This is a genomic window from Streptomyces sp. NPDC021212, assembly GCF_044332925.1.
GTDB lineage: Bacteria > Actinomycetota > Actinomycetes > Streptomycetales > Streptomycetaceae > Streptomyces.
Genome location: NZ_JBIRPZ010000029.1, coordinates 1 through 56,416, shown reverse-complemented (window position 1 = coordinate 56,416; position 56,416 = coordinate 1). Strand labels below are relative to the sequence as shown.

General features: G+C 71.8%; 50 protein-coding genes and 3 pseudogenes (1 of these 53 cut by a window edge). 31 read left to right on the top strand and 22 right to left on the bottom strand.

Annotated elements, in window-relative coordinates:
* Nucleotides 1-1,023 carry the 3' portion of an amino acid transporter gene (locus ACH4SI_RS41545; protein ID WP_398306088.1) on the top strand. It extends 948 nt beyond the left edge of the window, so 1,023 of the gene's 1,971 nt are visible here — the last part of the coding sequence; its start codon lies off the left edge, out of view; it ends in the stop codon at nt 1,021-1,023.
* Between the two features lie 214 nt (nt 1,024-1,237).
* On the opposite strand, the gene ACH4SI_RS41540 is transcribed toward ACH4SI_RS41545, so the two are convergent.
* Nucleotides 1,238-1,852 (bottom strand): TetR/AcrR family transcriptional regulator, encoded by a 615-nt coding sequence (locus ACH4SI_RS41540; RefSeq protein ID WP_398306085.1) that lies wholly within the window; start codon nt 1,850-1,852, stop codon nt 1,238-1,240.
* A gap of 187 nt (nt 1,853-2,039) precedes the next feature.
* On the opposite strand from ACH4SI_RS41540, the gene ACH4SI_RS41535 reads away from it, so the two are divergent.
* The 7 genes and pseudogenes from ACH4SI_RS41535 (at nt 2,040) to ACH4SI_RS41505 (ending at nt 9,242) form a co-directional block, all read left to right on the top strand.
* Nucleotides 2,040-3,488, top strand: coding sequence for an MFS transporter (locus ACH4SI_RS41535; protein WP_398306082.1), 1,449 nt, complete (start codon nt 2,040-2,042; stop codon nt 3,486-3,488).
* Nucleotides 3,489-3,939: 451 nt separating this feature from the next.
* Entirely contained in the window at nt 3,940-6,324 is a 2,385-nt protein-coding gene (locus ACH4SI_RS41530; protein ID WP_398306080.1) for a glycosyl hydrolase family 95 catalytic domain-containing protein, read from the top strand.
* 58 nt (nt 6,325-6,382) lie between these two features.
* The gene (locus tag ACH4SI_RS41525) at nt 6,383-6,886 is read left to right on the top strand and encodes an acyl-CoA thioesterase (protein ID WP_398306078.1); all 504 of its coding nucleotides are present in this window, start codon (nt 6,383-6,385) and stop codon (nt 6,884-6,886) included.
* A gap of 54 nt (nt 6,887-6,940) precedes the next feature.
* Nucleotides 6,941-7,173: pseudogene (locus ACH4SI_RS41520) on the top strand (GNAT family N-acetyltransferase); the annotation flags it as partial.
* 47 nt (nt 7,174-7,220) lie between these two features.
* Nucleotides 7,221-7,841, top strand: coding sequence for a hypothetical protein (locus ACH4SI_RS41515; protein WP_398306076.1), 621 nt, complete (start codon nt 7,221-7,223; stop codon nt 7,839-7,841).
* Nucleotides 7,842-7,920: 79 nt separating this feature from the next.
* On the top strand, nt 7,921-8,304 hold the full coding sequence (locus ACH4SI_RS41510; protein WP_398306073.1) for a BlaI/MecI/CopY family transcriptional regulator: 384 nt from the start codon (nt 7,921-7,923) through the stop codon (nt 8,302-8,304).
* 8 nt (nt 8,305-8,312) lie between these two features.
* The gene (locus tag ACH4SI_RS41505; RefSeq protein ID WP_398306070.1) at nt 8,313-9,242 is read left to right on the top strand and encodes a M56 family metallopeptidase; all 930 of its coding nucleotides are present in this window, start codon (nt 8,313-8,315) and stop codon (nt 9,240-9,242) included.
* A 38-nt stretch (nt 9,243-9,280) separates the two neighbouring features.
* Here the strand turns inward: ACH4SI_RS41505 and ACH4SI_RS41500 are convergent, their stop codons facing one another.
* The 7 genes and pseudogenes from ACH4SI_RS41500 to ACH4SI_RS41470 form a co-directional block, all read right to left on the bottom strand.
* Nucleotides 9,281-9,640: an ArsR/SmtB family transcription factor gene (locus ACH4SI_RS41500; RefSeq protein ID WP_398306103.1), complete on the bottom strand. Its 360-nt coding sequence runs from the start codon at nt 9,638-9,640 to the stop codon at nt 9,281-9,283.
* A gap of 15 nt (nt 9,641-9,655) precedes the next feature.
* Nucleotides 9,656-10,108 (bottom strand): annotated as a pseudogene (locus ACH4SI_RS41495) (tellurite resistance TerB family protein); the annotation flags it as partial.
* 140 nt (nt 10,109-10,248) lie between these two features.
* The gene (locus ACH4SI_RS41490; RefSeq protein ID WP_398306067.1) at nt 10,249-11,034 is read right to left on the bottom strand and encodes an enoyl-CoA hydratase-related protein; all 786 of its coding nucleotides are present in this window, start codon (nt 11,032-11,034) and stop codon (nt 10,249-10,251) included.
* Complete coding sequence (locus tag ACH4SI_RS41485; RefSeq protein WP_398306100.1) at nt 11,027-13,117, bottom strand: acetate--CoA ligase family protein; 2,091 nt, start codon at nt 13,115-13,117, stop codon at nt 11,027-11,029. Before ACH4SI_RS41485 ends, ACH4SI_RS41490 begins: the two co-directional genes overlap by 8 nt.
* The gene (locus tag ACH4SI_RS41480) at nt 13,117-14,277 is read right to left on the bottom strand and encodes an acyl-CoA dehydrogenase family protein (protein ID WP_398306064.1); all 1,161 of its coding nucleotides are present in this window, start codon (nt 14,275-14,277) and stop codon (nt 13,117-13,119) included. Before ACH4SI_RS41480 ends, ACH4SI_RS41485 begins: the two co-directional genes overlap by 1 nt.
* A gap of 39 nt (nt 14,278-14,316) precedes the next feature.
* A complete protein-coding gene (locus tag ACH4SI_RS41475; RefSeq protein WP_398306061.1) occupies nt 14,317-14,886 on the bottom strand; it encodes a thioesterase family protein in 570 nt (189 codons plus the stop codon).
* Nucleotides 14,887-14,915: 29 nt separating this feature from the next.
* A complete protein-coding gene (locus tag ACH4SI_RS41470; RefSeq protein WP_398306058.1) occupies nt 14,916-15,767 on the bottom strand; it encodes a TetR family transcriptional regulator C-terminal domain-containing protein in 852 nt (283 codons plus the stop codon).
* 325 nt (nt 15,768-16,092) lie between these two features.
* Between ACH4SI_RS41470 and ACH4SI_RS41465 the strand changes: the two genes are divergently transcribed.
* The 3 genes from ACH4SI_RS41465 to ACH4SI_RS41455 all read left to right on the top strand — a co-directional run bounded on the left by ACH4SI_RS41465 (nt 16,093) and on the right by ACH4SI_RS41455 (nt 19,211).
* Nucleotides 16,093-16,284 (top strand): hypothetical protein, encoded by a 192-nt coding sequence (locus tag ACH4SI_RS41465; protein WP_398306055.1) that lies wholly within the window; start codon nt 16,093-16,095, stop codon nt 16,282-16,284.
* A 390-nt stretch (nt 16,285-16,674) separates the two neighbouring features.
* A complete protein-coding gene (locus ACH4SI_RS41460) occupies nt 16,675-18,909 on the top strand; it encodes a transketolase-like TK C-terminal-containing protein (RefSeq protein ID WP_398306097.1) in 2,235 nt (744 codons plus the stop codon).
* Between the two features lie 92 nt (nt 18,910-19,001).
* Nucleotides 19,002-19,211, top strand: coding sequence for a hypothetical protein (locus tag ACH4SI_RS41455; RefSeq protein ID WP_398306052.1), 210 nt, complete (start codon nt 19,002-19,004; stop codon nt 19,209-19,211).
* A gap of 17 nt (nt 19,212-19,228) precedes the next feature.
* Here ACH4SI_RS41455 and ACH4SI_RS41450 read toward each other — a convergent pair whose 3' ends face one another.
* The gene (locus tag ACH4SI_RS41450) at nt 19,229-20,077 is read right to left on the bottom strand and encodes an RNA polymerase sigma-70 factor (protein WP_398306049.1); all 849 of its coding nucleotides are present in this window, start codon (nt 20,075-20,077) and stop codon (nt 19,229-19,231) included.
* A complete protein-coding gene (locus ACH4SI_RS41445; protein ID WP_398306046.1) occupies nt 20,074-20,631 on the bottom strand; it encodes a carboxymuconolactone decarboxylase family protein in 558 nt (185 codons plus the stop codon). Before ACH4SI_RS41445 ends, ACH4SI_RS41450 begins: the two co-directional genes overlap by 4 nt.
* Nucleotides 20,632-20,969: 338 nt before the next feature.
* Between ACH4SI_RS41445 and ACH4SI_RS41440 the strand changes: the two genes are divergently transcribed.
* From ACH4SI_RS41440 to ACH4SI_RS41420, 5 genes are read left to right on the top strand one after another with little or no spacing between them, the layout of a single operon-like run.
* Nucleotides 20,970-21,551: a bacilysin biosynthesis protein BacA gene (locus ACH4SI_RS41440; protein WP_398306043.1), complete on the top strand. Its 582-nt coding sequence runs from the start codon at nt 20,970-20,972 to the stop codon at nt 21,549-21,551.
* A complete protein-coding gene (locus ACH4SI_RS41435; protein ID WP_398306040.1) occupies nt 21,548-22,816 on the top strand; it encodes a DUF6421 family protein in 1,269 nt (422 codons plus the stop codon). The genes ACH4SI_RS41440 and ACH4SI_RS41435 overlap by 4 nt, the downstream gene beginning before the upstream one ends.
* Nucleotides 22,810-23,817 (top strand): EamA family transporter, encoded by a 1,008-nt coding sequence (locus tag ACH4SI_RS41430; RefSeq protein ID WP_398306037.1) that lies wholly within the window; start codon nt 22,810-22,812, stop codon nt 23,815-23,817. Before ACH4SI_RS41435 ends, ACH4SI_RS41430 begins: the two co-directional genes overlap by 7 nt.
* A complete protein-coding gene (locus ACH4SI_RS41425) occupies nt 23,814-25,079 on the top strand; it encodes an ATP-grasp domain-containing protein (RefSeq protein WP_398306034.1) in 1,266 nt (421 codons plus the stop codon). The genes ACH4SI_RS41430 and ACH4SI_RS41425 overlap by 4 nt, the downstream gene beginning before the upstream one ends.
* Complete coding sequence (locus ACH4SI_RS41420; protein WP_398306031.1) at nt 25,076-25,954, top strand: branched-chain amino acid aminotransferase; 879 nt, start codon at nt 25,076-25,078, stop codon at nt 25,952-25,954. Before ACH4SI_RS41425 ends, ACH4SI_RS41420 begins: the two co-directional genes overlap by 4 nt.
* Before the next feature lie 18 nt (nt 25,955-25,972).
* Here ACH4SI_RS41420 and ACH4SI_RS41415 read toward each other — a convergent pair whose 3' ends face one another.
* The 3 genes from ACH4SI_RS41415 to ACH4SI_RS41405 form a co-directional block, all read right to left on the bottom strand.
* Entirely contained in the window at nt 25,973-26,626 is a 654-nt protein-coding gene (locus ACH4SI_RS41415) for a TetR/AcrR family transcriptional regulator (RefSeq protein ID WP_398306094.1), read from the bottom strand.
* Between the two features lie 131 nt (nt 26,627-26,757).
* Nucleotides 26,758-28,209 carry a DUF1996 domain-containing protein gene (locus ACH4SI_RS41410; RefSeq protein WP_398306028.1) on the bottom strand — a complete coding sequence of 484 codons (1,452 nt, stop codon included), beginning with the start codon at nt 28,207-28,209 and terminating at the stop codon, nt 26,758-26,760.
* A gap of 124 nt (nt 28,210-28,333) precedes the next feature.
* The gene (locus ACH4SI_RS41405; protein ID WP_398306025.1) at nt 28,334-28,825 is read right to left on the bottom strand and encodes an FBP domain-containing protein; all 492 of its coding nucleotides are present in this window, start codon (nt 28,823-28,825) and stop codon (nt 28,334-28,336) included.
* Nucleotides 28,826-28,896: 71 nt separating this feature from the next.
* On the opposite strand from ACH4SI_RS41405, the gene ACH4SI_RS41400 reads away from it, so the two are divergent.
* The 4 genes from ACH4SI_RS41400 (at nt 28,897) to ACH4SI_RS41385 (ending at nt 32,983) form a co-directional block, all read left to right on the top strand.
* A complete protein-coding gene (locus ACH4SI_RS41400; RefSeq protein WP_398306023.1) occupies nt 28,897-29,466 on the top strand; it encodes a TetR/AcrR family transcriptional regulator in 570 nt (189 codons plus the stop codon).
* Nucleotides 29,467-29,690: 224 nt separating this feature from the next.
* Entirely contained in the window at nt 29,691-30,170 is a 480-nt protein-coding gene (locus ACH4SI_RS41395) for a sortase (RefSeq protein WP_398306020.1), read from the top strand.
* 27 nt (nt 30,171-30,197) lie between these two features.
* Nucleotides 30,198-31,397, top strand: coding sequence for a lycopene cyclase family protein (locus ACH4SI_RS41390; protein ID WP_398306017.1), 1,200 nt, complete (start codon nt 30,198-30,200; stop codon nt 31,395-31,397).
* Entirely contained in the window at nt 31,394-32,983 is a 1,590-nt protein-coding gene (locus tag ACH4SI_RS41385; protein ID WP_398306014.1) for an FAD-dependent oxidoreductase, read from the top strand. The genes ACH4SI_RS41390 and ACH4SI_RS41385 overlap by 4 nt, the downstream gene beginning before the upstream one ends.
* Here the strand turns inward: ACH4SI_RS41385 and ACH4SI_RS41380 are convergent.
* The 3 genes from ACH4SI_RS41380 to crtI are packed head-to-tail and all read right to left on the bottom strand — an operon-like array spanning nt 32,932 to nt 36,430.
* A complete protein-coding gene (locus tag ACH4SI_RS41380; RefSeq protein WP_398306012.1) occupies nt 32,932-33,921 on the bottom strand; it encodes a DUF5914 domain-containing protein in 990 nt (329 codons plus the stop codon). The two genes, ACH4SI_RS41385 and ACH4SI_RS41380, sit on opposite strands and share 52 nt — an antisense overlap.
* Nucleotides 33,918-34,898, bottom strand: a complete 981-nt coding sequence (locus tag ACH4SI_RS41375; protein ID WP_398306009.1) for a phytoene/squalene synthase family protein — start codon at nt 34,896-34,898, stop codon at nt 33,918-33,920. Before ACH4SI_RS41375 ends, ACH4SI_RS41380 begins: the two co-directional genes overlap by 4 nt.
* On the bottom strand, nt 34,895-36,430 hold the full coding sequence (gene crtI / locus ACH4SI_RS41370; protein ID WP_398306006.1) for a phytoene desaturase family protein: 1,536 nt from the start codon (nt 36,428-36,430) through the stop codon (nt 34,895-34,897). The genes ACH4SI_RS41375 and crtI overlap by 4 nt, the downstream gene beginning before the upstream one ends.
* 213 nt (nt 36,431-36,643) lie before the next feature.
* Here crtI and rpmB point away from each other — a divergent pair, with 213 nt between their 5' ends.
* Nucleotides 36,644-36,880, top strand: coding sequence for a 50S ribosomal protein L28 (gene rpmB / locus ACH4SI_RS41365; RefSeq protein ID WP_398306003.1), 237 nt, complete (start codon nt 36,644-36,646; stop codon nt 36,878-36,880).
* Nucleotides 36,880-37,185 carry a 30S ribosomal protein S14 gene (gene rpsN, locus ACH4SI_RS41360; protein WP_398306000.1) on the top strand — a complete coding sequence of 102 codons (306 nt, stop codon included), beginning with the start codon at nt 36,880-36,882 and terminating at the stop codon, nt 37,183-37,185. The genes rpmB and rpsN overlap by 1 nt, the downstream gene beginning before the upstream one ends.
* A gap of 79 nt (nt 37,186-37,264) precedes the next feature.
* Here the strand turns inward: rpsN and ACH4SI_RS41355 are convergent, their stop codons facing one another.
* Nucleotides 37,265-38,758 carry a sodium:solute symporter gene (locus ACH4SI_RS41355; RefSeq protein WP_398305997.1) on the bottom strand — a complete coding sequence of 498 codons (1,494 nt, stop codon included), beginning with the start codon at nt 38,756-38,758 and terminating at the stop codon, nt 37,265-37,267.
* The gene (locus ACH4SI_RS41350) at nt 38,755-38,955 is read right to left on the bottom strand and encodes a DUF3311 domain-containing protein (RefSeq protein WP_398305994.1); all 201 of its coding nucleotides are present in this window, start codon (nt 38,953-38,955) and stop codon (nt 38,755-38,757) included. Before ACH4SI_RS41350 ends, ACH4SI_RS41355 begins: the two co-directional genes overlap by 4 nt.
* A 359-nt stretch (nt 38,956-39,314) precedes the next feature.
* Here ACH4SI_RS41350 and ACH4SI_RS41345 point away from each other — a divergent pair, with 359 nt between their 5' ends.
* From ACH4SI_RS41345 to ACH4SI_RS41320, 6 genes are all read left to right on the top strand, one after another.
* Entirely contained in the window at nt 39,315-40,133 is an 819-nt protein-coding gene (locus ACH4SI_RS41345) for a malic enzyme-like NAD(P)-binding protein (protein ID WP_398305991.1), read from the top strand.
* 49 nt (nt 40,134-40,182) lie between these two features.
* Nucleotides 40,183-41,016 carry a hydroxypyruvate isomerase family protein gene (locus tag ACH4SI_RS41340; RefSeq protein WP_398305988.1) on the top strand — a complete coding sequence of 278 codons (834 nt, stop codon included), beginning with the start codon at nt 40,183-40,185 and terminating at the stop codon, nt 41,014-41,016.
* Between the two features lie 36 nt (nt 41,017-41,052).
* Entirely contained in the window at nt 41,053-41,949 is an 897-nt protein-coding gene (locus ACH4SI_RS41335) for a 2-hydroxy-3-oxopropionate reductase (RefSeq protein ID WP_398305985.1), read from the top strand.
* A gap of 25 nt (nt 41,950-41,974) precedes the next feature.
* Nucleotides 41,975-43,753: a glyoxylate carboligase gene (gene gcl / locus ACH4SI_RS41330; RefSeq protein ID WP_398305982.1), complete on the top strand. Its 1,779-nt coding sequence runs from the start codon at nt 41,975-41,977 to the stop codon at nt 43,751-43,753.
* A gap of 70 nt (nt 43,754-43,823) precedes the next feature.
* A complete protein-coding gene (locus tag ACH4SI_RS41325; protein ID WP_398306106.1) occupies nt 43,824-43,970 on the top strand; it encodes a hypothetical protein in 147 nt (48 codons plus the stop codon).
* 105 nt (nt 43,971-44,075) lie between these two features.
* Entirely contained in the window at nt 44,076-44,303 is a 228-nt protein-coding gene (locus ACH4SI_RS41320) for a DUF5133 domain-containing protein (RefSeq protein WP_398305979.1), read from the top strand.
* Nucleotides 44,304-44,378: 75 nt separating this feature from the next.
* Here ACH4SI_RS41320 and ACH4SI_RS41315 read toward each other — a convergent pair whose 3' ends face one another.
* Nucleotides 44,379-45,995, bottom strand: coding sequence for a GMC oxidoreductase (locus ACH4SI_RS41315; RefSeq protein WP_398305976.1), 1,617 nt, complete (start codon nt 45,993-45,995; stop codon nt 44,379-44,381).
* A gap of 55 nt (nt 45,996-46,050) precedes the next feature.
* Nucleotides 46,051-47,520: an amino acid permease gene (locus ACH4SI_RS41310; protein ID WP_398305973.1), complete on the bottom strand. Its 1,470-nt coding sequence runs from the start codon at nt 47,518-47,520 to the stop codon at nt 46,051-46,053.
* A gap of 487 nt (nt 47,521-48,007) precedes the next feature.
* Here ACH4SI_RS41310 and ACH4SI_RS41305 point away from each other — a divergent pair, with 487 nt between their 5' ends.
* Nucleotides 48,008-49,318 carry an MFS transporter gene (locus tag ACH4SI_RS41305; RefSeq protein ID WP_398305970.1) on the top strand — a complete coding sequence of 437 codons (1,311 nt, stop codon included), beginning with the start codon at nt 48,008-48,010 and terminating at the stop codon, nt 49,316-49,318.
* A gap of 54 nt (nt 49,319-49,372) precedes the next feature.
* Here ACH4SI_RS41305 and ACH4SI_RS41300 read toward each other — a convergent pair whose 3' ends face one another.
* Nucleotides 49,373-51,721, bottom strand: a complete 2,349-nt coding sequence (locus ACH4SI_RS41300) for a molybdopterin-dependent oxidoreductase (RefSeq protein ID WP_398305967.1) — start codon at nt 51,719-51,721, stop codon at nt 49,373-49,375.
* A gap of 348 nt (nt 51,722-52,069) precedes the next feature.
* On the opposite strand from ACH4SI_RS41300, the gene ACH4SI_RS41295 reads away from it, so the two are divergent.
* Both ACH4SI_RS41295 and ACH4SI_RS41290 read left to right on the top strand, forming a co-directional pair.
* Complete coding sequence (locus ACH4SI_RS41295; RefSeq protein WP_398305964.1) at nt 52,070-54,529, top strand: SpoIIE family protein phosphatase; 2,460 nt, start codon at nt 52,070-52,072, stop codon at nt 54,527-54,529.
* Nucleotides 54,530-54,695: 166 nt separating this feature from the next.
* Nucleotides 54,696-56,012 (top strand): GAF domain-containing protein, encoded by a 1,317-nt coding sequence (locus ACH4SI_RS41290; RefSeq protein WP_398305961.1) that lies wholly within the window; start codon nt 54,696-54,698, stop codon nt 56,010-56,012.
* Here ACH4SI_RS41290 and aspA read toward each other — a convergent pair.
* Nucleotides 56,009-56,416: pseudogene (aspA, locus tag ACH4SI_RS41285) on the bottom strand (aspartate ammonia-lyase); the annotation flags it as partial. The gene ACH4SI_RS41290 and the pseudogene aspA overlap by 4 nt on opposite strands.

The following is a 56,416-nucleotide window of genomic DNA, read 5'->3' as shown; positions in this document are numbered from 1 at the left end:
GAGTTCAAGGTCGGCGGCGACGCCAACGGGCGTGCCCTGGCCTATCTCGCCCACCACTACCTGGGGTCGGTCTTCGGCACCGTCTACGATGCCGCGACCATCGGCATCCTGTGGTTCGCGGGCGCCTCGGCGATGGCCGGGCTGCTCAACCTGATGCCGCGCTATCTGCCCCGCTACGGCATGGCGCCGCACTGGGCCCGCGCGGTCCGTCCCATGGTGCTGGTCTTCACCCTGATCGCCTTCCTGGTCACCTGGATCTTCAACGCCGACGTGGACGCCCAGGGCGGCGCGTACGCCACCGGGGTGCTGGTCCTGATGACCTCCGCCGCCGTCGCCGTCACCATCGCCGCCCGCCGCGCCCGCCAGCGGGGCTGGACCATCGCGTTCGGCATCATCTCCGTGGTCTTCATCTACACGACCGCCGTCAACGTCGTCGAACGCCCCGACGGCGTGAAGATCGGTGCCTGCTTCATCGCGGGCATCATCCTGGTGTCCCTGCTGTCCCGGCTCGCCCGCGCCTTCGAGCTGCGGGTCACCGACATGGAGCTGGACGCCATGGCCGAGCGCTTCGTCCGGGACACCGCCACCCGCCGCATACGGTTCATCGCCAACGAGCCGGACAATCGGGACGCGGCCGAGTACCGCGACAAGATCCAGCAGATCCGCAGCGACAACGACGTCCCGGCGGAAGAGGACCTGATCTTCGTCGAGGTCACCGTCCGCGACCCGTCCGACTTCGAATCCGCGGTGCGGGTGCGGGGCGAGGTGCTGCACGGCCGCTACCGCGTCCTGACCCTCGACGGCTCCAGCATCCCCAACTCGCTGGCCGCCCTGCTGCTGCACGTACGGGACGAGACCGGGTGCAGGCCGCACATCTACTTCGAGTGGACCGAGGGCAGCCCCTTCGCCCAGTTCCTGCGGTTCTTCCTGTTCGGACAGGGCGAGGTCGCACCCGTCACCCGGGAAGTCCTCCGCGAGGCCGAACCCGACCGGGCCCGTCGGCCCCATGTCCACGTCGGTTGAGCGCCAAGGGGTCCGTCACGACCGGGCCTCCTGTCACAGGGAAGACTCCACGGACGGCATGGACAGGTCGTCGTCCTGGAACCCGCCCCCACTCCCCCGGCACACGGCCAGGCCCGGCACGCCGCCGCCAGGTGCCCCGGCACGGCCATCACGGTGCGTGACCGCGCTTGGAGCACGGGCCCGGCGGAGGTACGGGGCCTCCACCGGGCCCCGTTCAGCCCTCCCGGTGCCGGATCGCCGGGGCAGGATGAGACAGCGTGCTGGCGGCGGTCGGCGAGAGCCCGTCCAGCACCAGCGTCACATAGCGCCGCCACCCGCTCTCACCGGGCTCCATGGTCCACAACACGCTCATGAGCATGACCATGATCCGGCGCACATCCTCCGGCACGAGATCGTCGCGGATCACCCCCGCCCGCTGGCCGCGCCGGACAAGGGGGTCCAGAGCATCGAAGAACCGGTCGCCGACCTCGGCCGCCAGCACGCCCGCGTTCCGGGCAGCGGTCAGCACGTTGTAGTCACTCACCGCGGAGGACAGGGCGGCCTCCATCACCACGGCCAGACCGTGACGCGGATCCTCGTCCTCCAGGGCCCGCCCGACCGCGGGCACCACCCGCTCCGCGAACTGCTGGTCCAGCACCGCACGCAGCAGGACCCCCTTGTCGGGGAACCGGCGAAAGAGTGTCGCGATCCCTACGCCGGCCCGCCGCGCGACCTCCTCCAGATGAGCGTCCGGCCCCCGCTCCGCGTAGACCTCACGGGCGGCCCGGACGATCTTCTCGAAGTTGCGCGCGGCATCGGCACGCAACGGTCTGGAGGCTTCTGTAGGCACGCCCTCACCCTAACAATTGATAGTCGACTCCCGGTTCGAGTTGACACCCCTCCCGCCACGAACCGATAGTTGACTACCGATTACCTATCGGTGTGCCACGCCGTCCGGTGCCGAAGCAGGCCCGGCCCCCCGCGCGGGCACTCCGTCCGCGAACCGCGCCCCTTCTCCGAACCCGAGGAACCCCGTGATGTCTCATTTACCCACGACCCATCGGCCTGGTGGAGTGGTCGCGACTCTCGCGATCGCCGGCGTCACCGCGGCGGTGATGCAGACCCTCGTCACGCCGCTGCTCGCCGACCTGCCCAAGATCCTTCACACCTCCGCCTCGAACGCGACCTGGGTCGTCACCGCCACCCTCCTCGTCGCCGGGGTCTGCGTCCCGATCAGCGGACGTCTCGGGGACATGATCGGCAAGCGGCGCATGCTGCTGGCCTGTTCCGTACCCCTCATCGTCGGATCGATCGTCTGCGCGCTCTCGGACGGCGTCACCCCGATGATCATCGGCCGCGGCCTTCAGGGCATCGGCATGGGCATGATCCCCCTCGGGATCGCGCTGCTGCGCGATGTCGTCCCGGCCGACAGGCTCAGCTCCTCCATCGCCCTCGTCAGCGCCTCGATGGGAATCGGCGGCGGCATCGGCCTGCCACTGGCCGCGGCCGTCGCACAGTACGCCGACTGGCGCCTGCTGTTCTGGGGCGCCGCCGCCCTGGCCGCCGTCGTCGGCGTCATGATCCTCACCCTCGTCCCCGACACCCCCGCCGCCACCAAGGGACAACGCTTCGACATCGTCGGAGCCCTGGGCCTGGCCGTCGGCCTCGTGTCGCTGCTGCTCGCCGTATCCAAGGGCGCCGACTGGGGCTGGAGTTCGGTCACCACCCTCGCGCTCTTCGCCACCGCTGCCGTGACGCTGACCGCCTGGGGCCTGTTCGAGTGGCGCACCCGCGAGCCCCTGGTCGACCTGCGCACCACGGCACGCCCCCGGGTCCTGCTCACCAACGTCGCATCGCTCTTCGTCGGCTTCGGCATGTACGCGAGCATGCTGGTCATTCCGCAGCTCCTTCAGTTCCCCGAAGCCACCGGCTACGGCCTGGGCCAGTCCATGCTCGCCGCCGGACTGTGGATGCTGCCCGGCGGCCTGATGATGATGGCCGTCTCGCCCCTCGGCGCGAAGCTCACCACCGCCCGCAGCCCCAAGGTCACCCTCATCAGCGGCGCCCTCGTCCTGGCCGCCGGTTACCTCGCGTCCCTCCTCCTGGCCGGGACCACGTGGGGCCTCATGATCGCCATGATGGTCATGAACAGCGGTGTCGCCCTCGCCTACGGAGCCATGCCCGCCCTCATCATGAGCGCCGTTCCCCTCAGCGAAACGGGCGCGGCCAACGGCTTCAACGCCCTCATGCGCTCTCTCGGCACGTCCGTCGGCGCCGCCGTCGTCGGCGCCGTGCTCGCCCAGATGACGACCACCGTCGGCGGGTACACCTTCACCTCCGAGAACGGCTTCCGCACCGCCCTCATCATCGGCTGCGTACTCGCCCTCACGGCCGCCGCCATAGCCGCCCTGATCCCCAACTCCCCCACAGCGCACACCCCGCAGGCGACGGATGCCGAACCGGCGTCGGTCACCCTTCGTCCCTAGGCAGTGGTGCCGGGTCTACTCGCCGTTGAACGCGACCTCCGCCCTCGGCGACGAGGACGCCCGGCGGGCCGCCGCACGTCCCGACGTCCTGCTCTCCCACCTGCGGCAGTTCCTCGGCTGATCGGAACCGTGTCGGCCCGCCGGTGGTCAGGTGCCCTTTGCTGCCGCGGACCAGTTCGGCGCGGGTGTGCCGGAGGCCGGCGCGGTGCCGTCCGGATCGTCGGCGACGGTCCGGACGGCACCTGCCGCGCTGTCCGAAGCTCGCGCAGCCGCTGCCCGGACCCCAGCTCCCCGGCCAGGATGGCCCGCCACAGCCCGCCGACGAGGGCGACCGCCGGATGGCCACGCGGAACGGCGAACCCGGGTGAGCAGGTGGTGCCCGGCGTCGGAATCTTTCGAATGTGGCTGTGCCGGTCGACAACGGACACCTGGCGAACCGACGCTAAGGGGCATGGATCACGCACACTTCCCCGCCCCGTCCACCACAGGAGCGGGCATGGCGGGCGCGAGACCCGGCGAGCTCGCGCTCTGGTACCCCCGGCCGGCCTCCGCGTGGCTGGAGGCGCTGCCCATCGGCAACGGGCGGCTCGGCGCCATGGTCTTCGGCGGCGCCGACAGCGAGCTGCTCCAGCTCAACGAGGACACGGTGTGGGCGGGCGGCCCCTACGAACCCGCCGACCCCAAGGCCCTGGCCAGTCTCCCCGAGATCCGCAGGCGGGTCTTCGCCGGGGAGTGGGACGCCGCCCAGTCCCTGATCGACTCGGACTTCCTCGGCGTCCCCAAGGGGGAGCTGATGTATCAGACGGTCGGCAATCTGCGCCTGGCCTTCCCCGCCGGGGGAGAAATCGGCGACTACCGGCGCTCGCTCGATCTCGACTCGGCCGTCGCCTCCGTCCGCTACACCCAGGGCGGGGTGACGTATCACCGTGAGGTCTTCGCCAGCCATCCCGACCAGGTGATCGTCGTGCGCCTGACCGGAAATACCGAGGGGGCGATCTCCTTCACGGCGGCCTTCGACAGCCCGCAGACCGTGGCCGCGTCGTCGCCCGACCGGAACACCGTCGCGATCGACGGAACGTCGCAGAGCCGTGAGGGCATCGCCGGGCAGGTGCGGTTCCGGGCCCTGGCCCGTGCCCGGGCCGACGGAGGGACGGTCAGCAGCGAGAACGGGACCCTCACGGTCACCGGAGCCGACTCCGTCACGTTGCTGGTCTCGATCGGCACGAGCTACACCGACTACCGGAGCGCGACCGGCGACCACGTCGCCCGCGCCGCCGCCGCGCTCGATGCCGCGTCGGCCGTGCCGTACCTCCGGCTGCGCGAACGCCATAGCGCCGACTACCGGAGCCTGTTCCGGCGGGTGGAACTCGACCTCGGTACGACGGACGCGGCTGCGCTGCCCACCGACGAACGGGTCGCGAACTTCGCCACCGCCACCGACCCGCACCTGGTCGCCCTGTACTTCCAGTACGGGCGCTACCTGCTCATCTCCTCCTCGCGGCCCGGGACCCAGCCCGCCAATCTCCAGGGCATCTGGAACGAATCGCTCAGCCCGCCCTGGGGCTCGAAGTTCACGATCAACATCAACACGCAGATGAACTACTGGCCGGCGCCCGTCACGAACCTCCTGGAATGCTGGGAACCGGTCTTCGCCATGCTCGCGGAACTGTCGGTCGCCGGGGCGAGAACCGCCGAGGCGCAGTACGGAGCCGGAGGCTGGGTCGCCCACCACAACACCGACGCGTGGCGTGGCACGGCACCGGTGGACGGCGCGTTCTGGGGCATGTGGCAGACCGGCGGAGCCTGGCTGGCGACGGCCGTCTGGGAGCGCTATCTCTTCACCGGGGACGCGGAGGCGCTGCGTCGGCACTATCCGGTGCTGCGGGGCGCGGTGCGGTTCTTCCTCGACACCCTGGTCACCGATCCGGCCAGTGGCCACCTGGTCACCTGCCCCGCGATCTCGCCGGAGAACGCCCATCACCCGGAGGTGTCCGTCTGCGCCGGGCCGACCATGGACAGCCAGATCCTGCGCGACCTCTTCGACGGCTTCCTCAAGGCCTCGGAGCTTCTCGGCGAGGACGGCGAGGACGGCGGCGACGAGGGCGACGGTGGCATGCGGGCCCGGGCGCGAGCCGTACGCGAGAAGCTGCCGCCCATGAAGATCGGGGCCCGGGGCCAGTTGCAGGAGTGGCAGGAGGACTGGGACGCGATCGCTCCCGAGCAGCACCATCGGCATGTCTCCCACCTGTACGGTCTGCACCCGGGCAACCAGATCACCGCGCGGGCCACCCCCGATCTGTTCGCGGCCGCGCGCACGACCCTGGAGCAGCGCGGCGACGCGGGCACGGGCTGGTCCCTCGCCTGGAAGATCAATTTCTGGGCGCGGCTGGAGGAGGGCGCACGCTCCCACAAACTGCTGACCGACCTGCTCACCCCCGAGCGCACCGCGCCGAACCTCTTCGATCTGCATCCGCCCTTCCAGATCGACGGCAACTTCGGTGCGACGGCAGGCATTTCGGAGTGGCTGCTGCAATCCCACGCCGGTGAGCTGTGGCTGCTTCCCGCGCTGCCTCCGTCGCTTGCGGCGGGACGGGTGCGCGGTCTGCGGGCCCGTGGTGGCTTCGAAGTCGACCTCGCCTGGGAAGGGGGCACCCTGCGATACGGCGAGCTGCGCTCCCGACGCGGCAGCCCGGCGGCCGTGCGGTCCGGGACGGACCTGAAGGTGACCGCCGAGGGCCGCCCGGTCCGGCTGCGGCGCCCGGAGCCGGACCTGATCGTGTTCGCTACGGAGGCGGGCGCGACGTATCGCCTCAGCGCGGTCGGCGAGGGGCCGTGAGGTCCGTCGGCTGGACCGGGCGTACCCATCTCCGCCCCGACCGGGAATGATGTGCGGCGTGCCTCCCGACAACACACCGACGCCCGAGCCCACGACCGACGCCACCTCCGCTCCCGAGCCCGGCGCTGCCCCCGACCCGGGGTTCCGCGTCCGGCTGGCGGTCCGCCAAAGCGACCTGGACACCAACGGCCATGTACGAGGCTCCGCCTACGTGGACTTCGCCGACCACGCCCGTTGGACCTGCGTACGGGAAGCCGGCGTCGACCTGGGGGAGATGTCACGGGCCGGGCTGGGGCCCGTGAACCTGGAGACCACCATTCGCTACCACCGTGAGCTGCGCGCCGGTGACGAGTTCGACATCACGTGCGTGTTCACGTACGGCGGAGCCGGCAAGAAGACCGGCCGCGTCACCCAGGAACTCCTGTGCACCGACGGCACGTTGGCCGCCACGGTGGAAAGTGTCATCGGCCTGCTCGATCTCAGGACACGGCGCCTCGTACCCGACCCGGCCTCTCACTGGCGCCGGCTGGCCACCGAGCCCGCCTTGCTCGGCGCCGACTAGGCTGCTCGGTGCGGGCGAGTTCGCCGACATGTTCAGCTGTACGGCGACCCCGCGGGGCCGTTCTGGCCGCGCACCCCCGAACTCGGCACCTATCTCGGCGTCGGCGACAACGGCACGTTGGTGGCGATGGCGGGCGAACGGCTCCGGCCTCCGGGATGGACCCGAGATCAGCGCCGTCTCCCTTCCTGCATGTGGCCGAGGCGAACACCGGCGCGATCGCCCTCTACGAACGGCTCGGCTTCGAGACCCGGAAGCACGTGACCTTTCGGGGGTTCCGCACTCCGTGACGCAGGCAGACCGCCGAGGTGTCGGAGCGGCCGGATAGCGTTCGTGCATGGCGATGCAACTGCTGCCCTTCGACGACTCCCTTGTCGACCGCATGATCGGGCTCGCGGACCTGCCCTGGAGCCGGCAGGCGTTCGAGGACGCCTTCGCGCGCAACGGCTGGTGTGCGGGCGAGGCCCCCGACGCGCCGGGCGTGGGTTGGGAAGAGCCCTGGTGGATCAGTGGCGAGGAGTTGGTGGACGACTGGTGGCTGTTGCTCGGGGAGGCTCCCGGATGCCGCCGGCAGCCGGAACCCACCGTGGTCTGCGACCACCCCGCCTGCCGGGCGGGCTGCTTCGTGGAGCACCCCTTCGCGTATTTCACCGATCCGAGCGACCCGGAGGAGTGGGACAACGAGTTCGGCCCCTTCCACAGCCGACGGGACGTGGCCCCCGAGGCCACGGCCGAGGACTTCGCGGCCCAATACCGACGGGTGTCCGGGATGCTCCGCGACCGGCTGGGCGACCCGCTGTCGGAAGGCGCCTGCCGGGCTCTCGGGGCCGAGGAGGAATGGGACAGGTGGCTGGTGTGGGAGCGGGGCGGCTCCTGGGTGGTGCTGCTCGTCGCCGAGGACGAGATGACCTACGGCGCGTACGACCGGGCAGGCATCCAGGTGCGCCCCCGGGCCTGACCCCGCGGGGCGAGCCGGGGCCGCTGGCTACCATGGACCCCGATCGGGACAGGTGGGTAGGCGATGGGAGGGTGGCGGGGTGAGAGACCAGGAGCGCGGCCGCCGGCGCGGTCAGGGTGAGCTGGAGGCGCAGGTGCTGGTGGCGCTGCGCGAGGCACCCGGGCCGGTGAGTACGGCGTGGGTCCAGGAGCGGCTCGGCGGGACGCTCGCCTACACCACCGTGATCACCATTCTCACCCGGTTGCTGGCCAAGGGCGCGGTGTCCCGGGAGAAGGCGGGCCGGTCGTTCGTGTGGACGCCGACGGCCGACGAGGCGGGCCTGGCGGCGTTGCGGATGCGGCGGGTGCTGGACGGGGAGAGCGACCGCGAGGCGGTGCTGGCCAGCTTCCTGACCGGCCTGCTGCCGCAGGACGAGCAGGTGTTGCGGGATCTGTTGGCGCGGGCCAGGGAAGCGGAGGAGTAGAGGATTTCATGGGAGTCTTCGTCTTCCTGCCGCTGGTGCTGCCCCTCACCGCGTGGCCGATCGCCCGCCTGGCCGAGCAGCATCTGCACCCGCGGGCGGCGACGTGGCTGCTGTCGGCGGTCGCCGGGGTGCTCGCGGTGTGCAGCACGCTGTGCCTGGGGCTGTTGATGGTGGTCGGCACCGCGCAGTTGCCCGGCAACCCGCTGCCCGACGGCTGGTCGGACCCCGAGGTGCGCGAGGCCGTCCCGTACGACGAGGTGGCGGGCAAGGTCGCCATCCCCGCCTTGTTCGCCGTGCTCGCCGCGTGCACCCGGACGGTGTGGCGCCACCAGCGCGTGCGACGCCGGGCCGAGCACGCTCTCGCGGACCTGCCCGACACGCCGGTGGCGGTGCTGCGCGACGAACTGCCGTACGCCTATGCGCTTCCGGGCAGGCGTGATCGGGTCGTGGTGACGACCGGGATGCTCGCCGGGCTCGACTCGGCCGAGCGCCGGGCGCTCTTCGCCCACGAGCGCGCGCATCTGGCCCGCCGCCACCACCGGTTCCTGCTCACCGTCCAACTCGCCGCGCGCGCGAACCCGTTCCTGCGCCCGCTGCGGACGGCGGTCACCTACACGACTGAGCGGTGGGCGGACGAGGAGGCGGCACAGGCGGTCGGCAGCCGGCGCACCGTGGCACGGGCGGTCGGCAGGTCCGCGCTGATCACCCGCGGGACGCCGGCCGCCACGCTGGCGGGTTTCGCGGCCATGGGACCGGTGCCGCGCCGGGTGGCCGCCCTGCTGGGCCCGGCCCCTGCCGGGCGCGGCTGGCCGCCCGTGTTCACGACGGTGGGCCTGGCCACGTGGGCGGCCGCTGTGGGTACCACGGCGTCGGCGCTGTCCTCGGCGAACTCGGCGGTCACGCTGTTCCTGATCCTCCAGGCGGCCACCCCGGTGTAGCCGGGTTGCTCCGTGCCACCTGGGGATGGTGCCGGACGTCAGCCACGGGACGGCGGAGTGTCCTGCGCTTCGGATGGGGCGAGGAGGTAGGACTGGAGCTGCCCGAGCAGTTCGGCGATGCCTTCCCTGTCGGCGCGGTAGCGGACCAGCTTGCCGCTGCGCGTCGACTGGAGCAGTCCGCCGCGTCGGAGGACCGCGAGGTGCTCGGAGGTGGTCGACGGGCCGAGTCCGGCACGTTCGGCGATTTCGCCGACGGTCAGTTCCTCCCCGTCGGCGAAGTGCGCGTAGAGCCGCTGACGGGTCCCGCTGGCCAGCGCCTTGAGGAAGACCTGGAGGTCGTCGCCGGGCAGGGCGATCTCGGGGCGTGTCTCCTGTTCCGCGCGGTGCTGGCGGGGCACGCGGAGCGCCCGGTGCAGGTCGAACTCGGCCGGCGGGATGTCCAGCACCGAGCAGACGTCGCGGACGACGGCCCTCTCGCTTTGGTCGAAGTAGCCGTCGGCGCAGCCGATGACGATGCCGATCTGGAGGACGGCCCGTGCCTCGGCGGGCTTCTTCTTCGCCTTGCCGATCTCCCGCATGGCGCTCGCCTTACCCAGGGCGAAATCCGCGGTCAGCTCGTCGAGGTGCTCCTCGAAGCGGTGGTGCAGGCCGTCCGAGGGGAAGTTCTGGAGCACGTCGTTGGTGGCGATGAGCTGGGCGACGCGTTGCCGCTCGGACGGGTCGATCGTGCCGTCCGCCGCCGCCACCAGGGCGCACATCGCCATGCTCGCGTCCCGGAACGCGCCGCTCCGCAACTCGTTCTTTCTCGCCGTGAGCTGGGCCTGCATTGCCTGGACCGAGTCCTTGAGGCGGTCCCACAGCGCCATCCACATCTCCTTGTCCGTGCTCCCCCCTCGCGTGAGGAGGAGACCGAATCTACAGGTTTGTAGAGGGCTGTCGCGAAACGAAGCCGCCACCCACTTGTTCTACAGTTCTGTAGATTCACGTCCGGATCCCGCAGGTGTCATCACCGGCCGGTCCACCGGGGGAGGCGTTTTTCGGCGAAGGCGCGTGGGCCCTCCTCCGCATCGTCGGATGTCAGCATGGCCCGGTATGCGGGCAGGTCGCCGTGGCGCAGTCGCTCGTAGCCCTCCTCGACCGTGGAACCGGCCGTGGTCCGCAGGATTTCCTTGATGGCCGCCACGGCCAGCGGTGCCCCGGCGCAGATGTCGCGTGCCAGTTGCACGGCCGCCGCCAGGAGATCGGGACCGTCGACGACGCGGTTGACCAGACCCCACCGTTCCGCCTCCTGTGCGGGCATCCGCCGCCCGGTCAGCAGCAGGTCCCTGGCCACCGCCTGCGGGAGGCGCCGGGGAAGCCGCAGCACCCCGCCGGAATCGGGGATCATGCCGAGCGTCACCTCCGGCAGGGCGAACTCGGCGTGGTCGGCGGCGACGATCAGGTCGGCGGCCAGGGCGAGTTCGAAGCCACCGCCCAGGGCGAGGCCGCCCACCGCCGCGATGACGGGCTTGTCGAGGTCGAAGAGTTCGGTGAGGCCGGCGAAGCCGCCGGGGCCGTGATCGGCATCGATCGCCTCGCCCGACGCCGCGGCCTTGAGGTCCCATCCCGCCGAGAAGAACCGCTGTCCGGCGCCGGTGAGCACCGCCACGCGCAGCGTCTCGTCCCGGGCCAGTCTGTCGAAGGCCGCGTGGAGCGCGCGGCTCGTGGCCACGTCGATCGCGTTCGCCCTGGGGCGGTCCAGGGTCACCAGCAGGATGCCGCCGTCGGCCTCCGTGCGTACCGGGTCAGCCATCCGGTCCTCCTCGTTCGTCGGTCCCCAGCCTGATCAGCGCATCGGCGGCCACCACGCCGCCGTGGCCGGGAAGGACCAGCAGGGGGTTGATGTCCAGTTCCACGAGTGTGCTCGCGTGGCCGCGCGCGGAGGCGGCCACGGCCGCCACCGCGTCGATGACCGCTTCGACGTCGCCCGGCGGCTGTCCGCGGTAGCCGGTCAGCAGGGGCCAGATCCGCAGGCGCCGCAGCGCCGTGTGGATCTCGTCCCGTCGTACGGGCAGCAGCAGGGTCACCGCGTCGTCGAGGAGCTCGACCATGGTGCCGCCCGCGCCGACGGTGAGTGCCGGGCCGAACTGCGGGTCCCGGTGGACCCCGACGATCAGCTCCGCCACCGCGCCCCGGACCATCCGCTCCACGAGGAAACGGTCCGAGAGCGCGGCCATGCCGGCCACCGCGTCGCGCACGTGCTGTTCCCCGGTCAGATCGAGGCGCACCCCGCCGATGTCGCTCTTGTGCGCGATCGCCTCCGACACCGCCTTCACCACCACCGGGAATCCGATGCCCCGGGCCGCTTCGGCCGCGGTCCCGGCGGTGGCCACCGCGCCCGCCGGTACGGGCACACCCCACTCGGCGAGCATCCGCTTCCCGTGCCACTCGTCCAGTGGACGCGTCCCGGCCGGGGGCGCGGTCGCCGGGTCGAGCGGCCGGACCGTATCGGCCGACTCCTGGGCCAGACCGATGTGGCGCGCTGCCGCGATCGCCGTCAGGCATTCGGTGATGCCCTGCATGGGGGCGACACCTGCCTCCAGCAGCCGGGTCCGCGCCGGTTCCGGCAGCCCTTCCGGCAGTGAACTCACCACACACGCGGGCGCGTTGGTGTGCTGGTACGCGGCCAGGTAGGCGTCCAGGGTGGTCTGCCACGCCTCCGGGTGGCAGCGGTCCGCCCGCGGGAAGTCGAGCACCAGGATGTGCATGTCGAAACCGGTGGTGAGGAACGCGTGGAAGCAGTTCCGCTGGGCGTCGATGTCGCCCCAGATGTAGGTGTGGTAGTCCAAGGGGTTGGCGACCGCGACGCGTTCGCCGAGCACCTCCCCCAGCCGCCGGGCGGTGTCGTCCGGAAAGGGCGGCAGCGCGACCCCCTGGTCGTGGGCGAGGTCGGCCAGCAGCGCCGCCTCGCCACCCGAACAGCTCGCGGAGGCGATCCGCGCGCCGGGCCGCGCCCCATGGACGTGCAGGTATTTCAACGTCTCCAGGAAGGTGCCGACCTGGTGCACCCGGGCCATTCCCAGGCGCCGGAAGAAGGCGTCGCAGAGCACATCGGAGCCCGCCAGTGAACTCGTATGGCTCAGATTGGCCCGGCCGCCCAGTTCCGACCGACCCGTTTTCAGCACGACGATCGGGACACGCAGGTGCAGCGCGCGCACGGCGGCCCGGGACAGGGCGACGGGATCGTCGATGCCCTCCAGATGCAGGCCGATCGCGGTGATCCGGGGATCCTCCAGCAGGGCTTCCACCAGTGCGGCCACCCCGGTCACGGCGGCGTTGCCGACCGTCACCAGCCGGGCCAGGGGCATCGACCGGCGCTGCATGGTCAGGTTCTGGCCGATGTTGCCGCTCTGCGTGATGATGGCGACGCCGCGGTCCACCCGCCGCCCGCCGTGCTGGTCGGCCCACAGGGCGGCGCCGTCGAGGTAGTCGAGCATCCCGATGCAGTTGGGCCCGATCACCGCCATCCGACCCGCGGCACGGACGAACTCGCGCTGCCACCGCGCACCGGTCGGCCCGTCCTCGGCGAAGCCCGACGCATGGCAGACGGCCCCGCCCGCGTCGCGTGCGGCGAGTTCCGCCAGCACCTCCACGGTGGCGTCCCTCGGCACGGCGAGGAACGAGGCGTCCGGTGGATCGGGCAGCGCGGTGGCGTTCGGGTAGCAGCGCAGGCCCTCGATGCTCATACGCCTGGGGTGGACGGGCCAGATCGTCCCGGCGAAGCCCGCGCGGCGGCACTGCCGGATCGCCTCGGCGGCGGTGTCGCCACCGAACACCGCGATGTGGCGAGGGCTCAGCAGGCGCCGGAGATTGTCCCTGGTCTCCTTCCCCGCCATCACGAACCGAGGGGACGCAGCAGGGACCGGGAGATGATGTGGCGCTGGATTTCGCTGGTGCCGTCCCAGATGCGCTCCACACGGGCGTCCCGCCAGAAGCGTTCGATCGGCAGTTCCGCCATCAGCCCCATACCGCCGAAGATCTGCACCGCCCGGTCGGTGATCCGGGCCAGCGCCTCGGAGGCGTACAGCTTCGCCATCGCCGCGTCCCGGTCGGTCATGGTGCCCTGGTCGAGCTTCCACGCGGCCCGCATGGTCAGCAGTTCCGCGGCTTCCAGTTCGGTGGCCATGTCCGCCAGGGGGAAGCCGACGCCCTGGAACCGGCCGATCGTCTGCCCGAACTGGCTGCGTTCGGCGGCCCACCCCGTGGCGAGGTCCAGGACGCGCCGGGCGCGGCCGACACTGGTGGCGGCGACGCTGAGCCGGCTGGCGCCCAGCCACTCCCCCATCAGGTCGAAGCCGCGCCCCTCCTCACCGAGGCGCCGGCCAGCGGGGATCCGGCAGTCCGTGAACGACAGCTCGCACTGGTGGTAGCCGCGGTGCGATACGCAGGCGGAGCCGCGGGTGACGGTGAGGCCCGGGGTGTCCAGGTCCACCAGGAACGCCGTGATGGGGTTCCTGCCCGTGGTGGCGCCCGTCGTGGCGTCTGTGGTGGCGAACAGGATCACGAAGTCCGCCACGTCGGCGTGGCTGATGAAGTGCTTGGTGCCGTTGATGACGTAGTCGCCGCCGTCCGGCACCGCGCGCGTGGTCATCGAGCGTACGTCGGATCCGGCGCCGGGTTCGGTCATGGCCAGGCAGTCATGGCGTTCTCCGCGGATGGTCGGGAGCAGGTAGCGCTCGCGTTGCTCGCCTTCGCATGCCCGGAGGATGTTGCTCGGCCGTGCGACGAGCATCTGGAGGGCGTAGCCGGCGCGGCCCAGCTCGCGCTCGACCAGTGTCATGCTGGTGGCGTCCAGGCCGCCGCCACCCAGTTCTGCCGGCATGTTGGCGGCGTAGAGCCCGGCGTCGAGGGCTTTGCGGCGGATCCGTTCGGCCAGTGCGGGCGGAACTTCGTCCAGCCGCTCGACCTCATCCTCGTGCGGCTCCAGCTCGGTCGTGACGAACTTGCGCACCGTCTCCACGATCATGCGCTGCTCGTCGGTGAGTGCGAAATCCATGGCGGCTCCTCGGGACGGCGGGAGGGGAGCGAAGGGGCTTCAGCGGCGGGAGATCCCCATCGGGCGGCCCACGACCTCGGGGCGGGGAAGGGCCGTGTGCGCCTGCTGGATCGCGGCCAGCCGATCGAGCAGGGCCGCGGGCAGGGGGCACGACTTCCCCTGCTCCATGTCGACGTGCACCAGCATCTGTTCGGCCGTGGCCAGCAGCGTGCCGGTGGTGCCGTGGTGCATTTCGTGGAAGAGGTGAACCCGCTTGGTGTCGTGGTCCAGTACGCGGAGGGTCAGCCGGAGCGGCTCGCCCTCGGCCACCTCGCGGCGGTTGTGCAGATGGGTTTCCACCGTGTAGAGCGAGTGGCCTTCGGCCCGGTACCGCTCGTCGATGCCGATGTAGCGGAAGAAGGCGTCCGCGTTGTCCCCGAAAACCAGCAGGTAACACGACTCGCTCATGTGGCCGTTGTAGTCCACCCAGGCCGGGCTGACCGTGGTGTCGTGCAAGGACAGCGGTGCGGGGATGCCGGCGGTGTCGTCCCGGACGCGGTGGCCGGTGCCCTCGTAGGGCGTGACCACCCGCCCCCGGTTTTTCTCGGCCCTGTCGTCGTCATCAGCCATACCCGGCTCCTGTCCCGACGGTGCTCGTTTCAGCTTCGGACGATCTCGCGTTGCACGAAGTCGTAGAGAATCCGCCGCATCCGCTCGGCGGTCCGTCCCGGACGGCCGGTGAGCACCTGGATGCCCAGACCGTCGATCAGGGCCGTCAGGGACACCGCCAGCTCCTCGGGGTCGGCGTCGGTGAAAACGCCCTGGGCCTGCCCTTCGGCGATCGTGCGTGCGACCGTCTCGTGGTAGCGGGCGTACGAATCGGTGTGCAGCGCCCGCAGTTCCGGGCGCAGGGCGGTCTCGTTCCACACCTGCAACCAGATCGACCATTCCCTCTGCAACGCGCCCGGTGTGGGAAGTTGCAACTCGACCAGGCGCAGCAGCCGTTGATGCGCGTCCTTGATGCCGTGCAGTTCCGCGACCTGGCGGTCGAATGCCTGCTGCACGGAATGGCGCAGCGCCTCGGTGAGCAGTCCGTCGCGGCCCGGGAAGTGGTAGTGGATGGTGGCGGCACTCGTACCGCAGGCCGCCGCCACGTCCGACACCCGCACCGCGTGGTAGCCGCGCTCGGCGATGAGGCGCCAGGCCGCGTCGAGGATCTGCCGGTACCGGCTGGTGTCGCCGTCGCGTATGGGTCGCCGCGCGCTGCGTCGCGGGACGGCGGACACCGTGTCCGCGTCGTCGCTGCCGTTGATCAGCCAGTTCACCGTGACGTTGCCGATCTCGGCGATCCGGGTCAGCTCGGCGGGGGTGAACCGCCGGGCCCCGGTCAGCGACTTGGACAGCTTGGTGGGGTCCAGCCCCATGGCGTCGGCGAAGGCGCGCTGGCTGCCCGGGTATCCGCGCAGCACTTCGCGCACCCGCTGACGCGTCGCGTCCGCGGTGTGCAGCATGCCGCCGACCCTAGGGAGGCGTTGCGAATCCCGCAATAGTCTGACGCGTCAATCGCATCGCAACGCGGCGCGCCGTCCCGTCATGCCGGGGAGGTGTCCCCGTCCATGGAAACCTCGTCCACCGGAGCCTCCACCGCCGAAGTGCTGGTGGCCCTGTACCGGGCCATCGCCGAGGCGGCCGGTGACGCCCTGGTGCTCGGCTGCAACACCGTCGGACATCTGGCCGCGGGTCTGGTGCACGTGCAGCGCACCGGCGACGACACCTCGGGCCCGGCACTGGGAGCGCCCCCAGCACAGCCGCTTCTACGCCGTGGACGCCGACTGCGTGCCGTGCACGCCGGCGACCGAGTGGCGGCTCAACCGTCAGTTCCTGGACCTGGTGGCCCGTTCCGGCACCGCGCTGTTCGTCTCGGTCGACCCGGCCGCCCGCACCCCGCAGACCGACGCCGACCTCGGCTCGGCCGTCCGGCTCGCGCTGGACGGCGGGTCGCCCGGCGGCGTCGAACCGCTGGACTGACTCGCGACCACGGCCCCGCGCCGCTGGCGGACGGGCGACGCGGAACGCGCGTACGCGTGGTCCCAGCCCTGGGGCGCGTGGCCGCCGCTTCCGCTCCAGCCGGTCCTGATCATTGGTCACTTTGGTCAGTCGAGGGCTCTTTCACCCCGCCACAGTGAGCAGATTGCTCAACCGGAAGGCGACATGTTGCGCAGAGGGTGGGGTCTCTGTCTACTTCTCGCATCACGCAGCATTCCTGGACGCCAGGTCCAGGCTATGGAGGTGGTCAATGTGGTCATGGACGCGACCTTCTCGGGTGCCCCGGGCAAGGACCCGGCCGGGAGGGAACACCCCGGGACGCTCGGCACGCTGGAAGCGGTCGAGCGCCGGGTGCTGTGGCTGTCCACGGCCATGATCGACCACGCCAACCGGGTACGGCCCAACACCACGGGGCTCAAGGTCGGCGGACACCAGGCGTCCAGCGCGTCGATGACCTCGATCATGACGGCGCTGTGGTTCCACACGCTGACCGCCGAGGACCGGGTGTCGGTCAAGCCCCATGCCTCGCCGGTGCTGCACGCCATCAACTATCTGCTCGGCGAACTGGAGGAGTCCTATCTGACGACCCTTCGCGCGTTCGGCGGACTGCAGAGCTACCCCAGCCGGTCCAAGGACCCCGACCGGGTCGACTACTCCACCGGTTCGGTCGGGATCGGGGCCACCGCTCCCCTGTGGGGCGCGCTCGCCCGGCGCTATGTGGAGGGCCGCTTCGGCGGTGCCGGGACCGGACGGCAGTACTCCCTGCTGGGTGACGCGGAGCTGGACGAGGGCGCGATCTGGGAGGCGATCCAGGACCCGGTGGTGTCCTCCCTGGGCGAGGTGACGTGGATCGTCGACCTGAACCGGCAGTCCCTGGACCGCGTGGTGCCCGGCATCGCCGCCGGCCGGCTCCAGGGCATGTTCACGGCCGCCGGCTGGCAGGTGCTCACGCTCAAGTACGGGCATCTGCTGGACGAGCTCTTCGCCCGGCCCGGCGGGGAAGCCCTGCGCACCCGTATCGACGCCATGGGCAACCCGGAATACCAGCGGCTGTTGCGCTGCACCGCCGGCCAGCTGCGCGAGCGGCTGCCCGGCACCGGCTCCACCGCCGGTCCCATCGCCGGGCTCGTCGCGCAACTGGACGACGCCACGCTGCTCGCCGCGCTGCGCAACCTGGGCGGCCATGATCTCGGCACGCTCCTGGAGGCGTACGACGCCATCGACGACACCCGGCCGACCGTGATCTTCGCGTACACGGTCAAGGGTCACGGGCTGCCCACCGAGGGCCATCCGCAGAACCACTCCTCGCTGCTGACCGCCGACCAGATGCGCCCGCTGGCCGCGCGGCTGGGGGCGGACCTGGACCGCCCGTGGGCCCTCTTCCCCGACGGCTCGGCGGAGGCGTCCCTGTGCGCGGCCGCCGCACACCGGCTGCGCCGGCCCGGGCGCGAGCCGCAGCAGCCGCCCGCCCTTCCGGCCGACCTCGGGCGCCCGGCGCCCACCGGGACCGGCCACACCCAGCAAGCGCTCGGGAGGGCCCTGCTGGACCTCACCCGCCGGGCACCGGAGGCGGCGGGCCGGATCGTCACCGTCAGCCCGGACGTCAGCTCGACCACCAACCTTGGCGGCTGGCTCAACAAGGTCGGCGTGTGGTCGGCCACGGAAGGCACCGACTGGTTCGCCGACGACGCCGAGACCATCCTGCACTGGCGGGAGAAGCCGACCGGACAGCACGTGGAACTGGGCATCGCCGAGACCAACCTCGTTGGACTGCTGGGCGAGTTGGGCGCCACCTGGAGCCGCTGGGGGCAGCCGCTGCTGCCCATCGGTGTGGTGTACGACCCCTTCGTCAACCGGGCGCTGGAGCCGTGGTCCTTCGGCATGTACGCGGGCGGGCAATCCATCCTGGTGGGCACCCCGTCCGGGGTCACGCTCGCCCCGGAGGGCGGCGCACACCAGTCCATCACAACCCCTTCGCTCGGCATCGAGCAGCCGGGGTGTGTGTCGTACGAGCCCGCCTTCGCCATCGACACCGAGTGGTGTCTGCTCGCCGCCCTGGGCAACCTCGGTCATCCGCAAGGGAGTTCGGCGTATCTGCGGCTGTCCACCCGGCCGGTGGACCAGTCCCTGGCCGCCGTGCCCACCGACCCCGCCGCCCGCGAGCGACGGCGGCGGCAGGTGGTCGCGGGCGCGTACCGGTTGCGGCGCCACGACAAGCCGGCGGTGACCATCGCGGCGATGGGCGCCCTGGTTCCGGAGGCCCTGGCCGCCGCCGAACGGCTCGACGCCCTCGGCCACGGCGCCGATGTGGTGTGCGTGACCAGTCCGGACCTGCTGTTCCGCGCCCTCCAGGCCCGGCGTGGCCTCGCGGAGGACCCGGACTGGATCCTCGACCGGGTCTTCCCCGCCGACCGGGCGACCCCGCTGGTCACCGTCCTCGACGGCCACCCGCACACGTTGACCTTCCTCGCCACCGTGCATCAGGTGCCCGTCACGCCCCTCGGTGTGACCCGGTTCGGCCAGTGCGGCGCCCTCGACGAGGTCTACCGCTACCACGGCATCGACAGCGACAGCGTTCTGACCGCCGCCCTCGACCTCATCGACTGACTCCCGCGGCTCCGCCCGTCGTCACAGCTCCACGACGACGGGCCGGAGCGTGCCGGTGGCGGCCAGTTCCCCGATGCCGCGCAGGGCGTGCCGTGACGGCGCAGGACGTGCAGCAGCTCGCTCAGGCGGGATCCGCCCACGGGGTCGAGCGCCACGTCGGCCCCCTCGCCGTCGGTCAGTTCGGCGACCGCCGCGCCGAGGCCGTCTACGGCGGCGGGGTGCTGGGCACCACCACCTTCGCCCGGTTCGTCCTCCTCGATCGGGCCGCCCGCGAGCCCGCCCCGGCCCGTACGGACCGGTAGGAGCGGGCCGGGCCGGTTCAGAGGTGCCGCAGCTTGTCCGGGTTGCGGATGATACGGATCTCCGTGATCCGGCCGTCGGCGACCTCCAGGCAGGCGACGGTGTCCGGGCGGCCCGCGACGGTGAGCAGCAGTCCCGGCCGTCCGTTGACGTCGACCGCGTGGACGCGGGGGTCGTCCATCGGCTGGGTGAGGACGGCGGCGAGGAATCGGGCGACCTTGTCCGCCCCGCGCTGCGGGCGAACGGCGGCCTTCACCTTGCCGCCGCCGTCGCTCCACGCCGTCACATCGGGGGCGAGCAGCTCCATCATCCGGTTCAAGTCGCCGCCGAGACAGGCGGCCAGGAACTCGTCGGTGACCTGGCGCTGCACCTCGGCCGGTGTGTCGTAGCGCGGCCGCCGGGCCTGGACGTGTGACCTGGCCCGGTGGCCGACCTGCCGTACGGACGCCTCGCTGCGCTCCAGCATTCCGGCGATCTCCTTGAACGAGAAGCCGAACACCTCCTTGAGCACGAAGACCGCTCGCTCCAGCGGAGAGAGGTTGTCGAGGACGACGAGCATGGCGAGCGAGACCGACTCGGCCAGTTCCACCTCCTCGGCCGCGTCGGGCTGGGTGACCAGCGGCTCGGGCAGCCAGGGCCCGACGTACCGCTCGCGGGTGGCGGCGGCCGAGGTGAGCCGGTTGAGCGCGAGGTTGGTGACCGTACGGGTCAGATAGCCGGCCGGGTTGTCCACGGGGGTGGACACCTGACTGCAGCGCAGCCAGGTGTCCTGCACCAGGTCCTCGGCGTCGGCGACGCTGCCGAGCATGCGGTAGGCGATCCCGAACAGCATGCGTCGGTGTTGTTCAAAGGTGGTTGCGTCGATCACATCCGCGACCGTACCGCGCACGCCTCCGAGAAACCCTGGCTGGTCAGGCCGAAGGCGCTGTTGATGCGCGAGCGGTAGTTTTCCAGGGCGACCATGGCGGTGAGTTCCACGAAGGCCGCCTCACCGAGCCGTTCCACCAGGGCGGCGGCCAGCTCGTCGGTGACACGGGGCTCGGTCTCGGTCATGGCCTCGGCGTAGTCCAGGACGAGCAGCTCCAGCTCGGTGAAGTCCTCCTGGTGGTCACGCCACCGCGGGACCTTGGCCGCCTTGCCCCTGGGCAGTCCGAGGGCGTCGGCCTCCCAGTGCCCGAAGTCCATGCACCACGAGCAGTTGATCCTGGCCGCCGCGGCCATGACGGCGAGGTGCTTGAGGCCCTGGTCGAGGCGGTTCCACTTGGCGGCGCCGCGCTCCTGCCGTACGTACGTGAGCAGCACCCGCGCGTGGTGGCCGACGGCCAGGCCGGGGTCGAGCACCTTGCCGTAGGTGCGCCGCGAGTACCAGGCGGCGAGGCGGTTGAGCAGGGTGTGGGGCGGGGTGAGCGAGATCCGGGCCATGGCAGATCCTCCACTTGTCTTACTCCGTGCGTGAGTGTCTTCGGGAGGTGTGACAAGGGAGACCGCCGGAGTGTGGCACCCGGCGGACCACGCATCCGGCACGGCAGCTCGGCGGGTTTCCGCGGACGTGCGGGTAAGATCATCCGTGCCGTGCTCGACTTTTCCGTCACACCACGGCCCAGTTGGCCGAATAGTGCCGTCGGAGAGGCATTGAATCTCGCCATTTGGGATATTTTACAGAAAACTCTTGTTTGTTGCCGTTTACTCCTGTTTTCATCCTCTCAGCTTCCGGCGAACACCTGCCCGAAGCGATCGAGAACACAAAACATGGGGGGATCATGCGGCATACCCATGCCGGGCCGGACCGTGTCCGTAACCTGCACACACTCGGTCCGCACGGGACCAACTTGGAAGCCGCGTCGCACGAATGGCTGCGCAGACGCGGCGTCGAGGGGACAGTCCATCTGCATTCCTCCATCGAATCGGCGCTCGAGGCCGTCCCGGCCGACGGGGAGCACGCCTTGACCGCCTGCGCGGTCTATCCGGCCCTGCACACCCTGGTTTTCGGCAACCTGCACCGGTTACGGATGGTCGACAGCTTCATCATGCCGACGCACAACATGGTGCTCGCCTCCGCGGGAACGCCGAAGCCCGCCACCGTCGCCTCGCATCCGGCACCCAGGGGACTCGTCCCCGCATCGGCCGAGGTCCACGAGGTGCTCAGCAACTCGCAAGCCGCCATCGACTGCGCCGCCGGGGAGGTCGAGGGCTGCATCACCACGGTCGTGGCCGCCGAGCGGCACGGGCTGCGTGTCCTGCGCGACTTCGGCCCGGTTCCCATGGTCTTCACCGTCCACCAGGTCCTGAGCATGGACGCCGGGGCCGAGGAGCCGCTGGCGGCTGGGGCGGTGGCGCTGTGACCTCCCGGGCACCCATGAACCCCGCGTACCTCACCGAGGCGCGGACACTCACCGAATCGCTCATCCCGCGGGTCAACCGCTTCCGGGCGCGCCAGGCCGACAACGGCACCATCACCGCCCCCACGGCGGACGACCGCGCGCTGCTCACCCAGATCTCGGACGAGGCATGCGCCTGGTACCGGCGCAACGGGCTCGGGCACCAGGCCGACGCCCTGGAGGCCGATGTCGCCGGGTGGCTGGAGGCCGGGCTGGACACCCCGCCGCACTTCGCCCGCTCCCGGGACGCGCTGCGCCCGCCCGAGGACGGCAGCGCGGTCTTCTTCCTCGCGCCGCTCCAGAGCACCAACAGCGCACCGCCCGTCGGCAAGCGGCTGGACTGCTTCTACGCGCTGCGCAAGGAGCCCGACGCACTGGCGGAGCTGGCCGTCACCCACCCGCACCCCAAGAACAACTGCCAGTCCCTGATCCTCATCGCCGGCAGCGATGGCTTCGCGCAGGGCAACTGCCTGGTCTTCTTCCCGGAGAACGTGGCCGCGCACGACAAGATCACCGATCAGCCGTACGCCATGTTCTTCTACAACAAGATGCGCGGCATCCACGAGACCTACGCCCTCCCGGGGGCGGCGGCCGTCCTGACCCCGGACTCGGTGCCCCGCGCCTCCACCGGCCTGGACCCCGAGGTGTGCTTCGAGGCCCGCGCCATCTGGGGCTATCTGCACGACCGCATGCACTACCAGGGGCTGTGGCCGTTCGACGAGCACATATCGCTCAAGATGAACTGGTTCGTCGGCCTGCTCGAAGAGATCAAGGTGGACGCGAAGACCGCGGTGGCCTGCGCCGACGGCGGCATTCCGTACGCCGAGGAGCAGATCGCCATGATCCTGCTGGAACGAATCTTCCGCTACCCGCAGGCCGACGACGCGACCCGCAACTTCGACTCCGGCACCGGTGTCTTCCTGTACTCGTGGCTGCGCGAGCACGGCGCCCTGACCGGTTCCGTACACGACGGCGGGCTGCTGCGCCTGGACCGGGACGCCACCGTGGCCGCGCTGCGGGACTACGTCACCACGGTCGAGAAGCTGGAGGCCGAGGTCACCACCGACGACGAGTACCGGGCGGCCGCCAAGGCCCTGGTGCGCGACTACCTGCCCGCCGGAGAGGCCAAGCAGCGCTACCGGTTCACCGAGGACCAGCGGGTACTGCTGCGGGCCAAGGAGCGCCTGGACGGGCTGCCTCCGCTCACGTTCGCGCTCGCGCAGTGGTGACGGACGCCCCGGAGCCGCGTCGGCGGGGCGGGCCGCTGCTGGTGCCCGCTCTGTCGGCGCTCATGGTGCTGCTGCTCGCCGCGGGCTGGCTGATGTCCGCCCGTCTGGTCGACGGTGTGCCCGCGCTCGCCGTGGCGAGCGGCCGTACGGCGGCCAGCTTTCTGGCCATTTCCGTGATCGCCGCGCTCCGCACGCGCAGCTGGCCGGACGTCCGGAAGGGATTCGGCCGCCCGGGCGGGTTCCTGCTGCTGGCGTTCCTGGGGTTCTTCGCGTACTACTCCGGTACGTTGCTCGGCATCGGCCGGATCGGCGCCTCCCGGGTGGGCCTGATCGTCTCGCTGCTGCCGTGCGTGACGTTCGTCATCGGCATCGTCGCCTTCGGCGAGCGCGGGACGGTCCGCAAGGTGTGCGGCACCCTTCTCGCGGTGGCCGCGGCGTGCGGTTACGCGGTGGCGGACGGGTCGGGCGGCGAAGAGGCGGCCGGGGGCACCCTGCTGGCCGGTGTCCTGCTGGCGCTGGGCGGCACGTTCACGTACGCCCTCTACGGCTACGTCTACCGGCAGCGGATGGCCGACATCTCACCGCTGGCGGCGCTGCCCGCCATCACGGGGGCGGGCGCGGTCATGCTGGGGCTGACGACCGCCGTCCTCGTTCCGATGGGCGGCGTCACGGCGGCCGACTGGGGCGGGGTGGCACTGCTCGGCGCGGGGCTCACCGCGCCGGTCTTCCTCATCTCGCACGAACTCATCCTGCGCAAGGGCCCGCTCTACACCTCCGCCGTGGCTCTGGTGGTGCCGTTCCTGATCCGGCTCGGTGAATGGGCGCTGGGGTGGGCGGGCCCGCCCGGTCCCGTCGTGCTCGTCCTGATCGTCGCCTGCTCCGCCGGGGTGTGGCTGACGGTGGGCGGCTCCCGCCGGGCGCGGCCCCCGGCCACCGGATCCGGCACGACCGACGACACCGGCCGGCCGGCCGGAATGCCACGGATGAGAGGAACATCGTGAGCACACAAGCGCCCTGCGTCGTCCTGGTGTACCAGCGGACGACGCTGCCCTGGGTCTTCGACAGCGCCGAGCGCGCCGGCATCCGCATCATCCTGGTCCCCCGCCCCGACGAGGCCGTGTCCCCGGACCGGCTGCCCCCGGCCGTGGCCGATGTGCTGCGCCTGGACATCGACGGGGACCGCGCGGGAGCCCTGGCCACGCTGCGGCGGTTGCACGAGACCACCCCGTTCCAGGGCATCTGCACCCTGTACGACCCGGCCGTGCCGTTCGTCGCGGAGGCCGCCGAACTCCTCGGGCTGCCCGGCATCGGGCGGGACGCGGCGCTCGGTGCGCAGGACAAGCGGGTGATGCGGGAACGGCTGGCGGCGGCGGGGCTCAACGTGCCCCGCTTCGTCGGCCTGAAAGCCCCCTCCACCTGGGAGGAGGCCGCGCACCTGGACTTTCCGGTCGTGGTGAAGCCCGCGCACGGCTTCTCCAGCCTCGGCGTCACCAAGGCGGAACGCCCCGAGGAGCTGAAGGCCGTGGTGGAGGAGGTGTGGCAGGTCTGCCGGGACAAGCTGGGCCGGTCCCAGGGCCTGATCGTGGAGGAGTATCTCGACGGGCCCGAGTTCGCCGTGGAATCCCTTGCCCACCGTGGGGAGGTGACAGTGTGCAGCATCGGCTACAAGGGCGAACCCGAGGGCCCCTACTTCGAGGAGAGCGTCTACCGCGCCCCGGCCGTCCTGCCCGAGGCGGTGCGGGACGCCATCCGGCACGAGGTCACCGCCGCGCACACCGCCCTCGGCATCGCCGACGGCCCCACCCACACCGAACTGCGGCTGCGCGGCGACCGGCCGTACCTGCTGGAGCTGGGGGCCCGCATCGGCGGTTCGGGGGTCTCGGGGTACATCGTCCGCAACGTCACCGGGCTGGACTTCGCCGCGGACGCGCTGCGGATCGCCACGGGGCTGCCGCCACGCGCCTTCGGCGCCGATCGCACGCCCTCCGCCACGGGCGCGGCGGCCAACTACATCGTCCCGTGCGGCGGTTCGGGACGGATCACCGCGATCCACGGCCTGGAGGAGCTGCGCGCCGACCCCCGGGTGGACCACATCGTGCAGATGCTCTTCCCCGGCGACGTGGTGCGGCCCTACCCGGACTTCACCGGCTACCCGGCGTTCGTCCTGTCCCGGCACGACACCACCGCCGAGGCCGAGGAGTTCCACCGCACGCTGGAGACCGCCATCCGCATCGAGTACGCCCCGGAAAGCAGTGAACGATGACCTCCCTCCCCTTCGACGACCGTGACGGCGTCATCTGGTACGACGGCGCCTTCGTACCCTGGCGCGACGCGAGGCTGCACGTCCTCTCCCACGGACTGCACTACGGGGGTGGTGTCTTCGAGGGGATGCGCGTCTACGACGGCGCCATCTTCAAACTCACCGAGCACACCGAACGCCTGCACACCTCCGCCCGCGCCCTGGGCTTCAGCATCCCCTACGGCGTGCCCGAACTCGACGAAGCCGGCAGGGAACTGGTCCGCCGGCAGGGCATCACGGACGGATACGTCAGGCCCGTGGCGTGGCGGGGCGGCGAGCAGCTCAGCGTCTCCAGTGCGGGCAACCGCGTCCATGTCGCCATCGCCACCTGGGAGTGGCCGCGCCTCTTCGGGGACACGACCCAGGAGGAGGGCATCCGCCTCGGCACCTCCCGCTGGCGCCGCCCGGCGCCCGACACCGCACCGGTGCACGCCAAGGCGGCATCGCTCTACAACATCTGTACGCTCGCCCGCGACGAGGCCGAAGCCGCCGGTTACGACGACGCCCTGCTGCTCGACCACCGGGGGCTGCTGGCCGAGGCCACCGGTGCCAACCTCTTCCTCGTCATCGGCGGCGCCCTGCACACCCCCGTCCCCGACACCTTCCTGAACGGCATCACCCGCCAGACCGTCATCGGTCTCGCCCATGACCTCGGCATCCCCGTCCATGAACGGCCTCTGGAGCCGGACGCCCTCGCCGACGCCGACGAGGTGTTCCTGACCGGCACCGCCTACGAGGTGCAGCCGGTCGGGGCGGTGGACGGCCACCGGTACGGCGTCGGCAAGGTGACGTCGGCGCTGTCCGAGGCGTACGCCCGGCTGGTGCGCAGCGCCACCTAGGAACCGCGACGGCCCCGGTCACGGCTCCTGCGTGACCGGGGCCTGCCACAGGGCGACGATCGCGTCGATGAGGCCGGTGGCGGTGTCGTGCCACGTCGTGCGGGAGGTGGGAGTGGCGTCGGCGAGGGCGCGCTCCCTTTCGGCGGTCATCTGCGTGATGAGGTGGCGCGTCATGGCGCCACGCTCGGCGTACACCTCGGCGGGCAGGTCGGGCAGGCAGCGGTTCACCCCGTCCTGCAACGGGTGCAGCGACGGGGCGGCGGCGAAGGCCTCCGCGGTGGTGACCGCCTGGAGTGCGGGATCGGCCGTGACCTGGGCGATGAATCGCGCGTACCAGCTGGGGTGGCCCAGGGCCGCCAGGTGCTCGGTGGTCGGACGGACCGCGCAGGCCACCCAGTCCCGTAGCTCGGTGGAGTCGCCGATGTCGGCCAGCATCCCCGCGCGGATCCGCTCCATCTGCTCGGCGTGGCGGCGGACGATCGCGCGCACCAGGTCGGTCTTGGTGCCGAAGTGGTAATTGACCGCGGCGTTGTTGCCCTGTCCGGCGGCCGCGCTGATCTGGCGGTTCGCGACCGCGTGCACCCCGTGTTCGGCGAACAGCCGCTCCGCCGCCGTCAGCAGCGCCTCCCGTGTCGCGCTGACCCGCTCGTCCTGTCTCGTCCTGGCCGCCATCATCACCACCGCATCCCGATCCGCACACACCGCGTTAAATCCATCGCTTTAAAGCATACCCGGTGTCGCGGACGGCCGCGGGTGCCCTGTCGGCGGTGTCCCATGCTGCCACCGACAGGGCTTTCCGTGCCTCAGCGGCAGGTGCGGCCGGTGTTGATGCATCGGACCATCTGGTTCATCACGCGCTCGTCGAAGACGTTGATGAAGTCCCCGTGGTCGGTGACCGGCTTGTGCAACTGCTCGGGGAAACCGTCCACGGCGAAGAACGGCCGGGTCTTCCCGTTGTCCTTCAGACTGGGCGCGTCCACGTCGTACACCAGGCGCTGCACGAGCTGCGGAATCGCCACGAAGCCCTTCGGGCAGCGGCCGTCGGCGTCCGTGAACGCCACGTGGGAGCGGTGGTTGGCGCTGTCGGCGTTCTTGCCGTCCCAGCAGCTCTGGAACTTCGACGTACGCACCACATCGCTGCCCTGCGGGCAGATCGGGTACTTGTCCTTCAGCTGCCGGTTCTCGAACCCTGTGCAGCTCCAGGAGGCGTTGGCGTTCGCCGTCCCGTTGCTGAACGCCTTCGCGTCGCCGGTGATGATGCGCAGGAACCTGGGCATCGCCACGACCTTGCCGCGCGGGTTGCCCGCGTACTCCAGGGTGACCTTCTTGGCGGTCAGGATGCGGCCGGTGTTGCCTTCCGCGCCACCGCCCTGCCGGTCGGCGTCGAACTCACGGGAGCCGTCCTGCAACCGCAGCACGGGCCAGTAGTAGGTCGACTTGTCGCCCTGGTTCTGGCAGGTGGTGCGGCCACGGGCGAAGGTGTTGTTGTCGGCGAACGCGTTGTTCGCCTGGTTGCCGACGTAGTCGTGGGTGTGATGCGCCCCGTTGGACACGCCCGGTGCGACGATGACGTTGTCGGTGTTGTAGAGCTTGTTGGCGTTGACGCCGCACCTGGTGGTGAAGAGGCCCTTGGAGGCGTTCCGCGCCGGGCGCGGTGTGCGCACATTGGGCTGGACACGGGTGATGTCCACGAAGTCGGCGGCCACCGGGCCGTTGCCGGTCTGCCCCTGATTGCCGCCTTGGTCGCCGCCCTGGTTCCCGCCCGGGTTGCCGCCCTGACCTCCGGCGGAGGTCTTGAGCGTGCAGGTGGCGAGCCCGTCGAGGCCCTGCGGGGTGGCGGCCACTCTGCCGATGGCGATCGAGATCCGGTCGATGGCCGCCGTGCGCTTGTCCTTCAGCGGACCCATGATCGCGTTCTGCGCGAAGTTGGCATCCTGCTGGATCGCCCGCTGGGAACCGGCCAGCCGCTGGTACGCCTCGGCCACCTGCTTGTCCAGCAGGGCAAGCTCCCGGTCCACCTCGGCCCTGGCCCGCTGCGGCACCGCGCTCAGGCGCCCGCCGACGTCGGGACAGTCGATGGTGGAGGCTTGGGCGGACAACGCCCGGCCGCGGGTGTCACTCTGCTGCGAGTCGCCCGCGTCGGCCGAGGCGTACATGTTGACCGTCACCAGTCCGCCCGCCCCCAGGGCTAACGCGGCGGTGGCGACGATCGCCCGTCTCGCGGCCTTCGACCGTCTACGCGTAGTGCGTCGCATGGAACTCCTCTGTCATGTCGGACGCGTTCGACGGAAGAGTAGCGCCACGCCACCGGGCCCGGGCAGCGGGGTGGATCACGTCACGGATCCGTCATATGGCCGCGTGTTCCGGGGCTCCCTGGGGTCAGGCGGTCACCTTGGCGAGGAATTCGGTGACGTTGGCCACGGTCCGCTCGATCTTCTCCTCCAGCGTGAGCGACTCGTGCAGCCGCGCGCCCGCGCCCGCGTCCTTCTTGCCGCGCACGTACAGCGAGCAGGCGAGGTCGCTGCATATGTAGGTGCCGACCGAGTTGCCCTGCTGCCGGGCCTTCCCCGCCTTCGGCGCCACCATCAGGGAGACGCCACCGGAGTGGGAGGTCAGACAGAGCGAACACATGCCGCGCGGCGTCTGCCAGGAGGCCGGGGTCGGGCAGCGCAGCGCGAGGGCCGTCGGGCGGTCGTCCAGCGTGGTGACGAGGTAGGCGCGGTCGTAGGCCTGGGGATCTCGCCAGCCGAGGTAGTCCAGGTCGCCCCAGGGCCGGGCGGCCAGGTCGCGGGGTACGGACAGGCGTTTCGCCTCGCCCTTGGTGCAGTTGACGAAGGCGGAACGGATCTCTTGCTCGGTCAGGGGCCTCATGACCGGGAGGCTAAGTTGCCTAAAGGTCTTAGGCAAACGAATAATGAGTTCTGTCGAGGGAGAGGGAGGGCATGGCATACGCAGGGCTGACCACGGAACGTCTGACCCGCGCCGGAGCGGAACTGGCCGACGAGGTCGGCTTCGATCAGGTGACCGTGTCGGAGCTGGCCAGACGGTTCGACGTCAAGGTGGCGAGCCTGTACTCGCACCTGAAGAACTCCCGCGACCTCAAGACCAGGATCGCCCTCCTCGCCCTGGAGGAACTCGCCGACCGGGCCGCCGACGCCCTGGCCGGGCGGGCCGGGAAGGACGCCCTGACGGCCTTCGCCAATGTCTACCGCGACTACGCCCGCGAGCACCCCGGCCGCTACGCGGCGGCCCAGTTCAGGCTCGACCCGGAGACGGCGGCCGTGAGCGCGGGCGGCAGGCACGCGCAGATGTCGCGGGCGATCCTGCGCGGCTATGACCTGACCGAGCCGGACCAGACGCATGCGGTCCGGCTGCTCGGCAGCGTCTTCCACGGCTACGTCAGCCTGGAGTTGGCGGGCGGGTTCAGCCACAGCTCCCCCGATTCGGAGGAATCCTGGTCCCGGGCCCTGGACGCGCTCGACTCCCTGCTGCGCAACTGGCCCGCGCCCTGACCACGAAAGCGCGCGAATAACCCATTCGCCCCTCTCCGCTCGCTCCCGATCCGCGCCGTCCATGGATCCGGTGACCTGCGTAAACGATCAAGCGAAGCGGTGGCGGCGGCCTTGCGGGGTGACGCTCGTGTTGCGGCGGTGGCGGAGTGTCGATTGTCTCGTGATCGGAACACCCCACAGGTGCCGCGTGATCGGGCCGGCCACTGCTCCGTTGGAGGATTTTCATGCGTTACGTACCCGCCGGTGCAGGCATCGGCCTGGTCCTGTGTGCCCTCGCGCTGCAGGGCCCGGCCGCTGCGGCCGATGACGCGGAACTCCGCATCAGCCCGCGGATCGGCATCCCGGGGTCCACGGTCACCGTCAGCACGACCGCCTGCGGATCGGAGACCTACGGCAAGGGCTTCGCGGACGGAGACGAGTTCCACCTGCTCGACGACGGCCACAAAGGTGTGCTCACCGGCCACTTCCGGATCCCGGAGGGAGCCGCGTCCGGCCCCCACGACGTCATCGTGAAGTGTCCGCCGAGCGTCAAGATCACGGATACGGTCGAGGTCGTTCACGGCCGCCCCAGTGGCGGCGTCCACGCCGGTTTCGGGCCTGCGGCGGTCGTCGAGAACAAGCCGACCCTCCTCGGCGGCGCCGTCCTGGCCGTCACGGCCGGCGGTGTGCTCATGATGCGCCGCCACAGGAGCGTCCGGCGCTAGGCCCCATCCGGCCTCGGGGCACCGACTGTGGCGTGGGACGCGGAAGTGGCGGTCGTCGGCGCGGGAGCGGCGGGTCTGACGCTGGCGTACCGGCTCGCCACTCTGCTCTCCCCGCCCCGCGTGCTGCTGGTCGAGGCGCCGGACGGGCCGCTGCGTCCGCCGGAGCGGACGTGGTGCTGGTGGGAGGAGCCGGGCGGTGAGTTCGACGTGGCGCTGGCCGCCCGCTGGAGCCGGGTCAGGGTGCACGGAGCCGACGGCCGCCCGCTGGACCGCGCGATCGCACCCTTCGTCTACAAGATGCTGCGGTCGCGCGACTTCGAGCGCTGGGTGACCGCCCGGCTCGACGCGGCGCCCTCGGTGCGACGGGTCGAGGCCGTGGTGGACGAGGTGTCCGACGACGCGGGCGGCGCTGTGGTGCGGGGTGTCCGCGCCGACGGCCGCCCGGTTGCCTGGCGCACCCGATGGGCCTTCGACTCCCGCCCGGCGGCCGCCCTGCCACCGGCCCGTACGACGCTGCTCCAGCACTTCCGGGGCTGGTTCATCCGCTGCGACGCCCCGGTCCTGGACCCCGCGGTGGCCGAGCTGATGGACTTCCGCACCCCGCAGCCGGACCGGGGCCTGTCGTTCGGCTACATGCTGCCGCTGAGCGACCGTGAGGCGCTGGTGGAGTACACCGAGTTCTCGCCCGCCGTGCTGGACGACGCCGCGTACGAGGCGGCCCTGCACCACTACACCGGGGCCGTGCTGCGGCTGCCGCCCTTCCGGGTGCTCTCCGCCGAGCAGGGCGTCATCCCCATGACCGACGGCCGCTTCCCCCGCCACGCGGGCGCCGCCGTGTTCCGGATCGGCACCGCGGGCGGCGCCACCCGCCCGGCCACCGGCTACACCTTCGCCGCGGTGCGGCGGCAGTCCCGGGCGGTGGCGGCGGCGTTCGCCACGGGCCGCCGACCGGTGCCGCCCGCCCCGTACCCGGCCCGCGCGCTCGCCATGGACGCGGCGATGCTGCGCGCCCTGGCCACCGGCCGGGTGGCCGGCGCCGACGTCTTCACCGGTCTCTTCCGCCGTGTCCCCACCGACCGTCTGCTGCGCTTCCTCGACGGCCGCACGGGCCTGGCGGAGGACGTGATGGTCGGCGCGCGGACACCGGTGGCGCCCATGCTGCGGACCGTGGCCGAACTGCCCTGGCTCCGACGGCGCGCCGACCGCCCACTGGAGCCTGGGCCGTGACGCCCACGGCGGCGGCCCGTCGGGGGCGGGACCGGCGGGCCGAGGTGCTGCCGGTGGCGGCGGGCCGGGCCCGGGTCCCGGCCGGGTGTGCGCCGCGCGTCGCGGTGGTGGGCGGCGGGATCGCGGGGCTCGCGGCGGCGACCGCGCTGGCCGAGCGCGGGGCCGCGGTGGTGCTGTACGAGCGCCGCGTGGTGCTCGGCGGGCGGCTGGCCGGGTGGCCGACGACGCTCGCGGACGGGTCGGCGGCGACGATGTGCCGCGGTTTTCATGCCTTCTTCCGGCAGTACTACAACCTGCGCGGGCTGCTGCGGCGGATCGACCCGGCCTTGAGCATGCTCACTGGGCTGCCGGACTATCCGCTGTGGCACAGCTCGGGCCTGCGGGACGGTTTCGCGGGCGTCCCGCGCACCCCGCCGTGGTCCGCGCTCGGTTTCGTCGCGCGCAGTCCGTCGTTCGGCTGGCGTGAGGTGGCGGGCATGGACCCGGTGGCCGCGCTGCCGCTGTTCGACGTACGGCTGCCGCGCGTCCACGAGCGGCTTGACGCCCTGAGCGCGGCGGAGTTCCTGGACGCGGTGCGCTTCCCGGCGGCGGCCCGGCACCTGGCGTTCGAGGTGTTCTCCCGCAGCTTCTTCGTGGATCCGGGCGAGCTGTCCGCGGCCGAGCTGGCGGTGATGTTCCACATCTACTTCCTCGGGTCCAGCGAGGGGCTGCTGTTCGACGTGGTGCGCGAGCCGTTCCCGTACGCGCTGTGGGATCCGCTGCGGCGCTACCTGGAGGGCCATGGCGTACGGATGCGGCTGGGTGCCGCCGTGGAGGCGGTGCGGCCGCTGGAGGGCGGGCGGGTGGCGGTGGACGGGGAGGCATACGACGGGGTGGTGCTCGCCCTGGACACGGCGGGCCTGCGCGGGCTGGTCGCGAACTCCCCCGGGCTGGGCGACCCGGAGTGGCGGGACCGGATCGCGGCCCTGCGGACCGCGCCGCCGTTCCTGGTCTCCCGCCTGTGGCTCGGCGCCCCCACCGACCCCGGCCGCCCCGGTTTCCTCGGTACGAGCGGCTACGGCCCGCTCGACAACGTCAGCGTCGTGTCCCGCTGGGAGGGCGAAGCCGCCCGCTGGGCCGCCGCCACCGGCGGATCGGTGCTGGAGCTGCACGCGTACGCCGTCGACCCGGCCGCCGAACGGGCCGCCGTGGAGCGGCGGTTGCGGGAGGAACTGGCCCGGGTCTACCCCGAGACCCGGGACGCCGAGGTGGTCGACGTCCGCCACGAATGGCGCGCCGACTGCCCGGCCTTCCCGGTCGGCGGCTACCGCGACCGGCCCACGGTGCGCACGCCCGACCCGGCGGTGGTGCTGGCCGGGGACCTGGTCCGCACCGATCTGCCGGTCGCGCTGATGGAACGGGCGGCCACCAGCGGGTTCCTGGCCGCCAACGCGCTGCTCGCCCGCTGGGGCGTGAGCGGCCAGCGGCTGTGGACGGTCCCCCGCCACGGCCGCTTCGCCGTGCTGCGCGGTGTGCACCGGCTGGCCATGGCCCGTCAGCCCGGGAAACGCCCCGCCTCCCGCAGGGCCCAGCGGCGTTCGGCGTAGGCGAGGTCGTCACGCCACAGCCGGCCGGCGGCCGCGCGCATCAGCGGGCGCAGCAGGGGCGCGGCCGCGCGGGCGACGGCGAAGCCGGGGCGGTCGGACGTGGCGAGAACCGCCTCGATGACGGCGGTACGGGGGCGGCCGCGGTGGTCGGGGGCCAGCGGGGTGGCGTGGGTTTCGACGACGGAGCCGCGGCCCTCGCCCTCGGTGATGCGCATGACGACGGTGCGGGGTCCGGGCGCGGAGAAGGCGGCCCGGACGGGGACGACCACGCGGCCGGCCACCTTGAAGGACACCCGGACGGCGAGGGTGTCTTCGCCGTCCGGCTCCTCGACGGTGAGGTCGGCGAAGGAGTACGGGTGGAGCCACGCGCCGTGCCACGGGTCGAGGCGGTTGGCGACCACATCGGCCGGTTCGCAGGTGCCGGTGACGTCGTGGACGGCGGCGACCGTGGCCCCGGCCACCGGGCGGGGCGGCAGCACCGGGCGTTCCAGCGGCTCCTCGCCACCGGCCGCGTCGAGCCGTACCCAGGCGAGGAGGCCGTCGTCGTGGGCGGGCAGCGGGCACCAGCCCGCGGTGGCGCCCCCGTGCAGGGCGAGGCCGTGCCAGTGGCAGACGAGCCTGCCGCGGCTGACCGCCGCGTCCTTCAGCGGCGCCCCGAGGTGCGGGCAGGCGCCGGGGCCGGCGACGAGGCGTCCGGCGGTGTCCCGCCAGGCCACCACCTCGGTACCGGCGACGGTCCGGCCGAAGGGGCGGCCGGGGGTGACGGCGGCGGACGCGCCGAGCACGTACCAGTTGCCCGACGGGCGGTCCTGCGCCCGTTTCAGGGCCGCGGCGATGCGGGCGGGGCCGGCCTCCCGCCAGGTGGGCCGCTGCCGGTCCCAGCGGACACCGCGGCGGCGCAGGGACAGCGGAAGACGGCGGGTGGCGGAGGGCTTCACGCGGCCTCCTCGACGGTGACCGGCGGGGCGGTGCGTGCCGTACGGGCGGCCAGCAGCCGGGCGGCGCCGACCCGGACCAGCCCGTCGAGCGCGACCGCGGCCCGTACCCGCCGCCGCACCGCCGACCGCCGGTGCAGCACCGTGTAGCCGTCGCGCTCGACGGCGGTGACGATGCCTCCGTAGAGCACGTACGCGGTACGGATGCAGGGCCGGGCCACCGGGTCGAGCATCGGGATGCCGGGCAGCGCCCGCCGGTAGTAGCCGCGGGTCAGGGCGGCGAAATCGCGCAGTGCGGAAGTGATCCGCAGGTCCCGCCGCCCGGTGCGGCGGGACCACCGCAGCCGCTCCCGGTCCACTCCGTGCGCGGCCAGCAGGTCGGCGGGCAGGTAGATCCGGCCGCGGTCCAGGTCCTCCCCCACGTCCCGCAGGAAGTTGGTGAGCTGGAAGGCGACGCCGAGCGCCGCCGCGTGCGGCTCGGCGTCCTCGCGGGGCACGACGTGGCCGAGTACGGGCAGCATCTGAAGGCCGATCACCGCGGCCGAACCGTGCATGTAGCGGCGCAGGTGCGCGAAGGTGGGGTAGTCGGTGACGGTCAGGTCGGTGCGCATCGAGGCCATGAAGTCGGTGAAGTGGCGGTGGTCGATGCGGTAGGTGGCGGCGGTGTGCACCAGTGCGCGGACGACCGGCTCGTCGCCGCGGCCGGTGCGCAGGGCCCGGGACAGCTCGTCGGCGAGCCGGTCCAGGCGGGCTTCGCGCGGGGCGGTGCCGTCGGCACCCTCGAGGTCGTCCACGATGTCGTCGGCCCAGCGGGCGAAGCCGTAGAGCGCGTGCACGGCGGGGCGGCGGGCCGCGGGCAGGAGCCGGGTGGCCAGGAAGTACGTCCTGCCGTGGCGGGCGTTGAGCAGGCGGCACCGCAGATAGTCGGCGCGCAGCTCCGGGTCGTGGATGCCGGCGGCGTCGAGTTCGTGTCGGGTCATGGGAGTCCTTGCCGGTGGAGGGCCCGCGGTCGGGTGCGGGAGGGACCGGGGTGGGATGTGCCGGTGATGCGGGCGGCGGCCAGCTTTCCGGAGATCAGCACGGTCGGGACGCCCACCCCGGGGGTGGTGCCGCAGCCCGCCAGCACCACGTTCTCCGTTCCCCGGACGAGGTTGGCCGGGCGGAACGGCCCGGTCTGGCCGAAGGTGTGGGCGAGCGAGAACGGACTGCCCGCGGCGTGCCCCTGAGCGGCCCAGTCGGCCGGGGTGACCAGGCATTCCTGTTCGATGGCCGCCCCGAGCCCGGCCAGGCCGCGGCGCTCCAGTTCGGTGAGGACGTGGTCCCGATAGCGCGGGCCGAGGGTGCGCCACGCGGCGGCGTCGGGTCCGATGTCGGTGTTGGGGCAGGGCGCGAGGATGTAGTGGACGTGGCGGCCGGGCGGGGCGAGGGCGGGGTCGTGTGTGGTGGGCCGGGTGATGAGGAGCGAGGGATCGCTCATCAGCCGCCCGGAGGCGGTGAGTTCCTCGAACGTGGCGTGCCAGGCGGCCCCGAAGGAGAGGGTGTGGTGGGCCAGTTGGGGCCAGGTGCGGTCCGTGCCGGTGTGCAGGACGACGGCCGAGGGTGAGCGCCGGTGGCGCAGCGGGCGGCGCGGGGCGCGGCCGAGCAGCCGGTACGCCTCCGTCAGCTCGCAGCTGAGGACGACGGCGTCGCACGCCACGCGGCCGTGGGTGGTGATGACGGCGGTGACCCGCCCGGCCCGCCGCTCCAGCCGGGTGACCCGCCGGCCGTAGCGCAGGTCGGCACCGGCGTCGGCGGCCGCGGCGGCCAGCGCGCGGGGCACGGCGTGCATGCCGCCACGGGGGAAGTACACGCCCGCGACGGTGTCCATGTAGGCGATGACGGCGTACGCGGCCAGCGCGCGGGCCGGTGGCACGCCCGCGTAGAGGGCCTGGAACGAGAACACCCGGCGCAGCCGCTCGTCCCGGAGGAAGCGGCCGATGCCGGGGTCGAGCCGTCCGAAGCCGCCGAGCGCGGCCAGCCGGGCGAGGTCGGGGTGGAGCAGCTGGAGCGGCGAGTCGAAGTTGGCGTCGATGAAGCGGGCCATCTGGACGCGGTGGAGTGCTTCCAGCCAGGCCCGCAGCCGCCGGTATCCGGCCGCTTCGCGCGGCCCGGCGAAGGCGCGTACGGACTCCTCCATGGCGTCCGCGCCCGTGTGGACGTCGAGGCTGCTGCCGTCGGCGAACGTGGCCCGGTAGGCAGGATGCAGCGCGACCAGGTCGAGCCGGTCGGACACCTCCTCCCCCACGGCGGCCAGTGGCTCGGCCAGCAGGTCCGGCATGGTGAGCACGGTGGGGCCGGTGTCGAAGCGGTACCCGCCCCGCTCCAGGCGCCCGGCCCGGCCGCCGGGTCGGGTGGCGCGTTCCACGAGGGTCACCCGGCGCCCGGCGCCGAGCAGGTGCAGGGCGGCGGCGAGCCCGGACAGGCCCGCGCCGACGACCACGACATGGCCCGTGGGCCCGGGGACGGTCCTCATGGGCTCAGGCCCTGTCCGGCGGTGTGGGTGTCCTCTCGTCGCCGGTGCATGGTTTCAGTCTTCTGACGTCCGGGCCGCGCACCCGCGCGAGGGGCCGTACGGCCGAACGAATTCGACCGTGCGTGAGTCGCGACACCACCATGCTTTTGGTTATCATTTTCATCTAGCTGCTACGGTGGCACCCACCTGCCCGCACACGACCGGAGAGGACCCATGTCCGCCCACTGCCAACTCACCGGCCGGCAGCCCGGCTTCGGCAACCACGTCTCCCACTCCCACCGACGCACCAGGCGCCGGTTCGACCCCAACATCCAGCGCAAGCGCTACTGGCTGCCCAGCGAGGGACGCCACGTCCGGCTCACCCTCAGCGCCAGGGCCGTCAAGACCGTCGACAGCATCGGCGTCGAAGCCGCCGTGGCCCGCATCCGCGCCCGGGGAGGGAAGGTCTGATGGCGAAGAAGAGCAAGATCGTCAAGAATGAGCGGCGGCGCGCGATCGTCGTCCGTCATGCCAGGCGCCGCGCCCAGTTGAAGGCGCTCATCGCCGCTCCCCACACCCCGGAGGAGGAACGCCTCGCCGCCGAGCGGGAGCTGCGGCGCCAGCCGCGTGACGCCAGCGCCACTCGCGTACGCAACCGCGATTCCATCGACGGCCGCCCCCGCGGCCACCTGCGCGCCTTCGGCCTGTCCCGCATCCGGCTGCGCGAGATGGCACACGCGGGCGAGCTTCCCGGGGTGACCAAGAGCAGCTGGTGAGCCCCGCGGCGTACGAGGGTCACACGCGTACGCCACCACCCCCGGCCGGGGCCGGGGGTGGTGGCGTACGCGGGGCGGGTCAGCCGGTGCCGGCCGCGGCCTCGGGCTGGACCCGTGGCGCGGGGCCGGGGCCCCCTGCCGTACGGGTGACGGCGGAGACGCCCACCATCACCACGGTGTTGAGGACCAGGGCGATGACCCCCACGTTCAGGTCCTTGATCGCCTGCGGCAGCACCGGGAACAGACTGCCGACCGTGACACCGGAGAGGGTGACGACGGCGACCGCGGCCACTCCGACGACGATGCCCGCGGCGGCCCCCTGCTTGGTGACGAACCGCTTGGCGGCCAGGCTCGAGAGCAGGGCGGGGAAGAGCTGGGTCACCAGGGCGTAGCCCATGAGCAGCAGGGACACGATCGAGTCGCCGCCGTTGAAGGTGAAGTACAGGGAGATCACCGCGAGGACGGGGACCAGCCACTGCGCCACGCGGGCCACCTGGCCGTCGCTGGTCTGCGGGCGGGCGATGCGGTAGACGTTCTTCGCCAGACAGGTCGCGGAGGTCATCAGCAGCAGCGACCCGGGGACCAGCGCGGTGAGCAGCCCCGCCCCGCCGACGATGCCCACGAACCACGACGGGAACGTGGCGGTGGTGATTTTCAGCAGCGAGAGGTCCGCGTCGGCGCCCTTGAGGCCCGGTACGACGAGGAGGGCGGCGAAGCCGGCGAAGAACACGAAGAGCAGGATGAGCTGGTAGAGCGGCATGAAGATGGCGTTGCGGCGGAAGACACGCTCGTTCTGGGCGCTGTAGGAGGCGCTGAAGCTGTGCGGCCACATGTAGAAGCCCAGCGCCGAGAGCAGCACGGTGGAGGAGAACCACGACACGCTCATGCCGCTGGAGGGCAGGGTGATGAAGCCCGGATGGGCCTTGTCGACCGCCTGGAACATGTCTTCGAAGCCGCCGAAGTAGTGGATCGGCAGGTAGATGCCGAGGATCAGGACGACCGCGAGGATGGCGACGTCCTTCATGACGGCGGTCCACGCCGAGCCGTGGATGCCCGAGACGGTGACGTAGACGGTCAGGGCGACGGTGCCGATCACGATGGCCCAGTGGGAGGGGATGCGACCGTCGGAGGAGACGGACACGATGATCCCGAGCCCCTTCAACTGAAGGACGAGGTACGGCACCATCGCGATGACGCCTACCAGGGCCACGAGCGCGCCGAGCAGCGGGCTGTCGAACTTGGCGACGAAGAAGTCCGACTGCGAGATGAGCCGGTGCTGCTTGGCGTACCGCCAGACGGCCGGGAGCAGCCAGTAGGACAGCACATAGGCGAGTGAGGCGTAACAGAGGATGTAGTACGCCGGGGCGCCCTTGCCGTAGGCCCACCCGGAGGCGCCGAGGAAGGTGAAGGTCGTGTAGATCTCGCCGGCCAGCAGCAGGAAGACGAAGATCGTGCCGAAGCCTCGGCCGCCGACCGACCACTGTTCGAGGTCCATGTCCCGGCCGCGTCGGGCGCGCAGCCCCAGCAGCAGCGAGGCGGCGAGGAAGACGAAGATGATGCCGAGCGCGATCATGAGCCGCTCTCCTCACGGTTGGCGGGGTCGAGCCGGTAGATGACGGCCATCGTCACCGAGATCAGGACGACCCATAGGACCAGCCAGAAGAGGATGAACGGCATACCGAGTACGTAGGGCGTCACCCGGTTCACGAAGAAGATCCCCCCGAGGATCCCGAGAAACGGGATCGCGCCGAGCAGATGGATGGGTTTCACGTCAAGAACCTCCTGGGTCGGGCCGCACTCCACAGACGGGGCGGGACTCCTCTGGGGATGACACGAGCGTGGGACGGTCCCGCCGGGGTGATGCCACGGCTCGGCCCATGAAGGAGGGGATGGTCACCTCTCCCCAAACCAGGCCATTCCACTTCGCGGAAAACTTTTTTCAGCTGGGAGATGTATAGGTCGGCCGCGAAGCCCATGTCAACGCTTTCCCGTGCGCCGGCTTGATCAGACATTTTGTTGAAGCGGACTCATCGGCATCAACCGCCGCCAGGGGGTTGACGCCGACGCGACCCAAGAGTTGTTATTCCACTAAGCAAAAAGCATTATCCGCATTGTGGAAGTAGCAGCCCATGCCCACAACGAGTCCCGGATTCGCCCTCACCCTGCGCGCGGAAGCCCCCGCCGATGCCACCTCCCCCCGGCGGCCGGCCACGGCGGTGGGCGACGCCGGTGGCGTGCTCACCGCGCTCGATGTCGTCGCGACCGGCCCCGACCACATCGTGGTCGACCTCACCTGCGAGGTCAGCCCCCGGGTCGAGCTGCGCCACCGTGACGACCTCTCCCGCGCCTGCACACCAGGTGTGGCGCGCGTCTGCCGGGCCATCGCCGCCGACCCGGACGAGGCCCGGCGCCTCACCGTGAAGCGCAACACGGTCGCGGTCGTGACCGACGGGTCGGCCGTGCTCGGTCTGGGCAATCCGGGACCCGCGGCGGCCCTTCCCGTCATGGAGGGCAAGGCCGCCCTGTTCGAGCGGTTCGCCGACGTGGACGCGTGGCCGGTGTGCCTGGACACCCAGGACACCGACGAGATCGTCCTCGCCGCGCTCACCAACGCCCTGCGCGTGGTCGGCAAGAAACTCGCCGACACCACGATCGTGGTGAGCGGGGTGGGCGCCGCGGGGACCGCCATCATCCGGCTGCTGACCGCCGAGGGCGCCGGCGACATCGTGGCCTGCGACCGGGTCGGTGTCATCCACCCCGACCGGGACGGTCTCACCGCGTCCCGCCGCCGGCTCGCGGAGGAGACCAACGCCGAAACCGCTCCGGCGGCCAACGAGCTGCACGCCGGGCACATCGCCCCCAGCGTCTTCGACCCGGATGTCGCGCCCGCGGTGGCCGCGGCGCGGTTCGCGGGCGAGCCGCGCCGCGGCCTGCCCCGTCCCCTTTAACTCCACGCACCAGTCCTGCAAAAAGACACCACTTCCCGGGATGTGAGATATGAGCGCCCACCGTCTCCCCTACACGGTGAACCTGTCGATCCTGTTCACCGAGCTGCCACTGCTGGAGCGCCCGGCCGCGGCGAAGGCCGCCGGGTTCGACGCGGTCGAGTTCTGGTGGCCCCACGCCGTGGCGGTGCCGGAGGACCGGTACGTCGACGCCTTCGTCCGGGCGGTGCGGGACGCCGGGGTCCAGCTGACCGGGCTGAACTTCTTCGCCGGGGACATGCCGGGCGGCGACCGCGGCCTGGTGTCCTGGCCCGGCCGCAGCGCGGAGTTCCGCGCCAACATCGACGTGACCGTGGCGATCGGCGAACAGCTGGGCTGCCGCGCGTTCAACGCCCTGTACGGCAACCGCGTCGAGGGAGCCGACCCGGCGGAGCAGGACTCCCTGGCCGCCGAGAACCTGGCGCTGGCGGCCGAGGCGGCGCAGCGCGTCGGCGGCACGGTCCTGGTGGAGCCGGTCAGCGGCGCCCCCGCGTACCCGCTGCTCACCGCCGCGGACGCGCTCGGCGTCATCGACCGGGTGGAGCGCGCGTCCGGTGCCCGCAATGTGCGTTTCCTCGCCGACTTCTACCACCTGGCCGTGAACGGCGACGACGTGGCCGATGTGATCGCCGCCCACGCCGGGCGCATCGGCCACGTACAGATCGCGGACGCGCCCGGCAGGGGCGCGCCGGGCACCGGCGAGCTGGACCTCGACGGGCTGCTCACCCGCATCGAGACGACGGGGTACGACGGCTGGGTGGGCCTGGAGTACAAGGCCCAGGGCCCGAGCGCCGACAGCTTCGACTGGCTCCCGCGCGAGCGGCGCGGCAGCACCGCCCGCGCCTGACCGAGCCCGTAACGCAACCACCACACGGAGGACACCATGACCGCCACCCCACGGAAGATCGCCTTCATCGGTCTCGGCATCATGGGCGGCCCGATGGCCGCCAACCTGGTCAAGGCCGGGCACACCGTCACCGGTTACAACCGCAGCCGTGCGGCCGTCGACACGCTCGTCGCCGCCGGTGGCCATGGCGCGGACAGCATCGCGGAGGCGGTGCGCGACGCCGAGGTCGTCATCACCATGGTCCCGGCCGACCCGCAGGTGAAGGAGGTCGTCCTCGGCGAGGGCGGCGTCCTGGAGCACGCCGCGCCGAACACCCTGCTGATCGACATGAGCAGCATCACCCCGCAGACGTCCCTGGAGGTCGAGGCCGCCGCCCAGGACAAGGGCATCCGCACGCTGGACGCCCCTGTCTCCGGCGGCGAGGCGGGTGCGATCGAGGGCGTCCTGTCCATCATGGTCGGCGGCGAGACGGACGACTTCGCCGACGCGGGGCCGGTGTTCGAGGCGCTGGGCACCACCATCGTGCACGTCGGCCCGCACGGCGCCGGCCAGACGGTGAAGGCCGCCAACCAGCTGATGGTGGCCGTCCACCTCGAGGCCCTGGCCGAGGCCGTGGTGTTCCTGGAGAACGCCGGGGTGGACCTCGAAGCGGCGCTGGAGGTCCTGGGCGGCGGCCTGGCCGGTTCGACCGTGCTGGCCCGCAAGCGGGACGCGGTGCTGAACCGTTCGTTCCAGCCCGGTTTCCGCATCGACCTGCACCACAAGGACATGGGCATCGTCACCGACGCCGCGCGGGCGGTCGGCGCACCGCTGCCCATCGGCTCCGTCGTCGCCCAGTTGGTCGCCTCCGCCCGCGCCTGCGGCGACGGCGACCTGGACCACTCCGCACTGCTGCGCGGCGTCGAGCGCCTGGCCGGCCGCGACATCCACTGAACCCCCGGAACCACAGGAGAACCCCATGGCGCGTATGACAGCGGCTCAGGCGGCGGTGGAGATCCTGAAGCGTGAGGGCACCACTCACGTCTTCGGTCTCCCCGGCGCGGCGATCAACCCCTTCTACGCCGCGATGCGCAGCAACGGCGGCCTCACCCACGTCCTCGCCCGGCATGTCCAGGGCGCCTCGCACATGGCCGAGGGCTACACCCGGGCCACGGCGGGGAACATCGGAGTCTGTGTGGGCACCAGCGGCCCCGCGGGCACCGACATGATCACCGGTCTGTACTCGGCGAGCGCCGACTCGGTCCCGATCCTGTGCATCACCGGCCAGGCGGCCGTGTCCAAGCTGCACAAGGAGGACTTCCAGGCGGTCGACATCGCCTCGATCGCGGCACCGCTGACCAAGATGGCCATGACCGTACTGGAGCCCGCCCAGGTGCCGGGCGCGTTCCAGCAGGCGTTCCACCTGATGCGGTCCGGCCGCCCCGGGCCGGTCCTGATCGACCTGCCCATCGACGTCCAGATGGCCGAGATCGAGTTCGACCCGGACACCTATGAGCCGCTGCCGGTCCACAAGCCCGCCGCGACCCGGGCGCAGATCGACAAGGCGATCGGCCTGCTGCAGGCCGCCGAGCGGCCGCTGCTGGTCGCCGGCGGCGGCATCATCAACGCCGACGCGGCCGATCTGCTGGTGGAGTTCGCCGAGCTGACCGGGGTGCCGGTCGTGCCCACCCTGATGGGCTGGGGCACCATCCCGGACGACCACCCGCTGATGGCGGGCATGGTCGGCCTGCAGACCGCCCACCGCTACGCCAACGCCACCCTGCTGGAGTCGGACTTCGTCCTCGGCATCGGCAACCGCTGGGCCAACCGCCACACCGGTGGCGTCGACACGTACACCCAGGGCCGTACGTTCGTCCATGTCGACATCGAACCCACCCAGATCGGGCGGGTGTTCGCGCCCGACTACGGGATCGTCTCCGATGCCAGGGCCGCCCTGGAGCTGTTCGTCGAGGCCGCCAGGGAACTCCAGGCGGCCGGCCGCCTGGAGGACCGTTCCGACTGGGCCGACAGCTGCCGCCGGCGCAAGGGCTCGATGCTGCGCAGGACCCACTTCGACCAGGTGCCGGTGAAGCCGCAGCGGGTCTACGAGGAGATGAACAGGGCGTTCGGGCCGGAGACCCGCTACGTCTCCACGATCGGCCTCTCCCAGATCCAGGCCGCCCAGATGCTGCACGTCTACCGGCCCCGGCACTGGATCAACGCCGGTCAGGCCGGGCCGCTGGGCTGGACCGTGCCTGCCGCGCTGGGCGTGGCGACCGCCGACCCGGACGCCCCCGTCGTCGCCCTCTCCGGCGACTACGACTTCCAGTTCATGATCGAGGAACTGGCCGTCGGGGCCCAGTTCCAGATCCCCTACCTCCATGTCGTCGTCAACAACGCCTATCTGGGGCTGATCCGCCAGGCGCAGCGCGGTTTCGACATGGACTACTGCGTCCAGCTCTCCTTCGGCAACGTCAACGCGCCCGAGGTCGGCGGCTACGGCGTCGACCACGTCAAGGTCGCCGAAGGGCTCGGCTGCAAGGCCATCCGCGTCTTCGAACCCGACCGCATCGCGCCCGCCCTGGAAGAGGCCAGGAAGCTGATGGCCGAATTCCGGGTCCCGGTCGTCGTCGAGATCATCCTGGAGCGCGTCACCAACGTGGCCATGGGCACCGAACTCGACAACACCAACGAGTTCGAGGAACTCGCCACCAGCCCCGAACACGCCCCCACGGCGGTCCGCACCGCCCTCGGATGACACCCCGGGCGGCACCGCAGCTCCTCCCGGCGGCGTGATCCACGCGGTCGAAGCCGCGCCGCCGGGAGGCTTGACGCAACGGCTCCCCACCGCCGCGGCCAACAGCCTCAACACCCTGATGCGGTCCATCGGCACCTCGATCTCCACCGCGGTGGCGGGCGTGGTCCTGGCCGAGATGACCATCACGCTCGGCTCCGTCACCCCCGCGGACACCTGAGCCGCGCCACCCATCCGATCGCCGTGCATGGGACCTCACATGCCGGGTACACGGATGCCCGACCAGCCGAATGTCCGGCAGTCTCATCACCCGAGGAGAGCCCCCATGCTGATGGCCCACCCCGCCGTGTTGCGCAATCTCATCGAGCAGTACGAGACCCTGCACGCCCTGCACGCCGACGTGGGCAGCCCGGAGGTACGGCAGCGCATGGACGACATCGCCTACACCCTGTGCGTCGCCACCGGGACCCGGGACGTGGACACCGCCCTGGTCGCCGCCCGCCATCAACTCCCCGGTGCCCGCGTCCAGGACGACTCCCTGCTGAGCACATGACGCCGGGCACATGAGGTGTGAGGTGGTGCGCCGGGGCGCGGTACGGGGCGTCCCGGCGTCGCGTGGGATCCGCCGCTAGCGGCCCACGTCGTCCTCGGGGAGGACACGGGCCATGGTGCGTTCCGCCAGGGCCGTGATCGTCACGAAGGGATTGACGCCGATGGAGCCCGGGATGAGGGATCCATCCGTCACATAGAGCCGCTGGTAACCGGCCACCCGGCCGTACGCGTCCGTGGCGCGGCCCAGTACGCAGCCGCCCAGCGGGTGGTAGCAGAAGTCGCCGGCGAAGGCGCGGGTGTCGCCGAAGAGGTCGTAGCGGTAGATGGTGACGTTGGCCGCGTTGACCCGGTCGAAGAGGGACTTCGCGGCGGCGATGGCCGGGGCGCTCTGGGCGGCGGTCCAGTTCAGTACGGCGGAGTCCTTGGCGGCGTCGTACGTGAAGGTGCCGCGCTCGGGGTTCTTGGTGATCGCCAGGTAGAGGCTGGCCCAGGTCTCGGTCCCGGCCGGCAGCGGGGCGATCTCCGCGAAGACCGGGGTGGCCGCGTTGGACCAGTCGTCGATGGCCGTCACCGGGATCGTGGACTGATGGGCCCCGGTGGGGTTCCAGACGTGGTTGGCGCGGCCCAGCATCACGTTGCCGTTGCCGCCCCAGCCACGGCCGACCTCCGCGTTCAGACCGGGCAGCGTGCCGGTCTCGCGGGCGCGCAGCAGGAGTTCGGTCGTACCCAGGCTGCCCGCGCCGAGGAAGAGGGCGCCACAGGCGATCTCGTCCGTCGCGGTGACCGCGCCGGTGGTGTCGATGCGGTCGACGGTGACGACGTAACCGCCGTCGGCGGCCCGCCGCACCGCCCGGGCGCGGCTGAGCGTGTGGATGGTGACGTTCCCGGTGCCGAGGGCGGCGGCGAGATAGGTCTTGTCGAGGCTGCGTTTGCCGTGGTTGTTGCCGTAGATGACCTCCTGGGCGAGCGCGGATCTGGTGGCGGTCCCGGCGGCCTCGCGCCGCATGTAGTCGAAGTCGTAGACGCTGGGCACGAAGACGGTCTTGAGCCCGGCCGCGTTCGCCTGGGCGCGGGCGACCCGGGCGTACTGGTACCACTCCGTGGCCTCGAACCAGTCGGAGGGGATGGTGGCGGTGCCGAGCATGCGGTTGGCGCGCGGGAAGTACGTGCCGTACATCGCGTCCGCGTCGACGCCCGGCAGCACCTCCTCGAAGTACGCGCGGGGCGGGGTGACCGCGATACCGCCGTTGACCAGCGATCCGCCGCCGACCCCGCGCCCGACGTACACGGACATGTTCGGGTGCCGTACGCGGTCCAGCACACCGGGGTAGGGGGTGATGTCCTTGTTGATGACGTCCAGCCACAGGAACGTGGACAGGGGCGCCTCGGTCCTGCGCTTGAACCACATGGAGCGCTGGTCGGGGGCGGTCATCGAGCAGAACACCGATCCGGTGCCGCCCGGCGCCTCCCACAGCCTGCCCATCTCGATGACGAGGGTGCGGATGCCCGCCTCGCCCAGCCGGAGCGCGGCGACCGCCGCGCCGTAGCCGGATCCGATGACGAGGGCGGGGGCGTAGGTGGCGCTCTGGGCGGCGGCTGCCGGGTTGAGGCCGATTCTGGTGAGTCCGAGGGCGGCGGCCGTCTGGAGGGCCGCCAGCCCCAGAAAGTGACGACGCGTCAGTTTTACTTCCATGGCCGCATCATGGGCGGAATGAGCCACTCCGCCCATCCTGCGTGCACATGGTCTTTTACCGCTGCGCCAGATCCTTTTCGGACCCCTTGCGCCGTACTTCGCGCACCAGGGCGACACCGAGCACGATGGCCGCGGCGAGCAGCGACAACACCATCTGCTCACGGCCGGTCGGATCGGTGAACATGTAGCCGACCACGAAGACGATCATCCCGATGGTGACCCAGGTCAGATACGGGTACGCCCACATCTTCACCGTCAGCCGCTCCGGGGACTCGCGCTCCAGGGTGCGGCGCATCCGCAGCTGGGAGAAGCAGATCACCAGCCAGACGAGGAGCGCCACCGCACCCGAGGAGTTCAGCAGGAACTGGAACACGGTGTCGGGGTAGGCGTAGTTGAAGAAGACCGCGATGAATCCGAAGACGACCGAGGCGAGGATCGCCGTGGCCGGCACACCGCGTTCGGTGGTGCGGCTGAAGGACTTCGGCGCGTCCCCGCGCCCGCCGAGCGAGAACGCCATGCGGGAGGCGGTGTAAAGGCCGGAGTTGAGACAGGAGAGCACGGCGGTCAGCACGATCACGTCCATCAGCTGACCGGCGTGCGCGATGCCGATGTGGTCCAGCACGGCCACGTACGGGCTCGCCTTCACCTCGGGGGAATTCCACGGCAGCAGGGTCACCACGATGGCGATCGACCCGAGGTAGAAGACCGCGATCCGCCAGATCACACTGTTGGTGGCGCGGGCGACCGCCTTGCGCGGATTGGCGGACTCCGCCGCCGCGAGCGTGACGATCTCACTGCCCATGAACGAGAACACGACCATCAGCACACCGGTGAGCACGGCACCGGGCCCATTCGGCAGGAAACCGCCGTGCCCGGTGAGATTCGCGGTGCCGACCGCGCCGCCGGAGGAGCCCGGCAGCAGCCCGAACACCGCCAGCCCGCCGACCACGATGAACACCGCGATCGCGACCACCTTGATGCCCGCGAACCAGAACTCGAACTCCCCGTAGGAGCCCACGGAGAACAGGTTCGTCGCGGTCAGCACCACCATCACGATGAGCGCCCACGCCCACTGCGGTACCGCGGGCACCCAACCGGTGAGGATGGCGGCCCCGGCGGTGGCCTCCACCGCCAGCACCACGACCCAGAAGAACCAGTACAGCCAGCCGATCGTGAACCCCGCCCAGCGGCCGAGCGCCCGGTCCGCGTACGACGAGAACGAACCGGAGACCGGGTCGGCGGCGGCCATCTCGCCGAGCATCCGCATCACCAGCACGACCAGGGTGCCCACCAGGGCGTACGAGAGCAGAATGGCGGGCCCCGCCGCGGCGATCCCCGCACCGGAGCCGACGAACAGCCCGGCCCCGATCACTCCGCCGATGGCGATCATCGACAGATGGCGGTTCTTCAGCCCGGCCTGGAGGCCGCTGCCGGATCCGGTGCCACCGGGCGGGGACCCGCCCGGTGGCGACTCGGCGCCACCGGGGGCGCGGGCGTCCGTGGTGATCGGCTTCTGGGCGCTCATGATCGTTCCTCGTCTTTCATGACGGCGGGAACCGGCACGCACGAACGCGACGCATGTGGGCGCGCGCGAGGGGCGTCACCGGCGGTGATCCGTGTCCCCGATCGGTGACACGAAAAGGGGCCCCGAGCAGGACCGAAGCCCGGTGAAGGCGGGTGTGGGGCGGGTTGCGGTTCAGTGGAATCTAGGTGTCACACCACACCCCGGCCATCGACAGACGTCACGCATCACCCCCCTCGCTTTCATACAGATGTAACAAAGCGAGTCCGTCTCCCCCGAGGAACGGCACCCATCGAGAGTGGCGCGCGCCCGACCGTCTTATACATCGAAGGATGTACGGGCCCTTCATCATCGATCACGAGGCCCGGGGTGGCGCGGGACATGAGAAGAGCGGGGACATCGTCCACGGCCTGACGCAGCGCCGGAGGATCCCCGTATGCCCCGGCTTCACCCCGGTGACAGGACCTGTCCGGGCTCGTATCAAGGGGGCATGAACACGTCGAGTGATTCCCCGGGGGCCGGACGGCGTCCCGGGGTGCTGAGACAACGGGACTTCCGGCTGCTCTGGCTGGGCGAGACCACCAGCGGGCTGGGCGCCAGCATCACCACCGTGGCGCTGCCCCTGGTGGCGGTGGTGGAGCTGCGGGCCGGCACCTTCGCCGTCGGGCTGCTCGCCGCCGCGGTGTGGCTGCCGTGGCTGGTGATCGGGCTGCCGGCGGGGGCCTGGGTGGACCGGGTCCGGCGGCGGCCGCTGCTGATCGCCTGCGATCTCGTGTCGGCGGCGCTGTATGTGAGTGTCCCGGTGGCGGCCTGGTGCGATGTGCTGACGCTGGCCCAGCTGCTCGTGGTGGCGGTGATGTGCGGGGTGTCGGCGGTGTTCTTCGACACCGCGTACCACGCGTACATTCCCGCGGTGCTGGACGAGCGCGATCTGCTGGAGGGGAACGCCAAGCTCCAGGGCAGCGAGGCCGGTACGCGCGTGGTCGGCCGCGGAACGGCCGGGCTGATCGCCCAGGCGTTCGGCGCGGTCGCCGGGCTGCTGATCGACGCCATGACCTTCGTGGTCTCGGCGGTGTGCCTGCTGATGATCCGGGCCCGGGAACCGGCTCCGGCGGCCCCCGACGCGACGGCCACGCTGCGTCGGCGGATCGGCGAGGGACTGCGCTTCGTCCGCCACGACCCCTATCTGCGGCCGATGGTGACGTACGGGGCCGTGCTCAACATGGCGCTGATGGGATATCAGGCGGTGCAGATCGTGTTCCTAGTCCGCACGGTGGGCGTGTCCGAAGCGACGGTCGGCGCCCTGATCATGGCCGGCAGTCTCGGCGGTGTCCTCGGCGCCCTGCTGGCCACGGCCGCCGGCCGCCGCTTCGGGTCCGCCCGCGGAATGCTCGTCCTGCAGGCGGTCACCAGCCCGTTCGCGCTCCTGATGCCCCTGGCCAAGCCCGGCGCCGGGCTGCTGCTCTTCGCGGGCGGGGCGTTCATGGTCGGGACGGGCGTCGCGGTGTGCAACGTGGTGCTGGGCAGCTTCCGGCAGCGGTACTGCCCGCCCGAGCTGCTGGGCCGGGTGGTCGCGACGACGATGATGCTCAACCACAGCACCATTCCCCTCGGTTCGCTGCTCGGCGGACTCCTCGGCGACGCCCTCGGGCTGCGCCCCGCCATGTGGATCATGACCGGGCTGGTGGCGTCCTGCTGGCTGATCCTGGCGCTGGGTCCGATGCGGCGGCGCCGCGACCTGCCGGACGCGTACCAGGCGAGGCCGGTGCGCAGCGGCGGGCTGAGCGTTGTGGACAGATAGTGTCGCTTGGCACATTATTTTTATCGGTTCGCGAGCAACAGCCGTCGCTCCACCTCAATGTGACAGGCCGTGGGCACGCACGGCGGGCAGCGGTCCGTCGTACCGTTCGACCTCGACCCGGGCAAGCTGGCCGGTGCAGCCCTGGGCGAGCCGGGAGGTGCCGGTGTCGCGGGTCACCGCGTTGGGGTTGCCGTGGACGCAGGTGGCCACCTCGGGGGCGGAGGGGTCGAACCAGGCGCCGGTGGAGAGTTGGACAACGCCGGGCCGCACCGCGTCGCTGAGCACGGCCCCGGCCAGGCAGCTGCCCACGGTGCTGCGGATGCGCACCACGTCGCCGTCGCGTACGCCGCGCGCCGCGGCGTCGTCGGGGTGCATCCGGACCGGTTCGCGGCCGCGGACCTTGGAGGAGGCGCTGAGTTCCCCCTGGTCGAGCTGGCTGTGCAGGCGAGTGGGCGGGTTGTTGGCGATCAGGTGCAGGGGGTACGCACCCGGCTCGGCCGGCTCCGGTGGCAGCCACGACGGGTGGCCGGGGCAGTCGTCGTAGCCGTAGGAGGCGATGGTGGCCGAGTACAGCTCGATGCGGCCGCTCGGCGTGGGCAGCGCGGCGGCGTCGGGGTCGGCGCGGAACCCGGCGTACAGGGTGCGCTGTTCACGCAGGGCCCGCAGCGGGATGCGGCCCGCGCGCCAGAAGGACTTGAAGTCCTCCTCGGGCGCGTACTCCGGCGGCAGGCCCTGGCGCCAGCTCTCGTAGAGGTGTTCCAGCCAGCCGTTCGCGTCGCGGCCCTGGGTGAAGGCGTGGCCGATGCCGAGTTCGCCGGCCAGGTCGCTGAGGATCCGGTAGTCGTCGCGGGCCTCGCCGACCGGGTCGGCGACGCGGTGCATGGCGATGAGCGCGGTGTCCTGTTTGGCGCCGCCGATGTCGTCGCGCTCCAGGGTGGTGGTGGCGGGCAGCACGATGTCGGCGTGGCGGGCGGTGGCCGTCCAGTGCGGCTCGTGGACCACGACCGTGTCCGGGCGGGCGAAGGCCCGGCGCAGCCGGCCGAGGTCCTGGTGGTGGTGGAAGGGGTTGCCGCCGGCCCAGTGGACGAGCCGGATGTCGGGGTAGGTGTGGCGCCCGCCGTCGTAGTCGAACTCCTCGCCCGGGTGCAGCAGCAGATCGGCGATCCGGGCGACGGGGATGAAGTCGGGGACCGGGTTGGTGCCCTGGTCCAGGGTGGGCAGCTTGTACGGGAGCGTCCCGGCGCCGGTGCCGCCGGTGGCGCCGTATCCGTGGCCGAACCCGCCGCCCGGCAGCCCGATCTGGCCGAGCAGGCAGGCCAGCGCGATGCCCGCCCACAGCGGCTGCTCGCCGCGGTGGGCGCGCTGGAGCGACCAGCTGAGCGAGATCATGGTGCGGTGTTCGGTCAGCTCCCGGGCGAGCGTGGCGATCCGGGCGGCCGGGATGCCGCAGATCTCCTCGGCCCAGTGCGGGGTCTTGGCGGCGGAGCCGTCCCGGCCGAGGACGTGGCCGGCGAAGGTGTCGAAGCCCTCGCAGTGGCGGCGGCAGAAGTCCGCGTCGTACCGGCCCTCCTCGATCAGCACGTGGCACAGCGCCAGCATCAGCGCGGTGTCGGTGCCCGGGACGGGGGCCAGCCACTCGGCGTCCAGCTCGTCGGCGAGGTCGTCGCGCAGGGGGCTCACCAGGATGAAGTGGGCGCCCCGTTCGCGGGCCGCGCGCAGCAGTCCCGGGGCCCGGTGGCGGCTGATTCCCCCCGCGTTGACCTGTGTGTTCTTGGCAGGCATCCCGCCGAAGCAGAGGAAGAGGCCGGTGTTCTCGGCCAGCACGGACAGCGGGGTGGGGTTGCTGATCGGGGCGTCGTCGCCCACCACGTGGCGCAGCAGCGTGGTGGCGGCGCCGAGGCTGTAGGTGTTGACGGAGCGGGTGTAGCCGCCGAGGCAGTTGAGGAACCGGTGGATCTGGCTCTGCGCGTGGTGGAAGCGGCCCGCGCTGCCCCAGCCGTACGACCCGCCGAAGATCGCCCGGTTTCCGTGGGCGGTGCGGACCCGGTCGAATTCGCGGGCCAGCAGCGGGATCACCTCGTCCCAGGGGACGGGCACATGGCCGTCGGTGCCGCGGGCCGGGTCGGGTCCTGGGCCGTGTTCCAGCCAGCCGCGGCGGACGTGGGGGGTGAGTACCCGGTCGCGGGGGCCGAGCGCGGCGGGCACGTTGCGCAGCAGCGCGGCGGGGTGGGGGTCGCGGGGATCGGGGGTGACGTCGAGACTGCCGTCGGGGCGGACGGCGGCGTCGAAGGCTCCCCAGTGCGAGCTGTGGGGGTGGGCGTGGGGGTTGGCGTCCGGGTACGGTCCCGTTCCGTCGCCGTCGTGGGCCGTGTCGTCGGCTCCGTTGCTCGCTGCCCTGCTCATGCGGTGGTCTCGCCTTTCGTCGGTCTCTCCTTCCTTCAGTTCCTCTCTTTGCCCCGCTCACTCCCCATCGGCAGGTCCGAGGCCCTACGCTGGCCGCCCGGCATCAGCCGGTCGGCCCATCGGAAGGGGTCCGTGCGGGATGCCTCCGCGCGGAAGGGATCAGGGAGGAGGGGTAGCACATCGACTGCCGAGCGTTATCGTCGATCCCGTTCCGCGTATGCCGATATTCGGCCACCGATGGCATACTTGAACGCGCGACCAAATGGGTTCACTCCCCGCCAGGGCCGCGGCGGTGGAGGCCGTCACCTGCCCATGGCGGAAGTCCGAGGGCAAGGGTGAGATGACCACATGACGCGACCGGACACGCCGCCGCACGAGCAGCCAGTCCGGTCGGACGACCTCATCGACGAGGCGTCCACAGCCAGGGCCACTGTCGACGAGCACGGCATCGTCACCCAGTGGAACGAGGGGGCCGAAGGGCTGCTCGGATACCGGCCCGAGGAGATCGTGGGGAGAGCGGCGGCCGTTCTGCTCGCCGACCAGACGGATCCGCGGTCGATGGCCGAAACCTTGCGCGCCCTGAATCCGCCCGACCGGTTCCGCGGACGGGTGGCGCTGCTGCACCGCGACGGCTCCCGGGTGACGGCCGGACTGCTGGCGCACCGCGTCACCGCGCCCGGCGACACCGCCGCATGGCTGGTCGTCTCCCCGCTGCCCCGGCCGGAACGGCCGCTGGCGGACGAGGAGTTGCTGAGGCGCTGCTTCACCCAGGGACCGTGCACGATGGCGGTGTACGACACCGGGCTGCGGCTGCGGTGGGCCAACCAGGACATGGAGCGGGTGCTGGGCCTCGCCCAGGAGGAGATCCGCGGGCTGCGGATCACGGAGATCACCCCCGGGCCCGAGGCGGAGGAGACCGAGGAGCGGATGCTCCGGGTGCTGGAGACCGGCGAGGAGCAGTACATCGAGCTGTTCCTGCGGATGCCCGGGTACGAGCGTCCGGTCGCCTGGTCGACCTCGCTGGCCCCGCTGCTGGACAGCGACGGCCGGGTGGCGGCCGTGATGCTGTCCGCGCACGACCGGACCCCGCAGCACACCACCCGTCAGCGGTTGGTGTTGCTCAACGAGGCGAGCACCCGGATCGGCTCCACCCTCGACGTCGACCGGACCACGCAGGAGCTGGCCGACGTGGCGGTCCCGGAGCTGGCCGACTTCGTCACCGTCGATCTGCTGCCCTCGGTGCACGGCGGCAGCGAACCGCGCCCGGGTCCCCTCAGCGGCCATGTCATGCTGCTGCGGGTCGCCGCCCGGTCGGTCTTCGCGGGCACCCCGGAGGCCGTGGTGGAGGTCGGGAAGGTGGCCGCGTACCCCGACTTCTCCCCCGCCGCCGAGTGCCTGAAGCTGGAGCGGGGGCTGCTGAACCGGGTGACGGACCCGGCGGTGGCCCGGTGGGCGGCCGAGGCCCCTGACCGGGCCGCGTCGATCCACCAGTTCGGCTTCCACTCCACGATGGCCATCCCGTTGCGCGCCCGCGGCACCACCCTCGGCGTGGCGACGTTCTCCCGGCACCAGCGCCCGGAGCCGTTCGAGGAGGACGATCTCCTGCTCGCCGAGGAGATGACGGCGCGGGCGGCGGTCTGCATCGACAACGCCCGCCGCTACACCCGGGAGCGGAACACCGCGCTGGCCCTGCAGCGCAGCCTGCTGCCGCGGACCCTGCCGCGCAGCGCGGCCGTCGAGGTCGCCTCCCGCTATCTGCCCGCGGGCCCGCAGGCCGGGGTGGGCGGCGACTGGTTCGATGTGATCCCGCTGTCCGGGGCGCGGGTCGCGCTGGTGGTGGGCGATGTGGTCGGCCACGGGGTGCAGGCGTCGGCGACCATGGGGCGGCTGCGCACGGCGGTCCGTACCCTCGCCGATGTCGATCTGGCCCCCGATGAGCTGCTGACCCACCTCGACGACATGGTCAACCATCTGTCGGCGGAGGCGGAGAGCGCCCAGGGCCCGACGAGTACGGGGGCCACCAGCGGGGACATCGGCGCCACCTGCCTGTACGCGGTCTACGACCCGGTGTCCCGGCGCTGTTCGATCGCCCGGGCGGGGCATCCGCCGCCCGCGGTGGTGTCCCCCGACTGCTCGGTCGAGCTGCTCGACCTGCCCGGCGGCCCGCCCCTGGGCCTTGGCAGCCTGCCGTTCGAGACGGTCGAGGTGGAGCTGGCGGAGGGCAGTCTGCTCGCCCTCTACACGGACGGGCTGATCGAGTCCCGCGACCAGGACGTCGACCGGGCGCTGGACACGCTGCGCTCCGCGCTGGCCCAGCCGGCGGAGTCGCTGGACGCCGTCTGTGACGTCGTGCTCAGCAAGATGCTGCCCAGCCGCCCGGAGGACGACGTGGCGCTGCTGCTCGCCCGCACCCGGGCCCTGGACGCCGATCACGTGGCCACCTGGGATCTGCCGGCCGACCCCTGCATGGTGGCGCGGGCCCGCCGGGACGTCTCGGCGCAGCTGGAGGCGTGGGGTCTGGACGAGGCCGTGTTCACCACCGAGCTGGTGGTGAGCGAGCTGATCACCAACGCCATCCGGCACGCCAAGGCGCCCATCCAGCTGCGGCTGATCCACGACCGCACCCTGATCTGCGAGGTGTCCGACGGCAGCGGCACCGCCCCGCATCTGCGCCGGGCCCGCACCTTCGACGAGGGCGGCCGGGGGCTTCTGCTGGTGGCTCAGCTGACCCAGAGCTGGGGCACCCGGCAGACCAGCAGCGGCAAGACGATCTGGGCGGAGCAGTCCCTGTCCCCCGGCGACGGCTGACCCCGCCCGCACGCCTCGGGTCCGTGCCCTGCCTCCGGCTTCACTACAATCGGCGGCAAGAGGCCCTGTTCGATACGGGCTTGAGGCTGCACCATGGCATTCGGCGTCAGGCGGACGCCGCTGCCGGTCGGCGCGGCGCCCGCGGCGGAACGAAAGGCCGCAATCCATGCGAACTGAAGCCGCGCGCCCGGGCGACTCCCTGGCCGCGCTGAGCCCCGCCGAGTCGGCCCGGCTGATGGCGGTCATGCGGGACGCCGCGCTGAGCGGCGGCAGGCTCCCGCTGCCCGCGCGCCCGGTGATCGGCCAGTCCTGGGACCGGATGCTGCGGCTGGGCCTGGACCCGGACCGCGGCCATGACCGGGGGCTGCTGAGCCTGGACGAACTGGAGCGGCGCCGGCAGGCGACCCGGCTGGCAGACGTGCTGCCCACCCTGCACAGCGGGCTGCTGGAGGCGGCGGAGGCGGCCGGTCACATCATGATCATCGCGGATGCCGACGGCCGGGTGCTCTGGATCGACGGCCACCGCGGCGTCCGCCGGCACGCGGAGGGCATCGCCCTCACCGAGGGTGCGCACTGGGCCGAGGAGACGGCCGGGACCAGCGGGATCGGCACCGCGCTCGCGGTCCGGGCGCCCGTGCGGGTGCATTCCGCCGAGCACTTCGTCCGCGCCTTCCACACCTGGAGCTGCGCCGCCGCGCCGGTACGGGACCCCCGGGACGGACAGCTGCTCGGCGTCATCGACATCAGCGGCCCGGCCCCCACCGCACATCCCACCGTGCTCTCCCTGGTGACGGCCACCGCCCGGTGGGCCGAGGGCGAACTGCGGCTGACCCACAGCCGCGAACTGGACGCGCTGCGCGCCCTCGCCGCGCCCGTCCTGGCCCGCATCCCGGGCAAGGCCGCGGTGGTGGACCGGCACGGCTGGGTCGCCGCCGTCACCGGCATCAGCCCGCAGGACGTCCGGCTGCCGCTGCCGAAGGCGGCGCGGGAGGCGCCGTACGGGCCGGTCTGGCTGCCCTCGCTCGGCACCTGCGCGGTGGAACCGCTGCCCGGCGGCCATCTGCTGCGGGTGCTCGACGGCGAGGACGGCGACCCGGCGGCGCCCGCCGGGCCGGGTCACCTGGTGCTGGACGTACGCCACCCGCACCACTGGTCGCTGACCTTCTCGGGCCCCTCCGGCACCTGGACGCACGGGCTCACCGCCCGCCACGCCGAACTGCTGCTGGTGCTCGCCGCGCACCCCGAGGGGCGCACCGCGGCGCAGCTCGCCCACGACCTGTTCGGCGATCCGACGCGGACGGTCACGGTGCGGGCGGCGTTGTCCCGGCTGCGCGGACGGCTCGGGGCGGTGCTCGCGCACCGCCCCTACCGGTTCGCGGACCGGATCCGCGTCGAGGTGCGGAGGCCGGACCGCCGGCAGGATCTCCTGCCGTTCAGCGTGGCCCCGGCGGTCGCCCGCCTGCGGACGGAGTCCGTCTTCTAGCGCGTGCCCGCGACCTCCTCCGGGCTGAGCACCTCGGCGAGGCGTTCGGCGGGCAGCAGCCCCTTCTCCAGCACGAGTTCGGCGACGCCGCGCCCGGTTGCCAGGGCCTCCTTGGCGATGCTGGTGGCCGCGCTGTAGCCGATGTACGGGTTGAGGGCGGTGACCAGGCCGATGGAGTTCTCGACGGTGGCGCGCAGGTTCTCGGTGTTGGCGGTGATGCCCGCGACGCACCGGTCGGCCAGCACCAGGCAGGCGGCGCGCAGGTGGGTGACGCTCTCCGAGAGGGAGTGCAGGATGATGGGCTCGAAGGCGTTCAGCTGGAGCTGCCCGGCCTCGGCGGCCATGGTGATGGCCACGTCGTTGCCGATCACCTCGAACGCCACCTGGTTGACGACCTCGGGGAT

Excerpts from the sequence above, each read along its gene's own strand:
- ACH4SI_RS41535 (WP_398306082.1), top strand. The coding sequence starts at position 2,040 with ATGTCTCATTTACCCACGACCCATCGGCCTGGTGGAGTGGTCGCGACT.
- ACH4SI_RS41530 (WP_398306080.1), top strand. The coding sequence starts at position 3,940 with ATGGATCACGCACACTTCCCCGCCCCGTCCACCACAGGAGCGGGCATG.
- ACH4SI_RS41515 (WP_398306076.1), top strand. The coding sequence starts at position 7,221 with ATGGCGATGCAACTGCTGCCCTTCGACGACTCCCTTGTCGACCGCATG.
- ACH4SI_RS41505 (WP_398306070.1), top strand. The coding sequence starts at position 8,313 with ATGGGAGTCTTCGTCTTCCTGCCGCTGGTGCTGCCCCTCACCGCGTGG.
- ACH4SI_RS41490 (WP_398306067.1), bottom strand. The coding sequence starts at position 11,034 with ATGGCTGACCCGGTACGCACGGAGGCCGACGGCGGCATCCTGCTGGTG.
- ACH4SI_RS41485 (WP_398306100.1), bottom strand. The coding sequence starts at position 13,117 with ATGGCGGGGAAGGAGACCAGGGACAATCTCCGGCGCCTGCTGAGCCCT.
- ACH4SI_RS41480 (WP_398306064.1), bottom strand. The coding sequence starts at position 14,277 with ATGGATTTCGCACTCACCGACGAGCAGCGCATGATCGTGGAGACGGTG.
- ACH4SI_RS41475 (WP_398306061.1), bottom strand. The coding sequence starts at position 14,886 with ATGGCTGATGACGACGACAGGGCCGAGAAAAACCGGGGGCGGGTGGTC.
- ACH4SI_RS41470 (WP_398306058.1), bottom strand. The coding sequence starts at position 15,767 with ATGCTGCACACCGCGGACGCGACGCGTCAGCGGGTGCGCGAAGTGCTG.
- ACH4SI_RS41460 (WP_398306097.1), top strand. The coding sequence starts at position 16,675 with ATGATCGACCACGCCAACCGGGTACGGCCCAACACCACGGGGCTCAAG.
- ACH4SI_RS41445 (WP_398306046.1), bottom strand. The coding sequence starts at position 20,631 with ATGGCCCGGATCTCGCTCACCCCGCCCCACACCCTGCTCAACCGCCTC.
- ACH4SI_RS41440 (WP_398306043.1), top strand. The coding sequence starts at position 20,970 with ATGCGGCATACCCATGCCGGGCCGGACCGTGTCCGTAACCTGCACACA.
- ACH4SI_RS41420 (WP_398306031.1), top strand. The coding sequence starts at position 25,076 with ATGACCTCCCTCCCCTTCGACGACCGTGACGGCGTCATCTGGTACGAC.
- ACH4SI_RS41415 (WP_398306094.1), bottom strand. The coding sequence starts at position 26,626 with ATGGCGGCCAGGACGAGACAGGACGAGCGGGTCAGCGCGACACGGGAG.
- ACH4SI_RS41410 (WP_398306028.1), bottom strand. The coding sequence starts at position 28,209 with ATGCGACGCACTACGCGTAGACGGTCGAAGGCCGCGAGACGGGCGATC.
- ACH4SI_RS41405 (WP_398306025.1), bottom strand. The coding sequence starts at position 28,825 with ATGAGGCCCCTGACCGAGCAAGAGATCCGTTCCGCCTTCGTCAACTGC.
- ACH4SI_RS41400 (WP_398306023.1), top strand. The coding sequence starts at position 28,897 with ATGGCATACGCAGGGCTGACCACGGAACGTCTGACCCGCGCCGGAGCG.
- ACH4SI_RS41395 (WP_398306020.1), top strand. The coding sequence starts at position 29,691 with ATGCGTTACGTACCCGCCGGTGCAGGCATCGGCCTGGTCCTGTGTGCC.
- ACH4SI_RS41375 (WP_398306009.1), bottom strand. The coding sequence starts at position 34,898 with ATGACCCGACACGAACTCGACGCCGCCGGCATCCACGACCCGGAGCTG.
- crtI (WP_398306006.1), bottom strand. The coding sequence starts at position 36,430 with ATGAGGACCGTCCCCGGGCCCACGGGCCATGTCGTGGTCGTCGGCGCG.
- rpmB (WP_398306003.1), top strand. The coding sequence starts at position 36,644 with ATGTCCGCCCACTGCCAACTCACCGGCCGGCAGCCCGGCTTCGGCAAC.
- rpsN (WP_398306000.1), top strand. The coding sequence starts at position 36,880 with ATGGCGAAGAAGAGCAAGATCGTCAAGAATGAGCGGCGGCGCGCGATC.
- ACH4SI_RS41355 (WP_398305997.1), bottom strand. The coding sequence starts at position 38,758 with ATGATCGCGCTCGGCATCATCTTCGTCTTCCTCGCCGCCTCGCTGCTG.
- ACH4SI_RS41345 (WP_398305991.1), top strand. The coding sequence starts at position 39,315 with ATGCCCACAACGAGTCCCGGATTCGCCCTCACCCTGCGCGCGGAAGCC.
- ACH4SI_RS41340 (WP_398305988.1), top strand. The coding sequence starts at position 40,183 with ATGAGCGCCCACCGTCTCCCCTACACGGTGAACCTGTCGATCCTGTTC.
- ACH4SI_RS41335 (WP_398305985.1), top strand. The coding sequence starts at position 41,053 with ATGACCGCCACCCCACGGAAGATCGCCTTCATCGGTCTCGGCATCATG.
- gcl (WP_398305982.1), top strand. The coding sequence starts at position 41,975 with ATGGCGCGTATGACAGCGGCTCAGGCGGCGGTGGAGATCCTGAAGCGT.
- ACH4SI_RS41320 (WP_398305979.1), top strand. The coding sequence starts at position 44,076 with ATGCTGATGGCCCACCCCGCCGTGTTGCGCAATCTCATCGAGCAGTAC.
- ACH4SI_RS41315 (WP_398305976.1), bottom strand. The coding sequence starts at position 45,995 with ATGGAAGTAAAACTGACGCGTCGTCACTTTCTGGGGCTGGCGGCCCTC.
- ACH4SI_RS41310 (WP_398305973.1), bottom strand. The coding sequence starts at position 47,520 with ATGAGCGCCCAGAAGCCGATCACCACGGACGCCCGCGCCCCCGGTGGC.
- ACH4SI_RS41305 (WP_398305970.1), top strand. The coding sequence starts at position 48,008 with ATGAACACGTCGAGTGATTCCCCGGGGGCCGGACGGCGTCCCGGGGTG.
- ACH4SI_RS41300 (WP_398305967.1), bottom strand. The coding sequence starts at position 51,721 with ATGAGCAGGGCAGCGAGCAACGGAGCCGACGACACGGCCCACGACGGC.
- ACH4SI_RS41295 (WP_398305964.1), top strand. The coding sequence starts at position 52,070 with ATGACGCGACCGGACACGCCGCCGCACGAGCAGCCAGTCCGGTCGGAC.
- ACH4SI_RS41290 (WP_398305961.1), top strand. The coding sequence starts at position 54,696 with ATGCGAACTGAAGCCGCGCGCCCGGGCGACTCCCTGGCCGCGCTGAGC.